69 protein-coding genes, 2 rRNA genes and 2 other annotated features (2 of these 73 only partly in view) are annotated in these 56636 nt (G+C 39.6%); all 71 genes read left to right on the forward strand.

Annotated elements, in window-relative coordinates:
* Nucleotides 1-2424 (forward strand): 23S ribosomal RNA (locus tag ACUN26_RS24390) (it extends 498 nt beyond the left edge of the window).
* Between the two features lie 49 nt (nt 2425-2473).
* Nucleotides 2474-2589, forward strand: a 5S ribosomal RNA gene (gene rrf / locus ACUN26_RS24395).
* Between the two features lie 208 nt (nt 2590-2797).
* Nucleotides 2798-3259 carry a transcriptional regulator CtsR gene (gene ctsR / locus ACUN26_RS24400; protein WP_001244560.1) on the forward strand — a complete coding sequence of 154 codons (462 nt, stop codon included), beginning with the start codon at nt 2798-2800 and terminating at the stop codon, nt 3257-3259.
* 170 nt (nt 3260-3429) lie between these two features.
* The gene (locus ACUN26_RS24405; protein ID WP_000128388.1) at nt 3430-3978 is read left to right on the forward strand and encodes a UvrB/UvrC motif-containing protein; all 549 of its coding nucleotides are present in this window, start codon (nt 3430-3432) and stop codon (nt 3976-3978) included.
* Between the two features lie 4 nt (nt 3979-3982).
* Entirely contained in the window at nt 3983-5047 is a 1065-nt protein-coding gene (locus ACUN26_RS24410; protein ID WP_000050835.1) for a protein arginine kinase, read from the forward strand.
* Nucleotides 5048-5069: 22 nt separating this feature from the next.
* Nucleotides 5070-7505 carry an ATP-dependent protease ATP-binding subunit ClpC gene (gene clpC / locus ACUN26_RS24415; RefSeq protein WP_000971171.1) on the forward strand — a complete coding sequence of 812 codons (2436 nt, stop codon included), beginning with the start codon at nt 5070-5072 and terminating at the stop codon, nt 7503-7505.
* A 95-nt stretch (nt 7506-7600) separates the two neighbouring features.
* Nucleotides 7601-8977, forward strand: a complete 1377-nt coding sequence (gene radA / locus ACUN26_RS24420; RefSeq protein WP_001085199.1) for a DNA repair protein RadA — start codon at nt 7601-7603, stop codon at nt 8975-8977.
* Nucleotides 8978-8980: 3 nt separating this feature from the next.
* Nucleotides 8981-10054, forward strand: a complete 1074-nt coding sequence (gene disA / locus ACUN26_RS24425) for a DNA integrity scanning diadenylate cyclase DisA (RefSeq protein ID WP_000392164.1) — start codon at nt 8981-8983, stop codon at nt 10052-10054.
* A gap of 160 nt (nt 10055-10214) precedes the next feature.
* Entirely contained in the window at nt 10215-11318 is a 1104-nt protein-coding gene (locus tag ACUN26_RS24430) for a PIN/TRAM domain-containing protein (RefSeq protein ID WP_000919680.1), read from the forward strand.
* Between the two features lie 16 nt (nt 11319-11334).
* Nucleotides 11335-12015: a 2-C-methyl-D-erythritol 4-phosphate cytidylyltransferase gene (gene ispD, locus ACUN26_RS24435; protein ID WP_000288306.1), complete on the forward strand. Its 681-nt coding sequence runs from the start codon at nt 11335-11337 to the stop codon at nt 12013-12015.
* A gap of 116 nt (nt 12016-12131) precedes the next feature.
* Nucleotides 12132-12608: a 2-C-methyl-D-erythritol 2,4-cyclodiphosphate synthase gene (ispF, locus tag ACUN26_RS24440; protein WP_000488383.1), complete on the forward strand. Its 477-nt coding sequence runs from the start codon at nt 12132-12134 to the stop codon at nt 12606-12608.
* An 89-nt stretch (nt 12609-12697) separates the two neighbouring features.
* Nucleotides 12698-14155 carry a glutamate--tRNA ligase gene (gene gltX / locus ACUN26_RS24445; RefSeq protein ID WP_000415161.1) on the forward strand — a complete coding sequence of 486 codons (1458 nt, stop codon included), beginning with the start codon at nt 12698-12700 and terminating at the stop codon, nt 14153-14155.
* Nucleotides 14156-14202: 47 nt separating this feature from the next.
* Nucleotides 14203-14451 (forward strand) — a binding site (T-box leader).
* Nucleotides 14452-14596: 145 nt separating this feature from the next.
* On the forward strand, nt 14597-15262 hold the full coding sequence (cysE, locus tag ACUN26_RS24450; protein WP_000476498.1) for a serine O-acetyltransferase: 666 nt from the start codon (nt 14597-14599) through the stop codon (nt 15260-15262).
* Nucleotides 15243-16640, forward strand: coding sequence for a cysteine--tRNA ligase (gene cysS, locus ACUN26_RS24455; protein WP_000152286.1), 1398 nt, complete (start codon nt 15243-15245; stop codon nt 16638-16640). The genes cysE and cysS overlap by 20 nt, the downstream gene beginning before the upstream one ends.
* Nucleotides 16641-16642: 2 nt before the next feature.
* Nucleotides 16643-17050: a Mini-ribonuclease 3 gene (locus ACUN26_RS24460; protein ID WP_000564265.1), complete on the forward strand. Its 408-nt coding sequence runs from the start codon at nt 16643-16645 to the stop codon at nt 17048-17050.
* Nucleotides 17047-17790, forward strand: a complete 744-nt coding sequence (gene rlmB / locus ACUN26_RS24465) for a 23S rRNA (guanosine(2251)-2'-O)-methyltransferase RlmB (protein WP_000093761.1) — start codon at nt 17047-17049, stop codon at nt 17788-17790. The genes ACUN26_RS24460 and rlmB overlap by 4 nt, the downstream gene beginning before the upstream one ends.
* Before the next feature lie 3 nt (nt 17791-17793).
* Complete coding sequence (locus ACUN26_RS24470; protein ID WP_000997879.1) at nt 17794-18306, forward strand: NYN domain-containing protein; 513 nt, start codon at nt 17794-17796, stop codon at nt 18304-18306.
* A gap of 67 nt (nt 18307-18373) precedes the next feature.
* Nucleotides 18374-19033 carry an RNA polymerase sporulation sigma factor SigH gene (locus tag ACUN26_RS24475; protein WP_000387198.1) on the forward strand — a complete coding sequence of 220 codons (660 nt, stop codon included), beginning with the start codon at nt 18374-18376 and terminating at the stop codon, nt 19031-19033.
* A gap of 130 nt (nt 19034-19163) precedes the next feature.
* Nucleotides 19164-19310, forward strand: coding sequence for a 50S ribosomal protein L33 (gene rpmG / locus ACUN26_RS24480; RefSeq protein WP_012260172.1), 147 nt, complete (start codon nt 19164-19166; stop codon nt 19308-19310).
* 23 nt (nt 19311-19333) lie between these two features.
* On the forward strand, nt 19334-19513 hold the full coding sequence (gene secE / locus ACUN26_RS24485; RefSeq protein WP_001241321.1) for a preprotein translocase subunit SecE: 180 nt from the start codon (nt 19334-19336) through the stop codon (nt 19511-19513).
* Nucleotides 19514-19644: 131 nt separating this feature from the next.
* The gene (gene nusG, locus ACUN26_RS24490; RefSeq protein ID WP_000415793.1) at nt 19645-20178 is read left to right on the forward strand and encodes a transcription termination/antitermination protein NusG; all 534 of its coding nucleotides are present in this window, start codon (nt 19645-19647) and stop codon (nt 20176-20178) included.
* A gap of 167 nt (nt 20179-20345) precedes the next feature.
* Nucleotides 20346-20771: a 50S ribosomal protein L11 gene (gene rplK, locus ACUN26_RS24495; protein ID WP_001085872.1), complete on the forward strand. Its 426-nt coding sequence runs from the start codon at nt 20346-20348 to the stop codon at nt 20769-20771.
* A gap of 179 nt (nt 20772-20950) precedes the next feature.
* On the forward strand, nt 20951-21643 hold the full coding sequence (rplA, locus tag ACUN26_RS24500; RefSeq protein ID WP_002093855.1) for a 50S ribosomal protein L1: 693 nt from the start codon (nt 20951-20953) through the stop codon (nt 21641-21643).
* Between the two features lie 49 nt (nt 21644-21692).
* Nucleotides 21693-21837, forward strand: a sequence feature (ribosomal protein L10 leader region).
* Nucleotides 21838-21876: 39 nt separating this feature from the next.
* Nucleotides 21877-22377: a 50S ribosomal protein L10 gene (gene rplJ, locus ACUN26_RS24505; RefSeq protein ID WP_000048718.1), complete on the forward strand. Its 501-nt coding sequence runs from the start codon at nt 21877-21879 to the stop codon at nt 22375-22377.
* 67 nt (nt 22378-22444) lie between these two features.
* Nucleotides 22445-22804: a 50S ribosomal protein L7/L12 gene (rplL, locus tag ACUN26_RS24510; protein WP_000159737.1), complete on the forward strand. Its 360-nt coding sequence runs from the start codon at nt 22445-22447 to the stop codon at nt 22802-22804.
* A gap of 74 nt (nt 22805-22878) precedes the next feature.
* Complete coding sequence (locus ACUN26_RS24515; protein ID WP_000763276.1) at nt 22879-23478, forward strand: class I SAM-dependent methyltransferase; 600 nt, start codon at nt 22879-22881, stop codon at nt 23476-23478.
* A gap of 291 nt (nt 23479-23769) precedes the next feature.
* Nucleotides 23770-27303, forward strand: a complete 3534-nt coding sequence (gene rpoB, locus ACUN26_RS24520; RefSeq protein WP_000147560.1) for a DNA-directed RNA polymerase subunit beta — start codon at nt 23770-23772, stop codon at nt 27301-27303.
* Nucleotides 27304-27340: 37 nt separating this feature from the next.
* A complete protein-coding gene (gene rpoC / locus ACUN26_RS24525; protein ID WP_000567945.1) occupies nt 27341-30952 on the forward strand; it encodes a DNA-directed RNA polymerase subunit beta' in 3612 nt (1203 codons plus the stop codon).
* A gap of 113 nt (nt 30953-31065) precedes the next feature.
* On the forward strand, nt 31066-31314 hold the full coding sequence (locus tag ACUN26_RS24530; protein WP_000121831.1) for a 50S ribosomal protein L7ae-like protein: 249 nt from the start codon (nt 31066-31068) through the stop codon (nt 31312-31314).
* Nucleotides 31315-31428: 114 nt separating this feature from the next.
* Nucleotides 31429-31851, forward strand: coding sequence for a 30S ribosomal protein S12 (gene rpsL, locus ACUN26_RS24535; RefSeq protein WP_001142341.1), 423 nt, complete (start codon nt 31429-31431; stop codon nt 31849-31851).
* Between the two features lie 29 nt (nt 31852-31880).
* Nucleotides 31881-32351 carry a 30S ribosomal protein S7 gene (rpsG, locus tag ACUN26_RS24540; protein WP_001137492.1) on the forward strand — a complete coding sequence of 157 codons (471 nt, stop codon included), beginning with the start codon at nt 31881-31883 and terminating at the stop codon, nt 32349-32351.
* A gap of 206 nt (nt 32352-32557) precedes the next feature.
* Nucleotides 32558-34636 (forward strand): elongation factor G, encoded by a 2079-nt coding sequence (gene fusA, locus ACUN26_RS24545; protein WP_000196385.1) that lies wholly within the window; start codon nt 32558-32560, stop codon nt 34634-34636.
* Nucleotides 34637-34753: 117 nt separating this feature from the next.
* Complete coding sequence (gene tuf / locus ACUN26_RS24550; RefSeq protein ID WP_001029617.1) at nt 34754-35941, forward strand: elongation factor Tu; 1188 nt, start codon at nt 34754-34756, stop codon at nt 35939-35941.
* A gap of 397 nt (nt 35942-36338) precedes the next feature.
* Nucleotides 36339-36647 (forward strand): 30S ribosomal protein S10, encoded by a 309-nt coding sequence (rpsJ, locus tag ACUN26_RS24555; protein ID WP_001040595.1) that lies wholly within the window; start codon nt 36339-36341, stop codon nt 36645-36647.
* A gap of 34 nt (nt 36648-36681) precedes the next feature.
* Entirely contained in the window at nt 36682-37314 is a 633-nt protein-coding gene (gene rplC / locus ACUN26_RS24560; protein WP_000160209.1) for a 50S ribosomal protein L3, read from the forward strand.
* 25 nt (nt 37315-37339) lie between these two features.
* Entirely contained in the window at nt 37340-37963 is a 624-nt protein-coding gene (gene rplD / locus ACUN26_RS24565; protein WP_001127258.1) for a 50S ribosomal protein L4, read from the forward strand.
* The gene (gene rplW, locus ACUN26_RS24570) at nt 37963-38253 is read left to right on the forward strand and encodes a 50S ribosomal protein L23 (RefSeq protein ID WP_001205558.1); all 291 of its coding nucleotides are present in this window, start codon (nt 37963-37965) and stop codon (nt 38251-38253) included. The genes rplD and rplW overlap by 1 nt, the downstream gene beginning before the upstream one ends.
* 28 nt (nt 38254-38281) lie before the next feature.
* Nucleotides 38282-39112, forward strand: a complete 831-nt coding sequence (gene rplB / locus ACUN26_RS24575; RefSeq protein ID WP_000511583.1) for a 50S ribosomal protein L2 — start codon at nt 38282-38284, stop codon at nt 39110-39112.
* A gap of 60 nt (nt 39113-39172) precedes the next feature.
* The gene (rpsS, locus tag ACUN26_RS24580; RefSeq protein WP_000124454.1) at nt 39173-39451 is read left to right on the forward strand and encodes a 30S ribosomal protein S19; all 279 of its coding nucleotides are present in this window, start codon (nt 39173-39175) and stop codon (nt 39449-39451) included.
* Between the two features lie 17 nt (nt 39452-39468).
* Nucleotides 39469-39810 carry a 50S ribosomal protein L22 gene (rplV, locus tag ACUN26_RS24585; RefSeq protein WP_001148024.1) on the forward strand — a complete coding sequence of 114 codons (342 nt, stop codon included), beginning with the start codon at nt 39469-39471 and terminating at the stop codon, nt 39808-39810.
* Nucleotides 39811-39813: 3 nt separating this feature from the next.
* On the forward strand, nt 39814-40473 hold the full coding sequence (rpsC, locus tag ACUN26_RS24590) for a 30S ribosomal protein S3 (protein ID WP_000529958.1): 660 nt from the start codon (nt 39814-39816) through the stop codon (nt 40471-40473).
* A 1-nt stretch (nt 40474) separates the two neighbouring features.
* On the forward strand, nt 40475-40909 hold the full coding sequence (gene rplP, locus ACUN26_RS24595; protein WP_000928969.1) for a 50S ribosomal protein L16: 435 nt from the start codon (nt 40475-40477) through the stop codon (nt 40907-40909).
* A complete protein-coding gene (gene rpmC / locus ACUN26_RS24600) occupies nt 40899-41099 on the forward strand; it encodes a 50S ribosomal protein L29 (RefSeq protein ID WP_000855718.1) in 201 nt (66 codons plus the stop codon). Before rplP ends, rpmC begins: the two co-directional genes overlap by 11 nt.
* A 20-nt stretch (nt 41100-41119) precedes the next feature.
* Nucleotides 41120-41383, forward strand: coding sequence for a 30S ribosomal protein S17 (gene rpsQ, locus ACUN26_RS24605; protein WP_000004106.1), 264 nt, complete (start codon nt 41120-41122; stop codon nt 41381-41383).
* A 43-nt stretch (nt 41384-41426) separates the two neighbouring features.
* Nucleotides 41427-41795, forward strand: a complete 369-nt coding sequence (rplN, locus tag ACUN26_RS24610; protein WP_000615912.1) for a 50S ribosomal protein L14 — start codon at nt 41427-41429, stop codon at nt 41793-41795.
* Nucleotides 41796-41833: 38 nt separating this feature from the next.
* On the forward strand, nt 41834-42145 hold the full coding sequence (gene rplX / locus ACUN26_RS24615) for a 50S ribosomal protein L24 (protein ID WP_000558200.1): 312 nt from the start codon (nt 41834-41836) through the stop codon (nt 42143-42145).
* Between the two features lie 26 nt (nt 42146-42171).
* Nucleotides 42172-42711, forward strand: a complete 540-nt coding sequence (rplE, locus tag ACUN26_RS24620) for a 50S ribosomal protein L5 (protein ID WP_001080829.1) — start codon at nt 42172-42174, stop codon at nt 42709-42711.
* A gap of 33 nt (nt 42712-42744) precedes the next feature.
* Nucleotides 42745-42930, forward strand: a complete 186-nt coding sequence (gene rpsN, locus ACUN26_RS24625) for a 30S ribosomal protein S14 (protein ID WP_001085700.1) — start codon at nt 42745-42747, stop codon at nt 42928-42930.
* Nucleotides 42931-42959: 29 nt separating this feature from the next.
* A complete protein-coding gene (rpsH, locus tag ACUN26_RS24630; RefSeq protein ID WP_000245511.1) occupies nt 42960-43358 on the forward strand; it encodes a 30S ribosomal protein S8 in 399 nt (132 codons plus the stop codon).
* Between the two features lie 32 nt (nt 43359-43390).
* On the forward strand, nt 43391-43930 hold the full coding sequence (gene rplF / locus ACUN26_RS24635) for a 50S ribosomal protein L6 (RefSeq protein WP_000086552.1): 540 nt from the start codon (nt 43391-43393) through the stop codon (nt 43928-43930).
* A gap of 31 nt (nt 43931-43961) precedes the next feature.
* Nucleotides 43962-44324 carry a 50S ribosomal protein L18 gene (gene rplR / locus ACUN26_RS24640; protein ID WP_000628818.1) on the forward strand — a complete coding sequence of 121 codons (363 nt, stop codon included), beginning with the start codon at nt 43962-43964 and terminating at the stop codon, nt 44322-44324.
* A gap of 21 nt (nt 44325-44345) precedes the next feature.
* The gene (gene rpsE, locus ACUN26_RS24645; protein WP_000554646.1) at nt 44346-44846 is read left to right on the forward strand and encodes a 30S ribosomal protein S5; all 501 of its coding nucleotides are present in this window, start codon (nt 44346-44348) and stop codon (nt 44844-44846) included.
* A gap of 13 nt (nt 44847-44859) precedes the next feature.
* Entirely contained in the window at nt 44860-45042 is a 183-nt protein-coding gene (rpmD, locus tag ACUN26_RS24650) for a 50S ribosomal protein L30 (protein ID WP_001085231.1), read from the forward strand.
* 33 nt (nt 45043-45075) lie between these two features.
* Nucleotides 45076-45516: a 50S ribosomal protein L15 gene (rplO, locus tag ACUN26_RS24655; protein WP_000766083.1), complete on the forward strand. Its 441-nt coding sequence runs from the start codon at nt 45076-45078 to the stop codon at nt 45514-45516.
* Nucleotides 45516-46817, forward strand: a complete 1302-nt coding sequence (gene secY / locus ACUN26_RS24660; RefSeq protein ID WP_000490120.1) for a preprotein translocase subunit SecY — start codon at nt 45516-45518, stop codon at nt 46815-46817. The genes rplO and secY overlap by 1 nt, the downstream gene beginning before the upstream one ends.
* Before the next feature lie 54 nt (nt 46818-46871).
* Nucleotides 46872-47522 carry an adenylate kinase gene (locus ACUN26_RS24665; protein WP_001048990.1) on the forward strand — a complete coding sequence of 217 codons (651 nt, stop codon included), beginning with the start codon at nt 46872-46874 and terminating at the stop codon, nt 47520-47522.
* The gene (map, locus tag ACUN26_RS24670) at nt 47522-48268 is read left to right on the forward strand and encodes a type I methionyl aminopeptidase (protein ID WP_000582534.1); all 747 of its coding nucleotides are present in this window, start codon (nt 47522-47524) and stop codon (nt 48266-48268) included. The genes ACUN26_RS24665 and map overlap by 1 nt, the downstream gene beginning before the upstream one ends.
* 68 nt (nt 48269-48336) lie before the next feature.
* The gene (infA, locus tag ACUN26_RS24675) at nt 48337-48555 is read left to right on the forward strand and encodes a translation initiation factor IF-1 (RefSeq protein WP_001029884.1); all 219 of its coding nucleotides are present in this window, start codon (nt 48337-48339) and stop codon (nt 48553-48555) included.
* A gap of 35 nt (nt 48556-48590) precedes the next feature.
* Nucleotides 48591-48704, forward strand: coding sequence for a 50S ribosomal protein L36 (gene rpmJ / locus ACUN26_RS24680; protein WP_000868344.1), 114 nt, complete (start codon nt 48591-48593; stop codon nt 48702-48704).
* A 21-nt stretch (nt 48705-48725) separates the two neighbouring features.
* Nucleotides 48726-49091, forward strand: a complete 366-nt coding sequence (rpsM, locus tag ACUN26_RS24685) for a 30S ribosomal protein S13 (RefSeq protein WP_000090793.1) — start codon at nt 48726-48728, stop codon at nt 49089-49091.
* A 24-nt stretch (nt 49092-49115) separates the two neighbouring features.
* Nucleotides 49116-49505 (forward strand): 30S ribosomal protein S11, encoded by a 390-nt coding sequence (gene rpsK / locus ACUN26_RS24690; RefSeq protein WP_000101797.1) that lies wholly within the window; start codon nt 49116-49118, stop codon nt 49503-49505.
* Nucleotides 49506-49686: 181 nt separating this feature from the next.
* Nucleotides 49687-50631 (forward strand): DNA-directed RNA polymerase subunit alpha, encoded by a 945-nt coding sequence (locus ACUN26_RS24695; protein WP_000569643.1) that lies wholly within the window; start codon nt 49687-49689, stop codon nt 50629-50631.
* Nucleotides 50632-50666: 35 nt separating this feature from the next.
* Nucleotides 50667-51029, forward strand: a complete 363-nt coding sequence (gene rplQ, locus ACUN26_RS24700; protein ID WP_000331490.1) for a 50S ribosomal protein L17 — start codon at nt 50667-50669, stop codon at nt 51027-51029.
* A gap of 103 nt (nt 51030-51132) precedes the next feature.
* Nucleotides 51133-51975 carry an energy-coupling factor ABC transporter ATP-binding protein gene (locus ACUN26_RS24705; RefSeq protein ID WP_000711788.1) on the forward strand — a complete coding sequence of 281 codons (843 nt, stop codon included), beginning with the start codon at nt 51133-51135 and terminating at the stop codon, nt 51973-51975.
* On the forward strand, nt 51951-52832 hold the full coding sequence (locus ACUN26_RS24710) for an energy-coupling factor ABC transporter ATP-binding protein (protein ID WP_000406524.1): 882 nt from the start codon (nt 51951-51953) through the stop codon (nt 52830-52832). Before ACUN26_RS24705 ends, ACUN26_RS24710 begins: the two co-directional genes overlap by 25 nt.
* Nucleotides 52820-53614, forward strand: a complete 795-nt coding sequence (locus ACUN26_RS24715; protein ID WP_001186520.1) for an energy-coupling factor transporter transmembrane component T family protein — start codon at nt 52820-52822, stop codon at nt 53612-53614. Before ACUN26_RS24710 ends, ACUN26_RS24715 begins: the two co-directional genes overlap by 13 nt.
* A 14-nt stretch (nt 53615-53628) precedes the next feature.
* Nucleotides 53629-54372 carry a tRNA pseudouridine(38-40) synthase TruA gene (truA, locus tag ACUN26_RS24720; protein ID WP_000439681.1) on the forward strand — a complete coding sequence of 248 codons (744 nt, stop codon included), beginning with the start codon at nt 53629-53631 and terminating at the stop codon, nt 54370-54372.
* 152 nt (nt 54373-54524) lie between these two features.
* Nucleotides 54525-54962, forward strand: coding sequence for a 50S ribosomal protein L13 (rplM, locus tag ACUN26_RS24725; protein ID WP_001260795.1), 438 nt, complete (start codon nt 54525-54527; stop codon nt 54960-54962).
* A gap of 21 nt (nt 54963-54983) precedes the next feature.
* Entirely contained in the window at nt 54984-55376 is a 393-nt protein-coding gene (rpsI, locus tag ACUN26_RS24730; protein ID WP_000079986.1) for a 30S ribosomal protein S9, read from the forward strand.
* A gap of 162 nt (nt 55377-55538) precedes the next feature.
* The gene (locus tag ACUN26_RS24735) at nt 55539-55967 is read left to right on the forward strand and encodes a DUF2521 family protein (protein ID WP_001101000.1); all 429 of its coding nucleotides are present in this window, start codon (nt 55539-55541) and stop codon (nt 55965-55967) included.
* A 66-nt stretch (nt 55968-56033) separates the two neighbouring features.
* On the forward strand, nt 56034-56636 hold the 5' portion of the coding sequence (cwlD, locus tag ACUN26_RS24740) for an N-acetylmuramoyl-L-alanine amidase CwlD (RefSeq protein ID WP_000822443.1). It continues 111 nt past the right edge of the window; 603 of the gene's 714 nt are visible here — the first part of the coding sequence; its start codon is at nt 56034-56036; its stop codon lies beyond the right edge, outside the window.

The raw sequence follows: 56636 nt of genomic DNA on the forward strand, positions 1-56636 counted from the left end.
GAACCAGTACCGTGAGGGAAAGGTGAAAAGCACCCCGGAAGGGGAGTGAAAGAGATCCTGAAACCGTGTGCCTACAAATAGTCAGAGCCCGTTAATGGGTGATGGCGTGCCTTTTGTAGAATGAACCGGCGAGTTACGATCCCGTGCGAGGTTAAGTTGAAGAGACGGAGCCGCAGCGAAAGCGAGTCTGAATAGGGCGTTTAGTACGTGGTCGTAGACCCGAAACCAGGTGATCTACCCATGTCCAGGGTGAAGTTCAGGTAACACTGAATGGAGGCCCGAACCCACGCACGTTGAAAAGTGCGGGGATGAGGTGTGGGTAGCGGAGAAATTCCAATCGAACCTGGAGATAGCTGGTTCTCCCCGAAATAGCTTTAGGGCTAGCCTTAAGTGTAAGAGTCTTGGAGGTAGAGCACTGATTGAACTAGGGGTCCTCATCGGATTACCGAATTCAGTCAAACTCCGAATGCCAATGACTTATCCTTAGGAGTCAGACTGCGAGTGATAAGATCCGTAGTCAAGAGGGAAACAGCCCAGATCGCCAGCTAAGGTCCCAAAGTGTGTATTAAGTGGAAAAGGATGTGGAGTTGCTTAGACAACTAGGATGTTGGCTTAGAAGCAGCCACCATTTAAAGAGTGCGTAATAGCTCACTAGTCGAGTGACTCTGCGCCGAAAATGTACCGGGGCTAAATACACCACCGAAGCTGCGAATTGATACCAATGGTATCAGTGGTAGGGGAGCGTTCTAAGTGCAGTGAAGTCAGACCGGAAGGACTGGTGGAGCGCTTAGAAGTGAGAATGCCGGTATGAGTAGCGAAAGACGGGTGAGAATCCCGTCCACCGAATGCCTAAGGTTTCCTGAGGAAGGCTCGTCCGCTCAGGGTTAGTCAGGACCTAAGCCGAGGCCGACAGGCGTAGGCGATGGACAACAGGTTGATATTCCTGTACCACCTCTTTATCGTTTGAGCAATGGAGGGACGCAGAAGGATAGAAGAAGCGTGCGATTGGTTGTGCACGTCCAAGCAGTTAGGCTGATAAGTAGGCAAATCCGCTTATTGTGAAGGCTGAGCTGTGATGGGGAAGCTCCTTATGGAGCGAAGTCTTTGATTCCCCGCTGCCAAGAAAAGCTTCTAGCGAGATAAAAGGTGCCTGTACCGCAAACCGACACAGGTAGGCGAGGAGAGAATCCTAAGGTGTGCGAGAGAACTCTGGTTAAGGAACTCGGCAAAATGACCCCGTAACTTCGGGAGAAGGGGTGCTTTCTTAACGGAAAGCCGCAGTGAATAGGCCCAAGCGACTGTTTAGCAAAAACACAGGTCTCTGCGAAGCCGTAAGGCGAAGTATAGGGGCTGACACCTGCCCGGTGCTGGAAGGTTAAGGAGAGGGGTTAGCGTAAGCGAAGCTCTGAACTGAAGCCCCAGTAAACGGCGGCCGTAACTATAACGGTCCTAAGGTAGCGAAATTCCTTGTCGGGTAAGTTCCGACCCGCACGAAAGGTGTAACGATTTGGGCACTGTCTCAACCAGAGACTCGGTGAAATTATAGTACCTGTGAAGATGCAGGTTACCCGCGACAGGACGGAAAGACCCCGTGGAGCTTTACTGTAGCCTGATATTGAATTTTGGTACAGTTTGTACAGGATAGGCGGGAGCCATTGAAACCGGAGCGCTAGCTTCGGTGGAGGCGCTGGTGGGATACCGCCCTGACTGTATTGAAATTCTAACCTACGGGTCTTATCGACCCGGGAGACAGTGTCAGGTGGGCAGTTTGACTGGGGCGGTCGCCTCCTAAAGTGTAACGGAGGCGCCCAAAGGTTCCCTCAGAATGGTTGGAAATCATTCGTAGAGTGCAAAGGCATAAGGGAGCTTGACTGCGAGACCTACAAGTCGAGCAGGGACGAAAGTCGGGCTTAGTGATCCGGTGGTTCCGCATGGAAGGGCCATCGCTCAACGGATAAAAGCTACCCCGGGGATAACAGGCTTATCTCCCCCAAGAGTCCACATCGACGGGGAGGTTTGGCACCTCGATGTCGGCTCATCGCATCCTGGGGCTGTAGTCGGTCCCAAGGGTTGGGCTGTTCGCCCATTAAAGCGGTACGCGAGCTGGGTTCAGAACGTCGTGAGACAGTTCGGTCCCTATCCGTCGTGGGCGTAGGAAATTTGAGAGGAGCTGTCCTTAGTACGAGAGGACCGGGATGGACGCACCGCTGGTGTACCAGTTGTTCTGCCAAGGGCATAGCTGGGTAGCTATGTGCGGAAGGGATAAGTGCTGAAAGCATCTAAGCATGAAGCCCCCCTCAAGATGAGATTTCCCATAGCGTAAGCTAGTAAGATCCCTGAAAGATGATCAGGTTGATAGGTTCGAGGTGGAAGCATGGTGACATGTGGAGCTGACGAATACTAATAGATCGAGGACTTAACCATATAATATGTAGCAAATGTTATCTAGTTTTGAAGGAATATGCCTTCATAGTTTGGTGATGATGGCAGAGAGGTCACACCCGTTCCCATACCGAACACGGAAGTTAAGCTCTCTAGCGCCGATGGTAGTTGGGACCTTGTCCCTGTGAGAGTAGGACGTCGCCAAGCAACTAAAACACGAGTCAAATGACTCGTGTTTTTTCGTGTTTTATTTTATAATCCATAGTAATAAAAAAATGTGTTTAAAGTATTAATATTTTGATTAAATACAGGAGAATGTGGCTAGGATAGTGAATAAGCAAAAGAGTTGCAAATTTTATTAATACGTATATAATTAAAGTCAAAGATAGTCAAAGTCAATAAAGGTGGCGGATAAATGAGAAATATATCTGATATCATTGAGCAATATCTAAAGCAAGTTATTGACTTAAGCAATAATAATGTGATTGAAATTAAGAGAAATGAGATTGCGGATCGGTTCGAGTGCGTACCATCTCAAATCAATTATGTAATCAATACCCGTTTTACGTTAGAAAGAGGATTTGTAGTAGAAAGTAAACGTGGTGGAGGAGGTTACATTCGCATTATAAAAGTCAAACTGCATGACGATATAGACATTATTGATCAAATGCTTCATATGATTGATCATAGTGTTGCGCAAGGGAATGCAGAAAGCATGATTATACGTTTAATAGAAGAGGGAATCATAACAAATCGTGAAGCGAAACTGATGTTAAGCGTAATAGATCGTTCTGTATTATCAATGGATGTTCCTTCTCGAGATGAACTTAGGGCTCGAATATTATGCGCAATGTTAAGAACACTGAAATATAAATAAATATAGCTTTTGTAAAAGAATGATGACTAAGATAAAGCAATTAAATGTTGTAGAAGTTTTGAAAAAGAACATGCACTTTTATTTAAACGGATTCAGGAAAGCGAACAATCTAGTAATGTATGAAAAGTATCATGAGATAGAGCGTTCCTGTTGTAAAGGTGGGGATAGTGATGACTTGTCAAAACTGTAATATAAGACCAGCGACTTTACATTATACAAAAGTAATTAACGAGAAGAAGGCGGAAGTTCATCTTTGTGAGCAATGTGCAGAGCAAAGTGGCTATACGTCTTTCTTTCAATCATCGCAGTCTAACTTTTCATTTCATGATTTATTTGCTGGTTTATTACACGGTGAATCAACAATGTTTGAAGAAGGAAAAAATGGATTTTCAAATGCAAATATAGTAAGATGCCCAGATTGTAAGATGACATATGAACAATTTACAAAAGTGGGACGTTTTGGCTGTTCTTCTTGCTACGATACATTTAAGGAGCATTTAAAGCCACTATTAAAACGTCTTCATGGTGGGCATACAGATCATTGTGGAAAAATTCCGGAACGTATAGAAGGAAATATCCACTTAAAGAAAGAATTAGATGAACTAAAACTCATTCTGAAACAATGCGTACAGAAAGAGGAATTTGAGAAAGCTGCAGAGGTAAGAGATAAGATTCGAGGTCTTGAAATACATCTTAGTGAGCATAGAGAGGGGGAATAGTTCTATGTCACTGGACAAAATTATGAATGAAGCGATTAGTCCATGGATGAAGGGGGATGGCCCTGATTCTGATATTGTTTTAAGTAGTCGAATTCGTTTGGCTCGTAATTTTAAACAATATCAATTTTCTACTATGCAAAACGAAGAAGAAGCTAAACAGATTCATGAATTATTTAAAAAGAAATTTATAAATAAAGCAGTAGGGTCCTTTGGGGAGTTTGGACTATTAAAGATGAATGAATTAACCCCTCTTCAAAGGAGAGTTTTAGTCGAAAAGCATTTAATTAGTCCAAATCTTGCAGGGACAGAATATGGAGCATGTCTACTATCAGAAAGTGAACATATTAGTGTTATGCTTAATGAAGAAGACCATATTCGGATTCAGTGCCTATTTTCAGGATTACAGTTATCAGAGGCGCTTCAAAGCGCCAATCAAATAGATAATTGGATTGAGAAAGAAGTTGAATACGCTTTTGATGAATCACTTGGATATATTACAAGCTGTCCTACTAATGTTGGCACAGGGTTAAGAGCTTCTGTGATGATTCATTTACCGGGACTGGTTTTAACAAAAAGAATTAGCCGTATTATACAAGTAATTCAAAAATTAGGGTTAGTAGTAAGAGGAATATACGGTGAAGGTAGCGAAGCGTTAGGTAATATATTTCAAGTGTCAAATCAAATGACGCTAGGAAAGTCTGAAGAAGATATTATTGCAGATTTAAAAGGTGTCATTCAACAAATTATACAGCAAGAAAAAATGGCTAGAGAATTAATTGTACAAAATTCAAGTATTGAACTTGAAGATAAGGTTTATCGTTCTTACGGCATACTAGCAAACAGTCGTTTAATTCAATCTGCAGAAGCTGCTAATTGCTTATCAGATGTACGACTTGGTATTGATCTAGGATATATAAAAGGTATATCGAGAAATATTTTGACGGAGTTAATGGTTCTTACTCAACCGGGCATTTTACAACAATACGCGGGAGGACCTTTAGGGCCAGAAGAAAGAGATTATCGAAGATCAACCTTAATCCGTGAGCGATTACGTATTGAAAAAAACTAAGCGCAAGTAGGAGGCGATTTCTATGATGTTTGGAAGATTTACAGAAAGAGCACAGAAAGTATTAGCTTTATCTCAAGAGGAAGCAATTCGTATTGGGCATAATAATATTGGAACAGAACATATTTTACTTGGGCTTGTACGCGAAGGTGAAGGAATTGCAGCAAAAGCGTTAATTGCTCTTGGATTAAGTCCAGAGAAAGTTCAAAAAGAAGTAGAAGCGTTAATTGGGCGTGGAACAGAAGCTTCTCAAACTGTACATTATACACCTCGTGCTAAAAAGGTTATTGAATTATCTATGGATGAAGCGCGTAAGCTAGGCCATTCTTACGTTGGAACAGAACACATTTTACTCGGTTTAATCCGTGAAGGTGAAGGTGTAGCGGCACGTGTTTTAAATAATTTAGGTGTAAGTTTAAATAAAGCGAGACAACAAGTGTTACAACTTCTTGGAAGTAATGAAGCTAGTTCAGGTCATCAAGGTGGTTCAGCAACAAATGCAAATACACCGACACTTGACAGTTTAGCAAGGGACTTAACAGTTGTTGCACGTGAAAATCGCTTAGACCCTGTTATTGGACGTGGTAAAGAAATTCAACGTGTAATTGAGGTGTTAAGCCGTAGAACGAAAAACAACCCAGTATTAATCGGTGAGCCTGGTGTAGGTAAAACGGCAATTGCAGAAGGATTAGCACAGCAAATTGTAAATAATGAAGTTCCTGAAACTTTAAGAGATAAGCGTGTTATGACACTAGACATGGGTACAGTAGTAGCTGGAACGAAATATCGCGGTGAATTTGAAGACCGTTTAAAGAAAGTGATGGATGAAATTCGCCAAGCAGGCAATATTATTCTATTTATTGATGAGCTTCATACATTAATTGGTGCAGGTGGAGCAGAAGGTGCAATCGATGCATCGAATATTTTAAAACCATCTTTAGCACGAGGAGAGTTGCAATGTATTGGGGCGACAACTTTAGATGAGTATCGCAAATATATTGAAAAAGACGCGGCTTTAGAAAGACGTTTTCAACCAATTCATGTTGATGAGCCAAGTTTAGAAGAATCGATTCAAATCTTGAAAGGTTTACGTGACCGTTATGAGGCGCATCACCGTGTATCTATTACAGATGACGCTATTGATGCAGCAGTAAAACTTTCAGATCGTTATATTACAGATCGCTTTTTACCGGATAAAGCAATTGATTTAATTGATGAAGCTGCTTCAAAAGTTCGCTTACGTTCTTATACAACACCACCAAACTTAAAAGAGCTTGAAGTGAAGCTTGAGGAGATTCGAAAAGAAAAAGATGCGGCTGTACAAAGTCAAGAATTTGAAAAGGCTGCATCTTTACGTGATATGGAACAACGCTTACGAGAGAAGTTAGAAGATACAAAACGTCAATGGAAAGAGCAACAAGGAAAAGAAAATTCAGAGGTTACGGTAGAAGATATTGCAAATGTCGTTTCTACATGGACGCGTATCCCAGTTTCTAAACTTGCACAAACAGAGACTGATAAATTATTAAACTTAGAATCCATTCTTCATGATCGTTTAATTGGTCAAGATGAAGCGGTAGTAGCTGTAGCAAAAGCTGTTCGTCGTGCGAGAGCAGGATTAAAAGATCCGAAGCGCCCAATTGGTTCATTTATTTTCTTAGGGCCAACAGGTGTAGGTAAAACAGAACTTGCAAGAGCACTAGCAGAATCTATGTTCGGTGATGAAGATGCAATGATTCGCATCGATATGTCAGAGTACATGGAGAAGCATTCTACTTCCCGTTTAGTTGGTTCTCCTCCAGGATATGTTGGATATGAAGAAGGTGGACAATTAACAGAGAAAGTTCGTCGCAAGCCATATTCAGTTGTCTTATTAGATGAGGTAGAGAAAGCTCATCCGGATGTGTTTAATATTTTACTACAAGTATTAGAAGATGGTCGTTTAACCGATTCTAAAGGACGTACAGTAGATTTCCGTAATACAATTGTTATTATGACATCTAACGTTGGGGCAGATGCATTAAAACGTAATAAGTATCTTGGATTTAACGTACAAGATGAGAGCCGCGATTATTCGGATATGAAAGGTAAAGTAATGGACGAACTGAAAAAAGCATTTCGTCCAGAATTCTTAAACCGTATCGATGAAATTATCGTATTCCATATGCTTGAGAAAAAACATATTCAAGAAATTGTAACTCTTATGGTAAATCAGTTAGTGAATCGCTTAAAAGAACAAGAAATCGAATTGCAATTAACAGAAGGGGCAATTTCTGCTATTGCTGATAAAGGATTTGATCGTGAGTACGGTGCTCGTCCGCTTCGTAGGGCAATTCAGAAGCATGTAGAAGATAGACTATCTGAAGAACTTTTAAAAGGTGCTATTGAGAAAGGACAAAAAGTTATCTTTGATGTAGAAGGAGAATCATTTGTCATTCATAGTGCGGAAAAGGTAAAATAAGTATAGACAAACAAAGAGGGCTACGCGATAGCCCTCTTTCTTGTACGAGAAGGATAAACGTTTATAGACGAAAGTGAAGTGAACTATAAAAAGGTATGGCTAAAAAGAAAACGAAATTTATATGTCAAGAATGTGGTTATCAGTCACCGAAATATATGGGTAAATGTCCCGGATGTGGTCAATGGAATACACTTGTTGAAGAGATGGAACCAGTTGTATCATCAAGGCGCCTTAATTACGCGAATGCAATTCAAACGGAAGTAACAAAACCAAGACGTCTTACTGAAGTAGAAACAAAGTCTGAGGCACGTATTGAAACGGAATTTCAAGAGTTTAACCGTGTGCTTGGTGGCGGAATTGTAGATGGGTCCTTAGTACTTATTGGTGGAGACCCTGGGATTGGAAAATCAACATTACTATTACAGATTTCATCGCAATTAGCAGATTCTTCATATGATGTATTATACATATCGGGTGAGGAGTCGGCAAAGCAGATTAAACTTCGTGCAGATCGTTTGCATGTAAAGGGTAGCAATCTATTTGTTGTAGCAGAGACAGACTTGCAGCGTATTGCAGCACATATTGAAGAAATGAATCCAGCTTTTGTTGTTATTGATTCTATTCAAACGATACATTTACCTGAAGTGACGTCAGCGCCAGGAAGTGTGGCACAAGTACGTGAATGTACAGCGGAATTAATGAAACTTGCAAAAACAAAAGGAATCCCTATTTTCATCGTCGGGCATGTGACAAAAGAAGGAGCAATTGCAGGACCTCGTATGTTAGAACATATGGTCGATGCAGTTCTCTACTTTGAGGGAGATCGACACCATACGTATCGTATTTTACGAGCTGTGAAGAACCGTTTTGGTTCCACGAATGAAATGGGTATCTTTGAAATGAAAGAGCTTGGTCTTGCGGAAGTTTTAAATCCTTCTGAAATCTTCCTTGAGGAAAGGCCGGTTGGTGTTGCAGGGTCAACAGTAGTTGCTTCAATGGAAGGAACAAGACCGGTTTTAGTAGAAATACAAGCTTTAATCTCCCCTACTAGTTTTGGAAATCCTCGAAGAATGGCGACGGGAATTGATCATAACCGTGTTTCGCTTATTATGGCAGTATTAGAAAAAAGAACAGGCTTACTATTGCAAAATCAAGATGCATATTTAAAAGTAGCTGGTGGTTTGAAATTAGATGAACCGGCAATTGATTTAGCGGTGGCTTTAAGTATAGCCTCAAGTTTTAGGGATAAATCTACGGCACCAACCGATGCAGTAATAGGAGAAGTAGGATTAACTGGAGAAATAAGAAGAGTATCAAGAATCGAACAACGTGTACAAGAAGCGGCTAAATTAGGATTTCAACGTGTTATTATTCCTAGAAAAAACTTAGGAGGATGGACAATTCCAGATGGGATTGAGGTTGTAGGTGTTTCTAATTTAGGAGAAGCGCTTCGTTTGACATTAGGAGGCTAGGCTATGGAAGAAAATAAGCAACGTGTCAAAAGTATGATTAATATTTTACAGCTCGTGGCCCCAGGGACACCACTGCGCGAAGGGATAGATAATGTACTTCGCGCACAAACAGGGGGACTAATTGTTCTTGGATATAATGAGCAGATTAAAAGTATTGTTGATGGCGGTTTTCACATTAATTGTGCATTCTCTCCTGCTAGTTTATATGAATTAGCAAAAATGGACGGGGCACTTATTTTAAATGAAACGGGAAGTAAAATTTTAATAGCAAATGCACAGTTAGTTCCAGAGGCATCTATTGATTCTATTGAAACAGGCATGCGTCACCGAACAGCAGAACGTGTAGCGAAGCAGACTGGTAGCCTTGTTGTAGCTATTTCACAAAGACGTAACGTAATTACGCTATATCAAGGGAACTTACGTTATACACTAAAAGATATAGGGGTTATTTTAACAAAGGCAAATCAGGCTATTCAAACGTTAGAAAAATATAAGGCTGTATGGAATGATGGTATTACGAATTTGGGCATTCTAGAATTTGAAGAGGTCGTTACAATGTCCGAGGTCGTTCACGTTTTACATAGTGTTGAAATGGTACTGCGTATTAAAAATGAAATATTGAGCTATATTCATGAGCTAGGAACAGAAGGTAGGTTAATCCGTTTACAACTTACAGAACTACTAGCTGATTTAGAGGCAGAGGCAGCATTATTAATCAAAGATTATCACCAAGAAAAAACACAAGACCATCATCAAATTTTGAAAAAGTTGCAGGACCTTGCAAATACACAACTTTTAGAGGATAGTGATTTAGTAAAATTACTTGGCTACCCAGGGCAAACGAGTTTAGAAGAAAGTGTGACGCCAAGGGGATATCGAATCACAAGCAAAATCTCTCGTGTTCCGCCACTTATCATTGAAAATTTAATTAATCGATTCAAAACGTTGCAAGGTGTTTGTCGCGCGACTATTCATGAATTGGATGATGTGGAAGGAATTGGAGAAGTAAGGGCGAAGAAAATACGAGAAGGCTTAAAAAGAATTCAAGAGCATCTCTATATGAGTAGACACAATTAAGAATATTACATTGATTCCATAATATAACGACACTAGAACATTTTTGGTATATGATATGATATATTGGTAAATAAAACTATTTATAAAAAAACACGTCCGCTTTTGCATTCGGCGTTTTGATTAGCGAAACAATGGTTAATAATGAGTAGGAGGTGGTTGGATGTTAAAACGGATCGTACAGCTCTTCTTTCTAGTAATTGGGGGAGCGTTAGGGATTTACTTAATCCCAAAAGTTATTAATGTATTAGACATCGGTGCTGTTCCTTTATTGGAAGGATCGTATGTTCGTGCAATTATTGGTGCAATTATTTTATTTTTAACAACATTTTGGCTTGTAGATTATATTGTTCAACTTATTAAGCATATTGAAGAGGCTCTTGTAAAGGCGCCTGTAGCAGATGTTTTATTTGGTACATTAGGTTTAATCTCTGGTCTCATTGTTGCATATTTAATTTTAATACCAATTCGTGAATTTACAATTCCGGTTATTAGCACAGTATTGCAAGTGTTCTTTACTCTTTTACTTGGATATTTAGGATTCCAAGTAGGATTTAAAAAGAGGAATGAATTGCTAGGATTATTTACATTACCCCAACGCGGAGGTAAGAAGAAAAACAATAGTGAGAACGAAGAGATAGAGGTAGAAAAATCTACGGCTCATTGGAAAATTCTCGATACGAGTGTAATTATTGATGGACGTATTGCTGATATTTGCCAAACGAAGTTTTTAGAAGGAACAATTGTAATTCCACAATTCGTATTAGAAGAGCTTCAGCATATTGCCGACTCCTCCGATGCTTTAAAGCGTAATCGTGGTCGCAGAGGACTAGACATTTTAAATCGTATTCAAAAAGAGATGCCGATTCCGGTAGAAATTTATGAAGGCGATTTCGAGGATATCCAAGAGGTGGATAGCAAACTTGTAAAGTTAGCTAAAATCACCGGTGGAACTGTAGTAACAAATGATTTTAACTTAAATAAAGTTTCTGAATTACAAGGAGTAACGGTGTTAAACATTAATGATTTAGCTAATGCAATTAAACCAGTTGTACTCCCTGGCGAAGAATTAAGTGTTTATGTTGTGAAAGATGGTAAAGAGCAAAACCAAGGTGTTGCGTACTTAGATGATGGTACGATGATTGTAGTAGAAGATGGTAGAGAGTATGTAGGTTCGCAACTTAATGTACTAGTTACTAGCGTATTACAAACATCGGCTGGTCGTATGATTTTCGCAAAACGTAAATTATTAGAAAAAGCATTATAGGTAGAGGATTATTAATATGTATACATTAATTATTCCGGCAGCCGGTCAAGGAAAGCGGATGGGTGCTGGCAAAAATAAGTTGTTCTTACTTATAAATGAAGTACCGATTATCGTGCATACATTACGTGCTTTTGAAAGAGATAAGGCGTGCAAAAGTATTGTTATGGCAATTAACGAAGAGGAACGCCCGTATTTTGAAGAATTAATGCAGAAGTATCCGATTGAAAAACAGGTGCAATTTATTCAAGGTGGGGCTGAAAGACAAGATAGTGTATATAACGCGATTCAGCATGCAAGTGATGTGGAATACGTTCTTGTGCATGACGGAGCGCGCCCATTCGTAACGAATAAAGTGATTCAAGATGTATTAACAGCAGCAGAAAAATATGGGGCTTCCATTTGTGCAGTGCCAGTAAAGGATACAGTGAAGAAAGTAGAGCAAGATGTTGTTGTCGAAACGGTAGAACGATCTCAGCTTAAGGCTGTACAAACACCGCAAGGGTTCTCTGTTTCGCTTTTGTTAGAAGCTCATAGAAGTGCAAAACAGAGCTGTTTTCTTGGTACAGATGATGCAAGTCTCGTAGAACGCATTGGTAAGCAAGTAGGTGTAGTAGAGGGGAGTTACTATAATATTAAAGTGACGACTCCAGAGGATTTACTAATTGCTGAAAGTTTCCTTCATGTTCAGAAAAAATAGCCGTGATGGTGTATAACAAAGGAAAGCTCGGCAATAGCCGGGCTTTTCTTTGTAAGGATATCGATATAATATAGAGTCATAAAGCTCAGTGGTTTAGCTCAAGGAGGATGTAAAGAATGTTTCGAATTGGACAAGGTTTTGATGTACATGAATTTGCGGAAGGTAGACCGTTAATTATTGGCGGAATTACAATTCCTCATGAGAAGGGATTAATCGGTCACTCAGATGCGGATGTATTGTTACATACGATTGCTGACGCATGTCTAGGAGCAATTGCAGCAGGAGATATTGGAAAGCATTTTCCTGATACTGATCCTGCCTTTAAAGATGCAGATTCAGCTATATTACTACAAAAGGTTTGGGGATTTGTACGCGAACAAGGTTACGAGCTAGGAAATCTAGATTGTACAATTATTGCTCAAAAGCCAAAAATGGCACCGCATATTGAAAGTATGCGTAAACGTATTAGTGAACTGTTAGAAACGTCTATAGATAACATTAATGTAAAGGCAACAACAACAGAAAAATTAGGATTTACAGGTAGAGAAGAAGGAATTGCTTCTCAAGCAGTGGTATTATTACAGAAAAAATAATGGTTTTTAATTCGTAAGATGGATAATCACATTTTTTTGTTGTACAATTATAGAATGTGTTGACATTAAGAATGGAAGGTGTACCAATTATGGAAAAGCAAGTGAGAGTGCGCTATGCGCCAAGTCCAACAGGACACTTACATATCGGAAATGCGCGTACGGCATTATTTAATTATTTATTTGCTCGTCATCAAGATGGTAAGTTTATTATTCGTATTGAAGATACTGATGTAAAACGTAATGTTGCAGGTGGAGAAGAAAGCCAATTAAAATACTTGAAATGGCTCGGTATGGACTGGGATGAAGGTGTTGATGTTGGTGGTGAATTCGGACCATATCGTCAAACAGAGCGTTTAGATATTTATAAAAAATTATATCTAGATTTATTAGAGCGTGGTTTAGCTTACAAATGTTATATGACAGAAGAAGAGCTGGAAGCAGAGCGTGAAGGACAAATTTCTCGTGGTGAAACACCTCGTTATGCAGGTAACCATCGTGATTTAACTGAAGAACAAATGAAAGAATTTGAAGCTGAGGGACGTATTCCAAGTATTCGTTTCCGTGTACCAGCTGATCGTGATTACACATTCAAAGACATCGTAAAAGATGAAGTCGCATTCCATTCAAATGATTTCGGTGATTTTGTTATCGTGAAAAAAGATGGAATTCCAACTTATAACTTTGCGGTAGCAGTAGATGATCACTTAATGGAGATTACACATGTGCTTCGTGGCGATGATCATATTTCAAATACGCCAAAACAAATGATGATATATGAAGCTTTCGGTTGGGACATCCCACAATTCGGTCATATGACCCTAATTGTTAACGAAAGCCGTAAAAAGTTAAGTAAACGTGATGAATCTATTATTCAATTTATTGAGCAATATAAAGAGCTAGGATATCTTCCAGAAGCAATCTTTAACTTTATTGCACTACTAGGTTGGTCGCCGGTAGGAGAAGAAGAAATCTTCTCTAAAGATGAGTTCATCAAAATGTTCGATGCAGCTCGTTTATCAAAATCACCTGCATTATTTGATTCTCAAAAATTAAAATGGATGAACAACCAGTATATGAAAAAGCAAGATTTAGATACGGTTGTAGAGTTAAGTTTACCGCATTTAGTGAAAGCTGGACGTGTGGGCGAAACTTTAAGTGAACAAGAACAAGCTTGGATTCGTGATGTAATTGCTTTATATCATGACCAAATGAGTTTCGGAGCTGAAATCGTAGAGCTTTCTGAAATGTTCTTTAAAGATCATGTTGATTATGAAGAAGAAGGGCAAGAAGTGTTAAATGGTGAACAGGTACCTGAAGTACTTCGTGCATTTGCTGGTCAAATAGAAGTTCTAGAAGCGATGGAGCCTGCAGCGATTAAGGCAGCTATTAAAGCAGTTCAAAAGGAAACAGGGCATAAAGGTAAAAACTTATTTATGCCAATCCGTGTTGCTACTACTGGTCAAACACATGGTCCAGAGCTTCCTAATGCGATTGCACTTCTTGGGAAAGAAAAAGTTTTAAATCGTCTTCAAAAAGTAATTGGTTAACATTTTCTAGGTTTAGAAATATAATAAGTATACTTAAAATCTAATAAGGAAAAGCGACGAGAAGGAGAAGTAGAAAATCAGGCTTTTTACAGAGAGAACCACCTTTAGGCTGGAAGTGGTTTATAAGCGGATTTTTGAAATGCCCCTTCGAGTCTTCTGCTGAACAACGAATTGTTTCGTGAAATGTCTTAGGGCGTAAAGTAAGCAGAAGCGGTGTACACCGTTATCATGGATGAGTTTGAGGCTTTTTTATTAGCCTAAACAGAGTGGAACCGCGCTTAAAAGGCGTCTCTGTCAATATGACAGAGGCGTCTTTTTTATACCGTAAAAGTGGGTATAAGTATAAGTTTGATCTCCTTGTATAAAGATTTAGAGGATAAGTGGGGAGTTAAGGGAGTTAGTTCACTCGAAAAAGCAGCCCATAAAGGGGAGGGGACATCGATGTTTAAGAGGCTTCGGGAAGATATTGAAGTCGTTTTTGAACAGGATCCAGCGGCACGAAGTTATTTCGAAGTCATTTTGACTTACTCTGGATTACATGCAGTTTGGGCCCATCGAATTGCACATGCTTTTTATAAAAAGAATTTCTTTTTTATTGCACGTTGGATTTCACAAGTTAGTCGGTTTTTTACTGGCATTGAGATTCATCCAGGAGCAACAATTGGTCGTCATTTTTTCATTGACCATGGAATGGGTGTTGTAATTGGAGAAACGTGTGAGATTGGTGATAATGTAACAATTTATCAAGGTGTTACATTAGGTGGTACGGGAAAAGAAAAGGGAAAGAGGCACCCTACAATTCAGGATAATGTATTAATTGCAACAGGTGCTAAAGTACTAGGCTCAATTACTGTTGGAGAGAATTCTAAAATTGGAGCAGGATCCGTTGTATTAAAAGAAGTCCCTGCGCATTCTACAGTTGTAGGTATACCTGGCCGAGTCGTTATTCAAAATGGAGTGAAGATTGGTCAAGAGTTAAATCATTCCGATCTTCCGGATCCGATTTTTGATAAATTAAAGGTTATGGAAGCAGAACTTGATAAATTGAAAAAGCAACTTGAAGTAAAGGTAGAAAGGAAGGATAAAAATGACTATTCACATTTATAATACGCTAACACGTCAAAAGGAAAAGTTTATTCCATTAGAAGAAAATAAGGTAAAGATGTATGTTTGCGGTCCTACAGTATATAACTACATTCATATTGGGAATGCGAGACCCCCTATGGTGTTCGATACAGTACGCCGTTATTTAGAATACAAAGGGTACGAAGTGCAGTATGTATCTAACTTTACTGACGTAGATGATAAATTAATTAAAGCAGCAAATGAATTAGGTGAAGATGTACCGACAATTGCTGACCGTTTCGTTGAAGCATATTTTGAAGATGTAACCGCACTAGGTTGCAAACATGCAACAGTTCATCCGCGTGTAACAGAAAATATGGATATTATTATTGAATTTATTCAAGAACTTGTGAATAAAGGGTATGCATATGAATCAGAAGGTGATGTGTACTTTAGAACGAAAGAATTCGAAGGTTACGGTAAATTATCGCATCAGCCAATCGCTGATTTACGTCATGGTGCACGTATTGAAGTAGGAGAAAAGAAACAAGACCCTCTTGACTTTGCTTTATGGAAAGCTGCAAAAGAGGGAGAAATCTTCTGGGAAAGCCCTTGGGGGAAAGGACGTCCAGGGTGGCATATTGAATGCTCAGCGATGGCACGTAAGTACTTAGGGGATACAATTGACATTCATGCTGGTGGTCAAGACTTAGCATTTCCTCATCATGAAAATGAAATTGCACAGTCCGAGGCGTTGACTGGAAAAACATTTGCACGTTACTGGATGCATAATGGATATATTAATATTGATAATGAGAAGATGTCTAAGTCACTTGGAAACTTCATTTTAGTTCACGATATCATTAAGCAATATGATCCACAGTTAATTAGATTCTTTATGCTATCAGTACATTACCGTCATCCAATTAACTTTAGTGAAGAGTTATTACAAAGTACGAATAACGGGCTAGAAAGAATTAAAACAGCTTACGGTAACTTAAAGCATCGTATGGAAAGTAGCGCGAATTTAACAGATCATAATGAGAAATGGTTAGCTGAGATGGAAAAATTCCAGGCTGCATTTGAAGAAGCAATGGATGATGACTTCAATACTGCTAATGCGATTACTGAATTATATAATGTAGCAAATCACGCAAATCAATATTTATTAGAAGAACATACTTCTAAAGTTGTAATTGAAGCATACGTGAAACAACTTGAAACATTATTCGATATTTTAGGATTAGAATTAGCAAAAGAAGAATTGCTTGATGAGGAAATTGAGGTGCTTATCCAAAAGCGTATTGAAGCTCGTAAAAATCGTGATTTCGCATTATCTGATCAAATTCGCGATGATTTAAAAGAACGTAATATTATTTTAGAAGATACCGCACAAGGTACAAGATGGAAAAGAGGATAAGAATGATTGATGCAAAGCAATTAAACAGCTTAGCGTTAGCATATATGGGTGATGCGGTATATGAACAATATATCCGCTATCACCTCCTTCAAAAAGGAAAGGTTCGTCCTAATCAATTACATCGCTTAGGGACGAGCTTTGTTTCGGCAAAAGCACAGGCGAAAGTTGTTTATCATTTATTAGAGACGTCATTTTTGACAGAGGAAGAAGAGGCGGTATTAAGAAGAGGGCGTAATGCAAATTCAGGTACCGTTCCGAAAAATACGGATGTACAAACATATCGACATAGTACAGCCTTTGAAGCGCTAATTGGTTATCATCACTTATTAAATAATCGTGAAAGATTAGACGAAATTGTATATAAGGCAATTGCAGTTTTAGAAGAAAAGGAAGGGGGCACATCATCATGAGTAGTGAATATATTATCGGACGTAACCCTGTAATTGAAGCGTTACGATCAGGGAGAGATATTAATAAAATTTGGATCGCGGAAGGTGCTGCCAAAGGGCAAGTGCAGATTGTACTAGCATTAGCGAAAGAAAATAAGATTATTTTACAACATGCACCAAAGAAGAAGTTAGATCAATTAGTTGAGGGTAATCATCAAGGTGTAATTGCTCAAGTAGCTGCATACCAGTATGCTGAATTAGAAGATTTATTCAAAGTAGCAGAAAAACGTAATGAAGATCCATTCTTCTTAATCTTAGATGAAATTGAAGATCCGCATAACCTAGGTTCTATTATGCGTACTGCTGATGCCACAGGAGCTCATGGGGTTATTATTCCGAAAAGAAGGGCTGTAGGACTTACAGCATCAGTTGCAAAAGCATCAACAGGAGCAATTGAATATATTCCAGTTGCGCGCGTAACAAACTTATCTCGCACAATTGATGAATTGAAGGAACGCGGACTTTGGATTGCTGGTACAGATGCCAAAGGAAAAACGGATTACCGTAATTTAGATGGTAAAATGCCGATTGGATTAGTAATTGGTAGTGAAGGAAAAGGTATGAGTCGTATTATTGGTGAAAAGTGTGATTTCTTAATTACTTTACCGATGGTTGGTAAAGTTACATCCTTAAATGCTTCAGTAGCCGCAAGTTTGTTAATGTATGAGGTATATCGTAAACGTCACGAAATTGGTAAATAAAAAATGAACGATATTTTAATCGTTGACGGTTACAACATTATCGGAGCTTGGGGAGACTTGAAAAAACTACGGGATGTAGATTTGCAATCATCAAGAGACGCGCTTATTGATAAGATGGCGGATTATCAAGGATATACAGGAACGAAAGTAATGATAGTCTTTGATGCCTATACAGTCCACGGTATTGAAAAAAAGATGAAACAATCGCGGGTGGAAGTAATATTCACGCGCAAAAATCAAACTGCGGACGAAAAGATAGAGAAACTTGCGATTGAGCTTAGAAATATAAATACACAAATATATGTTGCGACTTCTGATTATACGGAACAATGGGTTATATTTGCGCAAGGTGCCCTTCGGAAATCTGCGCGTGAATTAGAGTTAGAAGTACAAGCGATGGAACAACAAGTAAGAAGACGTACAAAAGACACGAAAGAAAAGCAACCTGCCATGCGAAAGATATTTAGTGAGGATATTACAGAAAAATTAGAAAAATTAAGAAGAGGAGAGCGTTGAAGCATTGACGCTCTTTGTCTTTTTACTGTATAATATTGCTAAATAAATAGCGGTCGGAGGGATCAAGGTGGAAGCAGGCTTCGTAAGTGTAGGCGACGTTACATTTCGTGATTTAGAGGATGAGGCAATCGTTGAGTTAGTTCGAAAAGGTAATACTGACGCTCTAGAATATTTAATTCATAAATATAAGAACTTTGTTCGCGCGAAATCAAGATCTTATTTCTTAGTGGGTGCCGATCGAGAAGATATTGTTCAAGAAGGTATGATTGGATTGTTTAAAGCAATTCGTGATTATAAAGAGGACAAGCTGTCTTCGTTCAAAGCATTTGCTGAACTGTGTATTACTCGACAAATTATTACCGCTATTAAAACAGCAACAAGACAAAAACATATTCCTTTAAATTCGTATGTGTCTTTAGATAAGCCGATTTACGATGAGGAATCTGATCGAACGTTATTGGATGTTATTTCCGAAGCGAAGGTGACTGATCCTGAAGAGATGATCATTAGTCAAGAAGAATATACCGACATAGAGTCTAAAATATCTGAATTATTAAGCGATTTAGAAAGAAAAGTACTTTCTTTATACTTAGATGGTCGCTCTTATCAAGAGATTTCGGAACAGTTAAACAGACATGTGAAATCTATTGATAACGCTTTACAGCGGGTGAAGAGGAAATTGGAACGATATATGGAAATGAGAGAGAGTACAACTTTAAATTCATAGAAAGTAACGCAGGTGTAAATTAATTCACCTGTTTTCTTTTTGTAAAGAGAGTGGGAGTCATGACATTGACATTGTCTTTTGTTGTATGATACATTTTTAGGGACATAATGTTACAAGGCTGGTGTAACTAATGAGGAAAAAAGTTGTACTCTCATGTGAAGAGTGTAAAAATCGAAACTACTCTACGATGAAAGATACGAGCTCAGTAGAGCGACTTGAGATAAAGAAGTTTTGTAAAACATGCAATAAGCATACAGTTCACAAGGAAACAAAATAAATAATACACTGGAGGTCCCGCAGATGCGTTTAACGAACTTTTTCGGCGATGTAGGTCGCGAAATGAAAAAAGTAAGTTGGCCTAAAAAAGATGAATTACTCCGCTCAACAGCGACTGTTATCGCTACAGTTGTGTTCTTTGCGATTTTCTTCGCAGTAGTTGATATGGGCATTTCTTCTTTAATTCGGTTAATTCTTGGTTAATTCTTGAATAAGAAGCACTTATCCATGATATAATGTTATTTATAAGAACTGTGTAAAAGCCCGGTGAACGGGTTTTTTCATTTGCGCAAAAAAATGTACGTCAGGGAGGGAAGGACGCTCGTCCTAAATGAATGGAAAAAAGTTGGTATGTTGTCCATACTTATTCTGGATATGAAAATAAAGTAAAGGCAAACCTAGAGAAACGTGTAGAATCAATGGGTATGCAAGATAAAATTTTCCGTGTTGTTGTCCCGGAAGAAGTAGAAGTAGAAATGAAAAATGGTAAAGAAAAAATAATGAAAAGAAAAGTGTTCCCAGGTTACGTATTAGTGGAACTAATCATGACTGATGACTCTTGGTATGTTGTTCGTAATACACCGGGTGTAACAGGTTTTGTTGGTTCTTCAGGTTCTGGATCTAAACCATCTCCTCTATTAGAAGAGGAAGTTGTTACCATTATGAAGCATATGGGAATGGACAATGAAGTGGTTGATTTCGACTTTGAACTTCATGAGACAGTACGTGTAAATGAGGGACCATTCGCAGATTATACAGGTGCTATTGAAGAAATTGATGTGGAGAAGAAGAAAGTTAGTGTGCTTGTAGATATGTTTGGTCGCGAGACTCCAGTTGAACTTGACTTCCATCAAATTGAAAAATTATAAAATGAAACTTGAAATGAATTGTAAAAAGTGATAATATCTTTTAAGTCAGTACGTCTTCGTTATCGGAGACGTTTTTTGAAAGATTTTATCGTTACAGATAAAATATGACGTGGGAGGGCAAATCACTGTCCAATTGACCACATCACGGACTTAAGGAGGTGTGTCTCGTGGCTAAAAAGGTAATTAAAATGGTAAAGCTTCAAATTCCTGCAGGTAAAGCTAACCCAGCTCCACCAGTTGGTCCAGCATTAGGACAAGCAGGTGTTAACATCATGGGCTTCTGTAAAGAGTTTAACGCTCGTACAGCAGATCAAGCTGGTCTTATCATCCCTGTTGAAATTACGGTATTTGAGGACCGTTCATTCACTTTCATTACTAAAACTCCTCCTGCTGCTGTTCTTCTTAAGAAAGTAGCTGGTATTGAGTCTGGTTCTGGTGAACCAAACCGTAATAAAGTGGCAACTGTTAAGCGTGATAAAGTACGCGAAATCGCTGAAACTAAAATGCCTGACCTAAACGCTGCTAGCGTAGAAGCTGCAATGCGTATGGTTGAAGGTACTGCACGCAGTATGGGCATCGTTATCGAAGACTAATTCGATTTGTTTTTAAAAAAGGTTGCGGGTCTGGAATTCCAATTCGCAACCTTTATTATCGTAAATGATTATCGTTTTTTAAAATAAAAGGATGGCGCGCATCCTCAGGTTATCCCTGGAAAAAAAGCGTAAACGTGGGAGGTTATTCCGCTAAAACCACATTCGAGGAGGAAATAAAAATGGCTAAAAGAGGTAAAAAGTACGTAGAAGCTGCGAAGCTTGTCGATCGTGCAACTGCTTACTCTGCAACAGAAGCAGTAGAATTAGTAAAGAAAACAAACACAGCTAAATTTGATGCAACTGTAGAAGCTGCATTCCGTTTAGGTGTTGACCCTAAGAAAGCTGACCAACAAATTCGTGGCGCAGTTGTTCTTCCACACGGTACTGGTAAAGTACAACGTGTATTAGTATTCGCTAAAGGCGAAAAAGCAAAAGAAGCTGAAGCTGCTGGCGCTGAATTCGTAGGCGATGCTGATTACATCGGTAAAATCCAACAAGGTTGGTTCGATTTCGATGTAGTAGTAGCAACTCCTGACATGATGGGTGAAGTTGGTAAACTTGGTCGCGTATTAGGACCTAAAGGTTTAATGCCAAACCCTAAAACTGGAACAGTTACTTTCGATGTAACTAAAGCTGTTAACGAAATCAAAGCTGGTAAAGTTGAATACCGCGTTGATAAAGCTGGTAACATCCACGTTCCAATCGGTAAAGTATCTTTCGAAGATGCTAAACTAGTAGAAAACTTCAAAACAATTGCTGACACGCTACAAAAAGCTAAGCCAGCTGCTGCGAAAGGTACTTACATGAAGAATGCAACTGTTGCTTCTACAATGGGACCTGGCGTACGCGTAGACGTTTCTACACTTGCGTAAAAATTGGAAGTTGACTTCATAAAGAAGTTTTAATATAATCATTTATGTTGTGAATTTAAATAGTGTACCGTAGACAGTAGGTGTCATTCGACTTAATTTCCTACCTAGGTGTTAATATACGAAGCGGAATCTTTTTTCTGTGACTATATGCCTCCATGTCTACAAGTTGGGCATGGAGGTTTTTAGTGCACTTTCGGTACATCTTCTATATAATCTACAGGAGGTGTAATAACATGAGCAAAGTAATCGAAACTAAACAACAAGTTGTAACTGAAATCGCGGACAAACTTCGCGCTAGTAAATCTACAATCGTTGTTGACTACCGTGGTTTAACAGTTTCTGAAGCAACAGAATTACGTAAGCAATTACGTGAAGCTGGCGTTGAGTTCAAAGTTTACAAAAACTCTTTAACTCGTCGTGCTGCAGAGTCTGCTGAAATGGCTGAGTTAAACGAATTCTTAACAGGACCAAACGCAATCGCGTTCAGTAACGAGGATGTAGTTGCTCCTGCGAAAGTATTAAACGACTTCGCTACAAAACATGAAGCTTTAGAAATTAAAGCGGGCGTAATCGAAGGTAAACTTGTAACACTTGATGAGGTTAAAGCTATCGCTACTCTTCCATCACGTGAAGGCTTACTTTCTATGCTTCTTAGCGTTCTTCAAGCTCCAATCCGTAACCTTGCACTTGCTACTAAAGCAGTTGCAGAACAAAAGGAAGAGCAAGGCGCTTAATTTTTTAAAAGATAATTACTTGTTATCTATAAAACAATACAAACCTATTTAAGGGAGGATATTTACAATGACTAAAGAACAAATCATTGAAGCAGTTAAATCTATGACTGTATTAGAACTTAACGACTTAGTAAAAGCTATCGAGGAAGAATTCGGCGTAACTGCTGCTGCTCCTGTAGCTGTAGCTGGTGGCGCTGGTGAAGCTGCTGCTGAGAAAACTGAATTTGACGTAGTACTTGCAAGTGCTGGCGCTCAAAAAATCAAAGTTATCAAAGCTGTACGTGAAATCACTGGTCTTGGCTTAAAAGAAGCTAAAGAATTAGTTGACAACACTCCAAAAGCAATCAAAGAAGGCGTTTCTAAAGAGGAAGCTGAAGAAATGAAAGCTAAACTTGAAGAAGTTGGCGCTGCTGTAGAAGTTAAGTAATTAACTTTTGATGCTTTAAAAAGCTCGCTCTCATGCGAGCTTTTTTTTTAACTGTAAAGAAAAGAGGTGGCCATATGGCAGACCATTATTTTTCTAACGACCCTTCTAGTAAGAGTGATCGTAAACGATGGGAATTTACGCTTCGTGAATCTCGATTTACTTTTTTATCTGACCATGGGGTGTTCTCGAAAAACGAAGTGGACTTTGGTTCTCGTCTTTTAATTGAAGCGTTTCAAATGCCAGATGTTAAAGGTAATGTGTTAGACGTAGGGTGTGGGTACGGTCCAATCGGTTTGTCGTTAGCGAAAGAGTTTCAAGATCGTGAAATTCACATGGTGGATGTGAATGAAAGGGCCTTGGGGCTTGCAAAAGAAAATGCCGCTAATAACAAAATTGAAAATGTACGTATTTTGCAAAGTAGTGTCTATGAAAATGTAGATGGCAAGTATGCTGTTATTCTATCTAATCCTCCAATTCGTGCTGGTAAAGATATCGTGCATGAGATTTTAGAAAAAGCTGTAGAGTATTTAGTTTCAGGTGGAGAATTGTGGATTGTTATTCAAAAGAAACAAGGTGCACCATCTGCGCTAAAAAAACTAGAAGAAGTATTTTCTGAAGTTGAAGTTGTAGAAAAGAAAAAAGGATATTATATCATAAAATCAAAAAAGCGTTGACGGTTATTTTTGGCTATGTTAACATTATACAATGCCAATATATGATTTTCTGCGTTGAGAAAAGATGTATATTTTTGTTTCTCTTGGAAAAGATAGTAAAATCAGCAGATTATGAAACAGAATGATGGTTTTCTTAAAGAAGCCATTTTTCTTTTTGAGCAGGTAGAAAGACTCAACGTATCTATCTTTAAGAGAAAAAAACTACGCTAATAGCAGTAGTTGTATTTATTTGTGATTTTGCACAATTTTTTTTGTGCATTTATAATACTCATGATTTGAGGGGTGAAGCAGTTGACAGGTCAACTAGTTCAATACGGACGCCACCGCCAACGAAGAAGTTATGCCCGTATTAGTGAAGTATTAGAGTTACCAAATCTTATCGAAATTCAAACCTCTTCTTATCAGTGGTTTCTTGATGAGGGTTTGCGAGAAATGTTCCAAGACATTTCTCCGATCGAAGACTTTACGGGAAATCTATCGCTTGAATTTATCGACTACAGCTTAGGTGAACCTAAATACTCTGTAGAAGAATGCAAAGAGCGTGATGTGACGTATGCAGCACCACTTCGTGTAAAAGTGCGTCTAATCAACAAGGAAACTGGTGAAGTAAAAGAACAAGATGTGTTCATGGGAGATTTCCCACTCATGACAGAGACTGGAACATTCGTAATTAACGGTGCAGAACGTGTTATCGTTTCCCAGTTAGTTCGCTCTCCAAGCGTATACTATAGTGGCAAAGTGGATAAAAACGGAAAACGTGGTTTTACTGCTACTGTAATTCCAAACCGCGGGGCTTGGTTAGAGTATGAGACAGATGCTAAGGATGTTGTATATGTACGTATTGACCGTACTCGTAAACTTCCTGTAACTGTTTTGTTACGCGCATTAGGGTTTGGCTCTGATCAAGAAATCACCGAGCTTTTAGGTGATAACGAATACTTAAGCAACACATTAGAAAAAGACAACACAGATAGCACAGAAAAAGCATTGCTTGAAATTTATGAGCGTCTACGCCCTGGTGAACCACCAACAGTAGAAAATGCAAAGAGCTTACTTGTGTCTCGTTTCTTTGATCCGAAGCGCTACGACTTAGCAAATGTAGGTCGCTATAAGATCAACAAAAAGCTACACATTAAAAATAGATTGTTTAACCAACGTTTAGCTGAAACACTGGTGGATCCAGAAACTGGTGAAATTTTAGCGGCAGAAGGAACAGTCTTAGATCGTCGTACGCTTGATCGCATTCTACCTTACTTAGAGAAAAACATTGGATTCAAAACAGCGAAACCAATGGGTGGAGTGGTAGCAGGCGATGTTGAGCTGCAATCTATTAAGATTTATGCTCCTGAGTCAGAAGGCGAACGCGTAATTAACGTAATTGGTAATGCAAATATTACTCGTGATATAAAACATATTACACCAGGTGATATCCTTGCTTCTATCAGCTACTTCTTCAACCTACTATACAAAGTAGGGGATACAGACGATATCGACCACTTAGGAAACCGTCGTTTACGTTCAGTAGGAGAGCTTTTACAAAACCAATTCCGTATCGGTCTTTCTCGTATGGAACGTGTTGTTCGTGAGAGAATGTCGATTCAAGATACAAATGCAATTACACCACAGGCGTTAATTAACATCCGTCCTGTTATTGCATCTATTAAAGAGTTCTTCGGAAGTTCTCAGTTATCTCAGTTCATGGACCAAACAAACCCATTAGCAGAGTTAACTCACAAACGAAGACTATCTGCATTAGGACCCGGTGGTTTAACGCGTGAGCGCGCAGGCTTTGAAGTGCGTGACGTTCACTACTCTCACTACGGTCGTATGTGTCCGATTGAAACACCAGAGGGACCAAACATCGGTTTGATTAACTCATTATCTTCGTTCGCGAAAGTAAATGAGTTTGGTTTCATTGAAACACCATACCGTCGTGTTGACCCAGAAACTGGTCTTGTAACAGGGCAGGTTGATTATTTAACAGCAGATGAAGAAGATAATTATGTTGTAGCCCAAGCGAATATGAAATTATCTGAAGAAGGAGAATTCCTTGATGAAGATATCGTAGCTCGTTTCCGTGGTGAAAACATTGTCACAAATAAAGAACGCATCGACTATATGGATGTATCTCCAAAGCAAGTAGTGTCGGCAGCGACAGCTTGTATTCCGTTCTTAGAAAACGATGACTCTAACCGCGCACTTATGGGAGCGAACATGCAACGTCAGGCGGTTCCGTTAATGAATCCGGAATCACCGATTGTAGGTACAGGTATGGAGTACGTATCAGCAAAAGACTCAGGTGCTGCAGTAATCTGTAAACACCCTGGTGTTGTTGAACGCGTAGAAGCACGTGAAGTTTGGGTACGTCGCTATGTAGAAGTTGACGGTCAAACAGTAAAAGGCGACTTAGATCGCTACAAAATGCAAAAATTCATTCGTTCTAACCAAGGAACTTGCTACAACCAACGTCCAATCGTAAGTGTTGGAAATGAAGTTGTAAAAGGTGAAATCCTTGCGGATGGTCCTTCTATGGAATTAGGTGAACTAGCACTTGGACGTAACGTGCTTGTTGGCTTCATGACATGGGACGGTTATAACTATGAGGATGCGATCATTATGAGTGAGCGCCTTGTAAAAGATGATGTGTACACTTCTATTCATATTGAAGAATATGAGTCAGAAGCTCGTGATACGAAGCTTGGACCAGAAGAAATTACACGTGATATTCCAAACGTCGGAGAAGATGCACTTCGTAACCTTGATGAGCGTGGTATTATTCGCGTCGGTGCTGAAGTAAAAGATGGAGATCTACTTGTTGGTAAAGTAACACCTAAAGGTGTAACAGAATTAACAGCAGAAGAACGTCTATTACATGCAATCTTCGGTGAAAAAGCACGTGAAGTACGTGATACATCACTACGTGTACCACATGGTGGTGGCGGTATTATCTTAGACGTAAAAGTATTCAACCGTGAAGATGGCGATGAATTGCCACCGGGCGTGAATCAACTTGTACGTGCGTATATCGTTCAAAAACGTAAAATTTCTGAAGGTGACAAGATGGCAGGACGTCACGGTAACAAAGGTGTTATCTCTCGTATTTTACCAGAAGAAGATATGCCTTACTTACCAGATGGTACGCCAATCGATATCATGTTAAACCCATTAGGGGTACCATCTCGTATGAATATCGGTCAGGTATTAGAGCTTCATCTTGGTATGGCAGCAAGATACCTTGGCATTCACATTGCAACACCAGTATTCGATGGTGCTCGTGAGGAAGATGTATGGGGCACAATTGAAGAAGCTGGTATGGCAAATGACGCGAAAACAATCCTGTATGACGGACGTACTGGTGAACCATTCGATAACCGCGTATCTGTTGGTGTCATGTATATGATCAAACTTGCGCACATGGTTGACGATAAACTTCATGCTCGTTCTACTGGACCATACTCACTTGTAACGCAGCAACCTCTTGGAGGTAAAGCTCAGTTCGGTGGACAGCGTTTCGGTGAGATGGAGGTTTGGGCACTTGAAGCTTATGGTGCTGCTTATACTCTTCAAGAAATCTTAACAGTGAAGTCTGATGATGTTATCGGACGTGTTAAGACGTATGAAGCAATTGTTAAAGGTGAAAATGTTCCAGAACCAGGCGTTCCTGAATCATTCAAAGTATTGATTAAAGAACTGCAAAGTTTAGGTATGGACGTTAAAATGATGTCTAGCGACGATAAAGAAATCGAAATGCGTGATACAGAAGATGACGACGATCATCAATCAGCAGATAAATTGAATGTCGAAGTTGAGACAACTAAGGAATAATTGGGATAACCTGTAGACTAAAAGGGAGGTAGGCCCCTTGATAGATGTAAATAACTTTGAATATATGAAGATTGGACTTGCTTCACCTGACAAGATTCGTTCTTGGTCATACGGTGAAGTTAAGAAACCAGAAACAATTAACTATCGTACGTTAAAGCCTGAAAAAGATGGCTTGTTCTGTGAGCGTATTTTCGGACCACAAAAGGACTGGGAATGTCATTGCGGAAAATACAAACGTGTACGTTATAAAGGTGTAGTTTGTGATCGATGTGGCGTTGAAGTAACGCGTGCAAAAGTTCGTCGTGAACGTATGGGTCATATCGAATTAGCTGCTCCTGTATCTCATATTTGGTATTTCAAAGGTATCCCGAGCCGCATGGGACTTGTCTTAGACATGTCCCCTCGCGCGCTTGAAGAAGTAATTTATTTCGCTTCTTATGTTGTAACAGAAAGTGGAGATACACCACTTGATAAGAAGCAATTACTTTCTGAAAAAGAATACCGTGCATATCGTGATCGATATGGTAGCACATTCCAAGCTGCTATGGGTGCAGAAGCGATTAAAAAGCTACTACAAGATATCGATTTAGATAAAGAAGTAGACTTCTTAAAAGAAGAATTAAAAACAGCACAAGGACAACGCCGTACTCGTGCTATTAAACGTCTAGAAGTATTAGAAGCATTCCGTAACTCTGGAAATCACCCATCTTGGATGATCCTAGATGTTCTTCCAGTTATCCCACCAGAACTACGCCCAATGGTACAGTTGGATGGTGGACGTTTTGCTACTTCTGATTTAAACGACTTATACCGTCGTGTAATTAACCGTAACAACCGTTTAAAACGTCTATTGGACTTAGGTGCACCAAGCATCATCGTTCAAAACGAAAAACGTATGTTACAAGAAGCTGTAGACGCATTAATCGATAATGGTCGCCGTGGCCGTCCAGTTACTGGACCAGGTAACCGTCCATTAAAATCTCTATCTCACATGCTTAAAGGTAAACAAGGACGTTTCCGTCAAAACTTATTAGGTAAACGTGTTGACTACTCTGGTCGTTCAGTAATCGTTGTAGGACCGAACTTAAAGATGTACCAATGTGGATTACCGAAAGAAATGGCGCTTGAACTGTTCAAACCTTTCGTTATGAAAGAGTTAGTTGAAAAAGGTTTAGCACACAACATTAAGAGTGCTAAACGTAAAATCGAGCGTGTACAACCTGAAGTTTGGGACGTTTTAGAATCTGTGATTAAAGAACATCCAGTACTTCTAAACCGCGCACCAACACTTCACCGTCTTGGTATCCAGGCGTTTGAACCTACACTAGTAGAAGGTCGTGCAATCCGTCTTCACCCACTTGTATGTACTGCATACAACGCGGACTTTGACGGTGACCAAATGGCGGTTCACGTTCCGTTATCATCAGAAGCACAAGCAGAAGCTCGTATTCTTATGTTAGCGGCACAAAACATCTTGAATCCAAAAGACGGAAAACCAGTTGTTACTCCATCTCAGGATATGGTATTAGGTAACTACTACTTAACACTTGAGCGTGAAGGTGCAATCGGTGAAGGTATGGTCTTCAAAGATGCCAACGAAGCAATACTTGCATACCAAAATGGATATGTACATCTGCACACGCGTGTTGCAGTTGCTGCAAGTTCAGTAAATAATGTAACGTTTACTGAAGAGCAAAAAGGTAAGCTTCTATTAACAACAGTTGGTAAATTAATATTTAACGAAATCTTACCAGAGTCGTTCCCTTATATTAACGAACCAACAAACTCAAACCTTGAAAAAGAAACACCAGCGGAATATTTCGTTGAAAAAGGTGCGAACATTAAAGAAATTATTGCTAGTCGCGAAGAAGTGGCACCATTTAGCAAGAAGATTCTTGGTAACATCATTGCGGAAGTATTCAAGCGTTTCAAAATTACAGAGACGTCTCGCATGCTTGACCGTATGAAGAACTTAGGATTTAAATACTCTACAAAAGCTGGTATTACAGTTGGGGTATCTGACATTCTTGTATTAGGTGAAAAAGATGAAATTCTCCACGAAGCACAAGCAAAAGTAGATAATGTAATTAAACAATTCCGTCGCGGTTTAATCACGGAAGAAGAACGTTACGATCGTGTTATCTCTATTTGGAGTAATGCAAAAGACGTTATCCAAGGAAAACTGATGAAGTCCTTGAATAAACGCAATCCAATCTTCATGATGAGTGATTCCGGTGCCCGTGGTAACGCATCTAACTTCACTCAGCTTGCTGGTATGCGTGGTCTGATGGCCAATCCATCTGGTCGTATCATTGAACTTCCGATCAAATCAAGTTTCCGTGAAGGTTTAACAGTACTTGAGTACTTCATCTCTACGCATGGTGCTCGTAAAGGTCTTGCCGATACAGCACTTAAGACTGCCGATTCTGGTTACTTAACACGTCGTCTTGTAGACGTTGCACAAGATGTAATTGTTCGTGAAGATGATTGTGGAACAGATCGCGGTTTACTAATTGGTGCGATTAAAGAGGGTAATGAAGTAATTGAGTCATTATATGATCGTCTTGTTGGACGTTTTGCAAGAAAAACTGTAAAACATCCTGAAACAGGTGAAGTATTAGTTGCTGAAAATCAATTAATTACTGAAGATATCGCTCATATCGTTGAAAATTCGGGTGTTGAAACTGTAAACATTCGTTCAGCGTTTACGTGTAACACTCGCCATGGTGTATGTAAGAAGTGTTACGGTCGTAACTTAGCAACTGGTACAGACGTAGAAGTAGGAGAAGCGGTAGGTATTATCGCGGCTCAATCTATCGGTGAGCCAGGTACACAGTTAACGATGCGTACGTTCCATACAGGTGGGGTTGCCGGTGATGATATCACACAAGGTTTACCTCGTATCCAAGAGATCTTTGAAGCTCGTAATCCGAAAGGTCAGGCAGTTATCAGTGAAATCGACGGTGTTATCGCAGCGATCAACGATGTTAAAGATCGCCAAGAAGTAGTTGTACAGGGTGAGGTTGAAGCTCGTACGTATGCTATTCCTTACGGTGCTCGTCTGAAAGTAACGCCAGGACAGCCAATTAGCCACGGTAAAGAGTTAACAGAAGGTTCTATTGATCCGAAAGAATTACTAAAAGTAACGGACATTACGGCAGTTCAAGAATACTTATTACGTGAAGTTCAAAAAGTATACCGTATGCAAGGGGTAGAAATTGGTGACAAACACGTAGAGGTAATGGTACGTCAAATGCTACGTAAAGTTCGTGTAAGTGATGCAGGTGAAACAGATGTATTACCAGGAACATTACTAGATATCCATCAGTTTACTGATGCGAATGCGAAGGTGTTACTGCAAGGTAAACAACCAGCAACGGCTAGACCTGTTCTACTTGGTATTACAAAAGCTTCACTTGAAACTGATTCATTCTTATCTGCAGCATCATTCCAAGAAACAACTCGTGTCTTAACTGATGCAGCAATTAAAGGTAAACGTGATGAGCTTCTAGGACTGAAAGAGAACGTTATTATCGGTAAACTTGTTCCTGCTGGAACAGGTATGAATCGTTATCGCAAAGTTGATCTTGTAAAAACAACACAAGATGACATGAATGTAGAAAACGATGAGATTTATGTGGAACAGTAAAATTTTCCGTCGTAAATTTTGTATAAAAACATCTAATCCTAGTTGACATTGTATGAGTCAAAATGTTACTATAATCAAGGTTGCTCCTGAACGATGCTTTGGAGGATATTTATATGTCTTATCAAAAAGTGTCAAATGCTGAAAATGTAGTCGTTGGTCATAAACGAACATTGGAAGCAATCAAAAATGGTATAGTTAAAGAAGTTGTTATTGCAGAAGATGCTGATGTGCGGTTAACCCATATTATCATTCGCACTGCTTTGCAACATAACATACCCATAACCAAAGTTGAATCAGTTCGTAAGCTTGGAAAAGTTTCGGGGATTCAAGTGGGAGCTTCAGCAATAGGAATAATAAGTTAAAACTGTTTTTGTGAGGAGAGAGCATTTGCTCTTCCTTGCAAAAACTTTGTTTTCAACTAATAATGAACCACCTGGATATGTGGTCATACAAACATGCGAAGGGAGGATAATCAAATGCCTACTATTAACCAATTAGTGAGAAATGGTCGTACTGATAAAGTATGGAAATCTAAATCACCTGCGTTAAACAAAGGTTTTAACTCTTTAAAGAAAAAATCAACTGATATCTCTGCACCTCAAAAACGTGGTGTATGTACTCGTGTTGGTACAATGACTCCAAAGAAACCTAACTCAGCGTTACGTAAATACGCTCGTGTACGTTTAACAAACGGTATTGAAGTTACAGCTTACATCCCAGGTATCGGTCATAACCTACAAGAGCATAGCGTAGTATTAATTCGCGGTGGTCGAGTAAAGGATTTACCAGGGGTACGTTACCACATCGTTCGTGGAGCGCTTGATACAGCTGGTGTTGACAAACGTATGCAAGGACGTTCTAAATATGGTACTAAGCGACCAAAACCTGCTAAAAAATAATAAACTTATAATGAAAGGAGGAACTCAATATGCCTCGTAAAGGACCTGTTGCGAAACGTGACGTGTTACCTGATCCAATGTACAATTCTAAACTTGTAACACGCCTAATCAACAAAATGATGGTTGACGGTAAAAAAGGTAAATCTCAAACAATTCTTTATAACGCTTTCGATATCGTTCGTGAACGTTCAGATAAAGAACCAATGGAAGTATTCGAGCAAGCTCTTAAGAACATCATGCCTGTTCTTGAAGTACGCGCTCGTCGTGTTGGTGGTGCTAACTACCAAGTTCCAGTTGAGGTTCGTCCAGAACGCCGTACAACTTTAGGTCTTCGCTGGTTAGTAAACTATGCTCGTCTTCGTGGTGAAAAAACTATGGAAGAGCGTCTAGCTTACGAAATCTTAGATGCAGCTAACAACGCTGGTGCATCTGTTAAGAAACGTGAAGACACTCATAAAATGGCAGAAGCTAACAAAGCATTTGCTCATTACCGTTGGTAGGATTCAACGTAAAATAAATGTAAGCATAAACCGCTTTATTTGTCGCTTATGGAAGTGTGGAGAGGGAGAATGCCTCTCCCTTTCGTTGGGCGCTCGTTTTACATAATGAGGGTACTGGACACTGGCATATGTAACAATATAAAGTGGCTTTTTTGCTACTTAAAATAAAAAAATCCAATCCATATATGGAAGGAGCAAGACACCAAATGACAAGAGAGTTCTCTTTAGAAAACACTCGTAATATTGGTATCATGGCTCACATCGATGCTGGTAAAACTACAGCAACTGAGCGTATTCTGTATTACACAGGACGTATTCATAAAATCGGTGAAACTCATGAAGGTGCATCTCAGATGGACTGGATGGAGCAAGAGCAAGAGCGTGGTATCACAATTACTTCTGCTGCAACTACAGCTCAATGGAAAGGTCACCGTGTAAACATCATTGACACTCCAGGACACGTAGACTTCACAGTAGAAGTAGAACGTTCTTTACGCGTACTTGATGGTGCGGTAGCAGTACTTGATGCACAATCTGGTGTTGAACCACAAACAGAAACTGTTTGGCGTCAGGCTACTACTTACGGTGTACCTCGTATCGTATTCGTTAACAAAATGGATAAGATCGGTGCAGATTTCTTATACTCTGTAGGAACAATCCACGATCGTTTACAAGCAAACGCACATCCAATTCAGTTACCAATCGGTGCTGAAGATGAGTTCAATGGTATCATTGACCTTGTTGAAGAGTGTGCTTACATGTACGGTAACGATTTAGGAACAGACATCGAGCGTGTCGAAATTCCTGAAGAGCACAAAGAACTAGCTGAAGAATACCGTGGAAAGCTTATTGAAGCGGTAGCTGAGCTTGATGAAGAAATGATGATGAAGTACCTAGAAGGTGAAGAAATCACTGTAGAAGAGCTTAAAGCTGGTATCCGTAAGGCTACAACTTCTGTAGAATTCTTCCCAGTAATCTGTGGTTCTGCATTCAAAAACAAAGGTGTTCAAATTCTATTAGACGCAGTTATCGACTACCTACCATCTCCATTAGATGTACCTGCTATTAAAGGTACTCTTCCGGATACAGAGGAAGAAGTAGAACGTAAGTCTAGCGATGAAGAACCATTTGCAGCTTTAGCATTCAAAATCATGACTGACCCTTATGTTGGTAAGTTAACGTTCTTCCGTGTGTACTCTGGTGTGTTAAACTCTGGATCATACGTGAAAAACTCAACTAAAGGTAAGCGTGAGCGTGTAGGTCGTATCCTACAAATGCACGCTAACAGCCGTGAAGAGATTTCAACAGTTTACGCTGGTGACATCGCTGCTGCTGTAGGTTTAAAAGATACTACTACTGGTGATACTCTTTGTGACGAGAAGAGCCTTGTTATCCTTGAGTCTATGGAATTCCCAGAGCCAGTTATCTCTGTAGCTATCGAACCAAAATCTAAAGCTGACCAAGATAAAATGGGTACAGCATTATCTAAGCTTTCTGAAGAAGATCCAACATTCCGTGCTCACACTGACCAAGAAACTGGCCAAACAATCATCGCTGGTATGGGTGAACTTCACCTTGATATCATCGTTGACCGTATGCGCCGTGAATTCAAAGTTGAAGCAAACGTTGGTGCTCCTCAGGTAGCATACCGTGAAACTTTCCGCGCTGCTGCGAAAGTTGAAGGTAAGTTCGCTCGTCAATCTGGTGGACGTGGACAATTCGGTCACGTTTGGATTGAGTTTGCACCTAACGAAGAAGGTAAAGGATTTGAATTCGAAAACAAAATCGTCGGCGGTGTAGTTCCACGTGAATACATCCCAGCTGTTGGAGCGGGTCTTGAAGACTCACTTAAAAATGGTGTACTAGCTGGTTACCCACTAGTTGACATTAAAGCAGCATTAGTTGACGGTTCTTACCATGATGTCGATTCATCTGAGATGGCGTTCAAAATCGCTGCATCTATGGCACTTAAAGCTGCGGTTTCTAAATGTAACCCAGTAATTCTTGAGCCAATGATGAAAGTTGAAGTTGTAATTCCTGAAGAATACATGGGAGACATCATGGGTGACGTAACATCTCGTCGTGGACGTGTAGAAGGTATGGAAGCTCGCGGTAACGCACAAGTTGTTCGCGCTATGGTTCCACTTTCTGAAATGTTCGGTTATGCGACAGCATTACGTTCAAACACTCAAGGACGCGGAACATTCTCAATGACATTTGATCATTATGAAGAAGTACCGAAGTCTGTTTCAGAAGAAATTATTAAAAAAAATAAAGGTGAATAATTGATTTTTATCGATTGTTCAAGTATAACTACTTATGTAAGCTTAGAAAGTGAGACTTCGGTTTCGCTTTCTAGTCTAAATATAAAATAACCTATATAAACTAAGGAGGAATTTAGAATGGCTAAAGCTAAATTCGAACGTTCTAAACCCCATGTTAACATCGGTACAATCGGCCACGTTGACCATGGTAAAACTACATTAACTGCTGCGATCACTACAGTTCTTGCAAAAGCTGGTGGTGCTGAAGCACGCGGATACGATCAAATCGACGCTGCTCCAGAAGAAAGAGAGCGCGGAATCACAATCTCAACTGCACACGTTGAGTACGAAACTGAAACTCGTCACTATGCACACGTTGACTGCCCAGGTCACGCTGACTATGTTAAAAACATGATCACTGGTGCTGCTCAAATGGACGGCGGTATCTTAGTAGTATCTGCTGCTGATGGCCCAATGCCTCAAACACGTGAGCACATCCTTCTTTCTCGTCAAGTAGGTGTACCTTACATCGTTGTATTCTTAAATAAATGCGACATGGTAGACGACGAAGAATTATTAGAATTAGTAGAAATGGAAGTTCGTGACCTATTATCTGAATACGGATTCCCAGGCGACGACATTCCTGTAATCAAAGGTTCTGCTCTTAAAGCTCTTCAAGGAGAAGCTGATTGGGAAGCAAAAATCATTGAATTAATGACTGAAGTTGATGCTTACATCCCAACTCCAGAACGTGAAACTGACAAACCATTCTTAATGCCTATCGAGGATGTATTCTCTATCACAGGTCGTGGTACAGTTGCAACTGGTCGTGTAGAGCGCGGAATCGTTAAAGTTGGTGACGTAGTAGAAATCATCGGTCTTGCTGAAGAGAATGCTTCTACAACTGTAACTGGTGTAGAAATGTTCCGTAAACTTCTTGACCAAGCTCAAGCTGGAGACAACATCGGTGCTCTTCTTCGTGGGGTTGCTCGTGAAGACATCCAACGTGGACAAGTTCTTGCTAAAACTGGCTCTGTAAAAGCACACGCTAAATTCAAAGCTGAAGTTTTCGTATTATCTAAAGAAGAAGGTGGACGTCACACTCCATTCTTCGCTAACTACCGTCCTCAGTTCTACTTCCGTACAACTGACGTAACTGGTATCATCCAATTACCAGAAGGTACTGAAATGGTAATGCCTGGTGACAACATCGAAATGACTATCGAACTTATCGCTCCAATCGCTATCGAAGAGGGAACTAAATTCTCTATTCGTGAAGGTGGACGTACAGTAGGTTACGGCGTAGTTGCAACTATCGTTGAGTAATCTTAACTGATATAAAAACCCAAGGGATTCTCCCTTGGGTTTTTTGTTTGTGTTTATATAATGAGTAAGATTATATTTTTATGTTTTGACGAGTTTCTTCTATATTAATATAAAACCATCAAAACAAAATCCAGAAACTGTAAAATGAATTCTGTTAGATGAAAACTTGAAATTCTTTAAAGTGCCATGTATAATAGCAAAAGTAGAGAAAAGCAGATGCAAACAAAAAGATGCTTGCATCTAGACGAATAACATTGTATAATAGACAATGTTGGTCTTTGACTGCGATGAAGTGGAAGGTTGCTGACACACCCGGCCGCTTTGCCATGGCATGGTGTGGGGAAATTTCCATGGAGAAGGTCTATTTTAGAAATAGGCGAACGAAGGAGGGAAAATAATGGCAAAAGAAAAAATTCGTATCCGTTTAAAAGCTTATGATCACCGTATTCTTGATCAATCAGCTGAGAAAATTGTAGAAACAGCTAAGCGTTCTGGGGCAACAGTTTCTGGTCCGATCCCATTACCAACTGAGAAGACTATTTACACAATTCTTCGTGCTGTTCATAAGTACAAAGATTCTCGTGAGCAATTCGAAATGCGCACACACAAACGTTTAATCGATATCGTGAGTCCTACTCCACAAACAGTAGATTCATTAATGCGTTTAGACTTACCGTCTGGTGTAGATATCGAAATCAAACTATAAATTATATAACTTAAAAATGTAGGAGGTGTAACTCATGACCAAAGGAATCTTAGGAAGAAAGATCGGTATGACTCAAGTATTTGCTGAGAACGGTGAGTTAATCCCAGTAACAGTTATCGCTGCTAATCCAAACGTTGTTCTTCAAAAGAAAACAACTGAAACTGATGGCTACAATGCAATCCAGTTAGGATTTGAAGATAAACGTGAAAAGTTAACTAACAAACCTGAACAAGGCCACACTGCTAAAGCATCTACAACTCCTAAGCGCTTCATTCGCGAAATCCGCGATGCAGACGTGGACGGATTAGAGGTTGGTCAAGAGGTAAAAGTTGAAGTTTTCGCTGCAGGTGAAATCGTTGACGTAACAGGAATTTCTAAAGGTAAAGGTTTCCAAGGTGTTATCAAACGCCACGGACAATCTCGCGGACCTATGTCTCATGGTTCTCGCTATCACCGTCGTCCAGGTTCAATGGGCCCAGTTGCTCCGAACCGTGTATTCAAAGGCAAAAAACTTGCTGGACGTATGGGTGGAGACCAAGTTACTATCCAAAACTTAGAAATCGTTCAAGTTGACACTGAGCGCAACTTATTACTAGTAAAAGGTAACGTTCCAGGTGCTAAGAAATCTCTTGTAGTTGTTCAAGGCGCTGTGAAGGTTAGCAAATAATTCACAATAGGAAGGAGGAATTCCAATGCCAAAAGTTACTGTATATAACCAAACTGGTTCACAGGTTGGTGAAATCGAATTAGCTGAAGCTATTTTCGGTATCGAACCAAATGAAGCTGTACTTTTCGAAGCTGTAATGATGCAACGTGCATCTTTACGTCAAGGTACACACAAAGTAAAAACTCGTTCTGAAGTTCGCGGTGGTGGTCGTAAACCATGGCGTCAAAAAGGAACTGGACGTGCTCGTCAAGGGTCTATCCGCTCTCCTCAATGGCGTGGTGGTGGTACGGTATTCGGACCTACACCAAGAAGCTATGCGTACAAACTTCCTAAGAAAGTTCGTCGTTTAGCAATCAAATCTGCATTAGCTACTAAAGTAGTTGAGAACAACATTGTAGTTCTTGAAGACCTAGTGTTAAATGCACCAAAAACAAAAGATATGCTAGCAGTACTTAAAGGATTAACTGTTGAGAAGAAAGCTCTTATCGTAACTGCTGATGCAAACGAATCTGTAGAGTTATCTGCTCGCAATATCCCTGGAGTAACAGTAATCACTGCTGATGGCGTAAACGTTTTAGACGTGCTTCATCATGATAAGCTAATCATGACAAAAGCGGCAGTGGAAAAAGTAGAGGAGGTGCTTGCATAATGAGAGATCCTCGTGATATCATTAAGCGCCCAGTTATCACTGAACGTTCTATGGAAATGATGGCTGAAAAAAAATACACGTTCGATGTGGACGTTAAATCTAATAAAACAGAAGTTAAAGATGCTCTTGAAGCGATCTTTGGTGTTAAAGTAGAAAAAGTGAACATCATGAACTACAAGCCGAAAGCAAAACGCGTTGGTCGTCACGCTGGTTTTACTAGCCGTCGTCGTAAAGCAATCGTTAAGCTAACTGCTGACAGCAAAGAAATCGAAATCTTCCAAGGCGTTTAATTCTTACTAAAGAAGGAGGGAAATTGAGATGGGAATTAAAAAGTATAATCCAACTACTAACGGTCGTCGTAATATGACTACGAATGATTTCGCTGAAATCACGACTGACAGACCCGAAAAGTCATTACTTGCTCCTTTAAGCAAGAAGGCGGGTCGTAATAACCAAGGTAAAATTACTGTACGTCATCAAGGTGGCGGACATAAGCGTCAATACCGTATCATCGACTTTAAGCGTAACAAAGATGGAATTCCAGGACGCGTTGCTACGATCGAATACGATCCAAACCGCTCTGCGAATATCGCATTAATTAACTACGTTGACGGTGAAAAACGTTACATTCTTGCTCCTAAATCTTTAGAAGTAGGTATGGAAGTTATGTCTGGCCCAGAAGCTGACATTAAAATCGGTAACGCATTACCATTAATCAACATTCCAGTAGGTACTGTTGTTCATAACATCGAGCTTAAGCCTGGTCGTGGCGGACAATTAGTTCGTTCTGCTGGTACATCTGCTCAAGTACTTGGTAAAGAAGGTAAATACGTACTTGTACGTTTAACTTCTGGTGAAGTACGTCTTGTATTATCTGCTTGTCGCGCTTCAATCGGTCAAGTTGGTAACGAACAACACGAACTTATCAAAATCGGTAAAGCAGGTCGCTCTCGCTGGTTAGGTAAACGCCCAACAGTTCGTGGTTCTGTAATGAACCCGGTTGATCACCCACACGGTGGTGGTGAAGGACGTTCTCCAATCGGACGTAAGTCTCCAATGTCTCCATGGGGTAAACCAACTCTTGGATTCAAGACTCGTAAGAAAAATAAAGCGTCTGATAAATTTATCGTTCGTCGTCGTAAAAAATAATGGGATTGTAGTACGGTTCATTTCTAGAACCGTACGCCAATCACGAAGGGAGGCACCAAAATGGCTCGTAGCTTAAAAAAAGGACCATTTGTCGATGATCACTTAATGAGCAAAATGGAAAAATTAGTTGCATCTGAGCAAAAACAAGTTGTTAAAACTTGGTCTCGCCGTTCAACAATCTTCCCTCAGTTCATCGGACACACAATCGCTGTATATGATGGTCGTAAACACGTACCTGTGTACATCACTGAGGATATGGTTGGCCATAAGTTAGGTGAATTCGCACCAACTCGTACGTATAAAGGTCACCTTGCTGACGATAAGAAAACTAGAAGATAATGAGAGGAGGCACTTCAATGCAAGCTAAAGCAGTAGCGAGAACAGTTCGTATTGCTCCTCGTAAAGTTCGTTTAGTAGTAGACTTAATCCGAGGTAAGCAAGTGGGTGAAGCGATTGCTATCCTTAACCACACACCAAAAACTGCTTCTCCAGTTGTAGAAAAAGTTTTAAAATCTGCAATCGCAAATGCAGAGCACAATTATGAGATGGATATTAACAACCTAGTTGTTGAAAAAGTTTTCGTTGACGAAGGTCCAACGTTGAAACGTTTCCGTCCACGTGCAATGGGTCGTGCAAGCCAAATTAACAAACGCACAAGCCACATCACAGTTGTGGTATCAGAAAAGAAGGAGGGATAATCGATGGGTCAAAAGGTTAATCCAATTGGTCTTCGTGTCGGTGTTATCCGTGACTGGGAATCTCGTTGGTTCGCTGAGAAAGATTACGCTACATTATTACATGAAGACATCAAAATCCGTGAGTACATTACTGTACGCTTAAAAGATTCTGCTGTTGCTAAAGTAGAAATCGAACGTGCAGCAAATCGTGTAAATGTTACAATTCACACTGCAAAACCTGGTATGGTAATTGGTAAAGGTGGTACTGAAGTTGAAGCACTTCGTAAAGCTCTTAACCAATTAACAGGCAAGCGTGTACACATCAACATTTTAGAAGTTAAGAGAGCTGATCTTAACGCTAAATTAGTAGGCGAAAACATCGCTCGTCAATTAGAAAACCGTGTATCATTCCGTCGTGCACAAAAGCAAGTTATTCAACGTGCTATGCGTGCAGGTGCTAAAGGTATTAAAACACAGGTTTCGGGTCGTCTTGGCGGAGCTGATATCGCTCGTGCAGAATCTTACAGTGAAGGAACTGTTCCACTTCATACACTTCGCGCTGATATTGACTATGCAGCAGTTGAAGCTGATACAACATACGGTAAATTAGGCGTAAAAGTATGGATCTACCGTGGAGAAGTCCTTCCTACAAAAAAGAAAGCTTCTGAGGAAGGAGGAAAATAATATGTTAATGCCAAAACGCGTAAAATATCGTAGAGAGCATCGTGGTAAAATGCGTGGTCGTGCAAAAGGTGGAACTGAAATTGCTTTCGGTGAATTCGGTTTACAAGCACAAGCTGCTTCATGGATTACAAACCGTCAAATCGAAGCTGCTCGTCGTGCAATGACTCGTTACATGAAACGTGGCGGTAAAGTATGGATTAAAATTTTCCCTTCTAAGCCTTACACTGCAAAACCTCTAGAAGTACGTATGGGTTCCGGTAAAGGGGCACCAGAAGGCTGGGTAGCAGTAGTAAAACCTGGGAAAATTATGTTCGAAATCGCGGGTGTGTCTGAAGAGGTAGCACGCGAAGCATTACGTCTTGCAGCTCACAAGTTACCTGTGAAATGTAAATTCGTAAAACGTGAAGAAAATGGTGGTGAATCTAATGAAAACTAATGATATTCGTGAATTAACCACTGCCGAAATCGAAACAAAAGTTAAAGCTTTAAAGGAAGAGTTGTTTAATCTTCGCTTCCAACTTGCTACAGGACAATTAGAGAATCCAACTCGCATTCGTGAAGTGCGTAAAGCAATTGCTCGTATGAAAACTGTAGTTCGTGAAAGAGAGATCGGAATTAATCGATAAATTGAGGGGAGGTTTGCATAGTGAGCGAACGTAACCAACGCAAAGTTTATACTGGTCGTGTAGTGTCTGACAAAATGGACAAAACGATTACAGTTTTAGTTGAAACTTACAAAACTCATTCCTTGTACGGAAAACGTGTTAAGTATTCTAAGAAGTACAAAGCCCATGATGAGCAAAACCAAGCGAAACTTGGCGATATCGTTAAAATCATGGAAACTCGCCCGCTTTCTGCTACTAAGCGTTTCCGTTTAGTTGAAATCGTTGAAGAAGCGGTTATTATCTAAATAGACGAATCGGAATTTTTAGTCCGAAGGGAGGTTTCATAACATGATCCAACAAGAATCTCGTTTGAAAGTTGCTGACAACTCTGGTGCACGTGAACTTTTAACAATTAAAGTATTAGGCGGCTCTGGTCGTAAATATGCTAACATTGGTGATATTATCGTTGCTACGGTAAAACAAGCAACACCAGGTGGCGTTGTTAAAAAAGGTGACGTTGTTAAAGCAGTAGTAGTACGTACGAAGAGCGGAGCTCGTCGTCCGGACGGTTCTTACATCAAATTTGATGAAAACGCAGCGGTTATCATTAAAGACGATAAGAGCCCACGTGGTACTCGTATCTTCGGACCAGTAGCTCGTGAATTACGTGATAGCAACTTCATGAAGATCGTTTCTTTAGCTCCAGAAGTTCTATAATTTAAGGTATTGCCTTGCTAAGGAGGTGCAGAATTAAGATGCATGTAAAAAAAGGTGATAAAGTACAGGTAATCACTGGTAAAGACAAAGGAAAACAAGGCGTTATCCTTGTGGCTTTCCCAAAGCAAAACCGTGTTATCGTTGAGGGTGTCAATATCGTTAAGAAGCACTCTAAGCCATCTCAATTAAATCCACAAGGTGGAATTATTACTAAAGAAGCACCTATTCACGTTTCTAACGTTATGATTTTAGATCCGAAAACAGGTGAACCTACTCGTGTAGGCTTCAAAGTAGAAGATGGTAAAAAAGTTCGTATTGCAAAAAAATCTGGTGAATTATTAGATAAATAATTTTCTTAAGAAAGGAGGTCACTTCATTGAATCGCCTTAAAGAGAAGTTCCAAAAGGAAATTACTCCTGCTCTAGTGAGCAAGTTTAACTATAAATCTGTGATGGAAGTACCGAAAATCGAAAAGATCGTAATCAACACTGGTGTTGGTGACGCGGTATCTAACTCAAAAGCTTTAGACAATGCAGTAGAAGAATTAACACAAATCGCAGGTCAAAAACCTGTTGTAACTCGTGCTAAAAAATCAATCGCTGGTTTCCGTCTTCGTGAAGGTATGCCAATCGGTGCGAAAGTAACTTTACGCGGCGAGCAAATGTATGAGTTCTTCGACAAATTAGTGTCAGTTTCTTTACCACGTGTACGTGATTTCCGTGGTGTTTCTAAGAAATCATTCGATGGTCGTGGGAACTACACATTAGGTGTTAAAGAGCAACTTATCTTCCCTGAGATCGATTATGATAAAGTAAGCAAAGTCCGCGGTATGGACATCGTAATCGTTACTACAGCGAAAACTGATGAAGAAGCTCGTGAACTTTTAACACAATTCGGTATGCCATTCCAAAAATAATGGAAGCCAACGCTAAGTAGAGGAGGCGAAAACGTGGCTAAAAAATCTATGATAGCGAAACAAAAGCGTACTCCTAAGTTTAAAGTACAAGAGTATACACGTTGCGAACGCTGCGGTCGTCCGCATTCTGTATACCGCAAATTTAAACTTTGCCGTATTTGTTTCCGTGAACTTGCATATAAAGGTCAAATTCCTGGTGTTAAAAAAGCTAGTTGGTAAAACCCACAAATGGGAAGGAGGTAAAACACATGGTGATGACAGATCCAATTGCAGACATGCTTACTCGCATCCGTAATGCGAACATGGTACGTCATGAGAAATTAGAGGTTCCTGCTTCTAAAATCAAAAAAGAGATCGCTGAACTTTTAAAACGTGAAGGTTTCATTCGTGATGTAGAATACATCGAGGATAACAAACAAGGTATCCTTCGTATTTTCCTGAAATATGGTGCAAACAATGAACGTGTAATCACTGGATTAAAACGTATCAGTAAACCTGGCTTACGCGTTTACGCTAAAGCTGATGAAGTACCACGTGTACTTAACGGATTAGGTATCGCTCTTGTTTCTACATCTAAGGGAGTAATGACAGACAAAGATGCTCGTCAATTACAAACTGGTGGAGAAGTAGTAGCATACGTTTGGTAATATATATTTAAAACGAACGGAGGTGTGACCACATGTCTCGTATTGGTAAAAAGATTCTTGAAATCCCTGCAGGTGTTACTATTACAATTGCAGAAGACAATACTGTAACAGTAAAAGGCCCTAAAGGTGAATTAACTCGTAAATTCAATGCTGATATGTCTATCAAAATTGAAGAAAATACACTAACAGTTGAGCGTCCATCTGAACAGAAGGAACACCGTGCATTACACGGTACAACTCGTGCTTTAATCGGAAACATGGTTGAAGGTGTAACTACAGGTTTCGCACGCGGACTTGAATTAGTCGGTGTTGGTTACCGTGCTCAAAAACAAGGAGATAAACTTGTATTAAGCGTAGGTTATTCTCATCCAGTAGAAATGACTCCGGAAGCAGGTATCGAAGTTGAAGTACCTGCACCAACTAAAATCGTAATTAAAGGTATCGACAAGCAACGTGTTGGCGAATTTGCTGCTAACATCCGTGCTGTACGTGCTCCTGAGCCATATAAAGGTAAAGGTATTCGTTACGAAGGCGAAGTTGTTCGTCGTAAAGAAGGTAAAACTGCTAAGTAAACCCGTTAGGTGAGAGAAAGGAGTGACAAGAATGATCACTAAAGCTGATAAAAATGCGACTCGTAAGAAAAGACATGCACGTGTACGTGCTAAACTTACTGGTACTGCAGAACGTCCACGTTTAAACGTGTTCCGTTCTAACCAACATATTTACGCTCAAGTTATTGATGATGTGAATGGTGTAACGTTAGTAAGTGCATCTACTCTTGATAAAGACCTTGCTCTTAACGGTACTAGCAATACTGAAGCTGCTACGAAAGTTGGAGAATCAGTTGCTAAGCGTGCTGTAGAGAAAGGCGTTAAAGAAGTAGTATTCGATCGCGGTGGTTACTTATACCATGGCCGTGTTAAAGCTCTAGCTGAAGCTGCTCGTGAGGCTGGATTACAATTTTAATGGTCAAAGGAGGGAAAATTGATGCATCGCATTGACCCAAGTAAATTAGAACTTGAAGAACGTGTAGTTACGATAAATCGTGTCGCGAAAGTTGTTAAGGGTGGTCGTCGTTTCCGCTTTGCTGCACTAGTTGTAGTTGGCGATAAAAACGGTCATGTTGGATTCGGTACTGGTAAAGCACAAGAGGTACCAGACGCAATTCGCAAAGCTATCGAAGACGCTAAGAAAAACTTAATCGCTGTACCATTAGTTGGTACAACAATTCCACACACAATCAACGGTCATTTTGGAGCTGGTGAAGTATTCTTAAAACCTGCTGCTGAAGGTACTGGTGTTATTGCTGGTGGACCTGTTCGTGCGGTACTTGAATTAGCTGGTGTACAAGATATTCTTTCGAAATCTCTTGGTTCTAACACACCAATCAACATGATTCGCGCTACTGTGAACGGATTAAGCGAACTTAAGCGCGCTGAAGATGTTGCAAAATTACGCGGTAAATCTGTAGAAGAGCTACTAGGTTAAGGAGGGAAAACAAATGGCGAAAAAGTTAGAAATTACCCTCACTCGTAGTGTAATTGGTCGTCCACAAGATCAACGTGCGACGGTAGAAGCTTTAGGTCTTAAAAAGTTGAATTCAACTGTAGTTAAGGAAGAAACTCCTGCTATTCTTGGTATGATCAACAAAGTTTCTCACCTTATAACTGTAAAAGAAGCTTAAGGATAACTCATTAATATAAGGAGGTGCCTGGGAATGAAACTTCATGAATTAAAACCTGCAGAAGGTTCTCGTAAAGTACGTAACCGTGTCGGTCGTGGTATCGGTTCTGGTAACGGTAAAACTGCTGGTAAAGGTCATAAAGGACAAAACGCACGTTCTGGTGGCGGTGTTCGTCTTGGCTTCGAAGGTGGTCAAACTCCATTATTCCGTCGTTTACCAAAACGCGGCTTCACAAACATTAACCGTAAAGAGTTTACTATTGTAAACTTATCAACGTTAAATCGTTTTGAAGATGGTACAGAAGTAACACCTGAATTATTGCTGGAAACTGGCGTTATCAGCAAGTTAAACGACGGTGTTAAAATTCTTGCAAGCGGAGCAGTAGAGAAAAAATTAACTGTTAAAGCGCACAAGTTCTCTTCAAGTGCTAAAGAAGCAATTGAAGCAGCTGGCGGATCAGTTGAGGTGATCTAATGTTTCGTACAATCTCCAACTTTATGCGCGTTGCTGAGATAAGACGTAAAATATTATTCACTTTAGCGATGTTAATCGTATTCAGGATTGGCACGTTTATCCCAGTGCCATTTACAAATGGAGACGTACTGAAAGCACAAGATCAATTAAATGCCTTAGGTATCCTAAATACATTTGGCGGTGGCGCCTTGAAAAACTTCTCCATCTTCGCGATGGGAATCATGCCGTATATTACAGCATCCATCATCGTGCAATTATTGCAGATGGATGTTGTTCCTAAATTTTCGGAATGGTCGAAGCAAGGTGAAATGGGCCGTCGTAAACTAACGCAATTCACGCGTTACTTTACAATTGTTCTTGCGTTTATTCAGGGGTTTGGTATGTCAATCGGTTTTAACGGTATGGTAGGTGGGCAATTAATTTTGAATCCTGGTTGGAGCACTTATTTATACATTGCTACGGTACTGACTGCTGGTACTGCATTTTTAATGTGGTTAGGTGAACAGATTACAGCTAAAGGTGTAGGTAATGGTATTTCCATCCTTATCTTTGGTGGTATTGCCGCAGCGATCCCAAGTGTTATATCTCAAGTGTATCAACAACAGTTTCAAAATATCGGAGATCAATTGTTCATGAGTATCGTTAAAGTTGTATTGATCTTACTAGCTGTGCTAGCGGTTATTGTTGGTGTTATTTTCATTCAACAGGCTGTTAGAAAGATCCCAATTCAATATGCGAAGCGTGTAACAGGAGCGAATGGGAATCATGCTGGAGCACAAAACACTCATTTACCACTTAAGGTAAATAGTGCGGGTGTTATTCCAGTCATTTTTGCTGTTTCATTCTTAATTACACCTCCAACTATTGCACAGTTCTTCCCGAAACATGATGTATCGCAGTGGATTATTGCAAACTTTAACTATTCTCACCCAGTGGGAATGATCATATATGTTGCGCTCATTGTAGCCTTCACATATTTCTATGCATTTGTTCAGGTTAATCCAGAGCAAATGTCAGAGAATCTAAATAAGCAAGGTGGATATGTTCCAGGTATTCGTCCGGGTAAGAATACGGAACAATATTTAACAAAAATCTTGTATCGTTTGACCTTTGTAGGATCAATTTTCCTAGCAGCGATTGCAATCTTACCAGTTATCTTTACGAAATTGGGAAATCTTCCTCCATCTGCACAGATCGGTGGAACGAGTATGTTAATCGTTGTCGGCGTTGCTTTAGAAACAATGAAGCAGCTAGAAAGCCAACTGGTAAAACGCCATTACAAAGGGTTTATCAAGCAATGAGTAAGTGGGAAGGCTTGTCTTCCCTACATGCTCATGTACTGAGGGGGAACAAGGATGAACTTAATTTTAATGGGGCTTCCTGGTGCTGGTAAAGGTACACAAGCCGAACAGATTGTTGCCAAGTATAACATCCCTCACATCTCAACAGGAGATATGTTCCGTGCAGCTATGAAGGCTGAAACTGAAATGGGTTTACAAGCAAAATCTTTTATTGATAAAGGTGCTCTTGTTCCAGATGAAGTTACAATCGGAATCGTTCGTGAACGTTTAAGTCAAGAAGACTGTGTAAAAGGATTCTTATTAGATGGTTTCCCACGAACTGTTGCACAAGCATCAGCTCTTGAAGAGATTATGAAAGATCTTGGCAAAAAAATCGACTATGTTTTAAACATTAATGTGGATTCAGGGTTGTTATTAAAACGCCTTACAGGCCGTCGCATTTGTAAAGAGTGCGGTGCGACTTACCACTTAGAATTCAATCCACCAGCAAACGCTGATGTGTGCGATAAATGTGGTGGCGATTTATATCAACGCTCTGATGACAATGAAGAAACTGTAGCAAATCGTTTAGATGTAAATATTAAGCAAACAAAACCTTTGCTTGATTTCTATGAGGAGCTTGGTTACTTGCAAAGCATTAATGGTGAGCAAGACATCAATAAAGTATTTGCTGATATCGATGTTCTCATCGGAGGCTTAGCGTAATGATCATCTGCAAAACTCCTCGCGAGATAGAAATCATGCGAGAAGCTGGCAGGATCGTTGCTTTAACTCATCAAGAGTTGAAACAGCATATTACTCCAGGAATTACAACGAAAGAGCTCGATCAAATAGCGGAAAAGACGATTCAAAAATATGGTGCTACGCCATCTTTTAAAGGATACAACGGATTTCCGGGGAGCATATGTGCTTCTGTAAATGAAGAGCTTGTACACGGAATTCCAGGGAAGCGAAAGCTCGAAGAGGGCGATATCATCAGTATCGATATTGGTGCGAAATACAATGGGTACCATGGAGATTCTGCATGGACGTATCCAGTTGGAAACATTTCTGAATCTGTTCAAAAGCTACTTGATGTCACAGAAAAATCGTTGTATCTTGGTTTAGAACAAGTAAAACCAGGCGAAAGATTATCAAATATCTCACATGCGGTTCAAACCCATGCTGAAGAGAACGGATTCTCGATCGTTAGGGAGTATGTTGGTCACGGAATCGGGCAAGACTTACATGAGGACCCTCAAATCCCGCACTATGGTCCTCCAAATAGAGGCCCTAGATTAAAGCCGGGAATGGTCATCTGTGTTGAGCCGATGGTGAATCAAGGAAGACGATATGTAAAAACACTATCTGATGACTGGACAGTGGTAACGGTAGATGGTAAATGGTGTGCCCATTTTGAGCACACGATTGCTCTTACAGAAGCAGGATACGAAATCCTTACCACTTTATAAGTAGCTGGCTCTCCGGAATTTCAGAGCAGTGTAAAATGTTACTGATTTGAAGAAGGGAGAACTATTGAATGGCTAAAGATGATGTAATTGAAGTCGAAGGTACCGTTCTTGAAACGTTGCCAAATGCTATGTTCAAAGTAGAATTAGAGAATGGGCATGTCGTATTGGCTCACGTTTCTGGTAAAATCCGTATGAACTTCATTCGTATTTTACCAGGAGACAAAGTTACGGTAGAATTATCTCCGTACGATTTAAATCGTGGTCGTATTACGTACCGTTTTAAATAATATAGCACTCCGTAATCTTTAAGGAGGTTCGAGACATGAAAGTAAGACCGTCAGTTAAACCAATCTGCGAAAAATGTAAAGTTATTCGTAGACGTGGAAAAGTAATGGTTATTTGTGAAAACCCTAAACATAAACAAAAACAAGGTTAATCAGAAGGAGGTGCATTCAGAATGGCACGTATCGCAGGTGTAGATATTCCTCGAGACAAACGCGTTGTTATTTCTTTAACTTACGTATTCGGCATTGGTCGCACAACTGCTGAAAAAATTCTTACTGAAGCTGGTATTTCTTCAGAAACACGAGTTCGTGATTTAACGGAAGACGAACTAGGACGTATCCGTGATGTTATCGATAGCATTAAAGTTGAGGGAGACCTTCGTCGTGAAGTATCTCTTAACATTAAACGTCTAATGGAGATCGGTTCTTACCGTGGTCTTCGTCACCGTCGTGGTTTACCAGTTCGTGGTCAAAACTCTAAAAACAATGCTCGTACACGTAAAGGTCCACGTCGTACAGTAGCAAATAAAAAGAAATAATAAGTAAAGGAGGTTGAACTAACAATGGCACGTAAAACAAACACTCGTAAAAAACGTGTGAAAAAGAATATTGAAGCTGGTATAGCTCATATTCGTTCTACTTTCAACAACACAATCGTAACACTTACAGATACTCATGGTAACGCACTTTCTTGGTCTAGTGCTGGTGCACTTGGTTTCCGTGGATCTCGTAAGTCTACTCCATTCGCTGCGCAAATGGCTGCTGAAGCTGCTGCTAAAGTTGCAATGGAGCACGGTTTAAAAACTTTAGAGGTTACTGTTAAAGGTCCTGGTGCTGGTCGTGAAGCTGCAATTCGTGCTCTTCAAGCTGCAGGTCTAGAAGTAACAGCAATTAGAGATGTTACTCCAGTTCCTCATAATGGATGTCGTCCACCAAAACGTCGTCGTGTGTAATTTTTCTGTATAGAATTTTCCCTTTTGTCTATAATGGATATGATGCATTATCGAGAAATTTCGTACAGAAACATCGCTTGTTGTGCACAATCGGGAACTGCCTAAGGGGGACTTTCGGTTAATCAAAGGGGTATACCTTTGTTTAACCGGGGTTTCGACGTTTTGAAGGAGGGTTTAGTTAATGATTGAAATCGAAAAGCCGAAAATCGAAACGGTTGAACTTAACGAAGATGCTAAATATGGTAAATTCGTAATTGAACCGCTTGAGCGTGGATATGGTACTACTTTGGGTAACTCCTTACGTCGTATTCTTTTATCCTCACTCCCTGGTGCCGCTGTTACTGCTATCCAAATCGATGGCGTATTACATGAATTTTCAACAGTTGAGGGCGTAGTAGAAGACGTTACGACGATCATCTTAAACTTGAAAAAGTTAGCTCTTAAAATCTACTCTGAAGAAGAGAAGACGTTGGAAATTGATGTGCAGGGCGAAGGTATTGTCACAGCTGCTGATATTACTCACGATAGTGATGTAGAAATCTTAAATCCAGATTTACACATTGCAACGTTAGCAAAGGATGCGCATTTCCGCGTGCGTTTAACTGCAAAGCGTGGCCGTGGGTATACGCCAGCTGATGCAAATAAAAGCGAAGATCAACCAATAGGAGTAATTCCTATTGATTCTATTTATACTCCAGTATCACGTGTAACTTACCAAGTGGAAAAGACACGTGTCGGACAAGTGGCTAATTATGATAAGCTTACGCTTGATGTATGGACGGATGGAAGCATCGGGCCAAAAGAAGCTATCTCTTTAGGGGCCAAAATCTTAACTGAGCATTTAAATATCTTTGTTGGTTTAACTGATGAAGCACAAAATGCTGAGATTATGGTCGAGAAGGAAGAAGATCAAAAAGAGAAAGTTCTTGAGATGACTATCGAAGAACTAGATCTTTCTGTTCGTTCTTATAATTGCCTAAAACGTGCAGGAATTAATACTGTACAAGAGCTTGCGAACAAAACAGAAGAAGATATGATGAAAGTTCGTAACTTAGGACGTAAATCCTTAGAAGAAGTTAAACATAAACTTGAGGAATTAGGTTTAGGTTTACGTAAAGACGACTGAGGATTTAAACCCATCAACAAAGGAGGGAACTACGAATGGCATACAGAAAATTAGGCCGTACAAGTGCGCAACGTAAAGCTATGTTACGTGATTTAGCTACTGATTTAATTATCAACGAGCGCATCCAAACGACAGAAACTCGTGCAAAAGAACTTCGTTCTGTAGTGGAAAAAATGATCACTTTAGGTAAACGCGGAGATCTTCACGCTCGTCGTCAAGCAGCAGCTTTCATTCGCAATGAAGTTGCTAACGCTGAGACTGGTCAAGATGCACTTCAAAAATTATTCGCTGATGTAGCTCCACGCTATGCTGAGCGCCAAGGCGGATACACTCGTATTGCAAAAATTGGTCCACGTCGCGGAGACGCAGCACCAATGGTAATTATCGAGTTAGTATAATGATAATTAAAAGGGCAGGACAGTTCTTTTCAAGTAACTGGTCATGGCCCTTTTTTTTTAAATATAAAAAAGGCTAACTTGGCGAAGGAAAGGGTGCCTTGTATTGAAAAAAGAGAAACTTCGGACAGAAAATGTATCATTTCAATATCCTGGGGCAGCCTCGTATGCATTAAAAGATGTTTCGTTTTCCTTATATGAAGGAGAATGGGTATCTGTTATCGGACAAAATGGTTCAGGTAAATCTACACTTGCAAAATTATTGAATGGTTTGTTTTTGCCGGAATCAGGGACAATTACTGTAAATGATACAATGGTTTTATCAGAAGAAACGGTATGGGATGTTCGAAAACAAATTGGAATGGTATTTCAAAATCCAGATAATCAATTTGTTGGAACGACAGTACAAGATGACGTTGTATTTGGCTTAGAAAATATCGGAATGCCAAGGGAACAGATGGTAGAAAGATTAGAACAAGCCCTGCGACTTGTCCGTATGGAAGATTTTCTTAATGATGAGCCCCATTCGTTATCTGGTGGGCAAAAGCAGCGAGTTGCAATAGCAGGTGTTTTAGCACTTCAGCCATCTATTTTAATACTAGATGAAGCAACGTCAATGTTAGACCCTCAAGGGAGACGTGAAGTAGTAGAAACGGTTAGACAGCTTGTTAATCAAAAAGGTATTACCGTATTATCAATTACGCACGATTTAGAAGAAGCGGCACAGTCAGACCGTGTCATTATTTTAAACAAGGGAGAAATATTAGAGGAAGGGACCCCAAAGCAAATTTTCAAGTCCTCTCATATGCTCCAAGAAATTGGGTTAGATGTACCTTTTTCAGTAAAAATAGCAGAATTATTAAAAAGAAGTGAAATTCTTTTGCAAAATACGCATCTTACAATGGAAAGTTTGGTGAACGAACTTTGGAGATTACATTCCAAAAAGTAGAACATCGTTATCAATATAAAACTCCATTTGAAAGACGCGCGCTTTATGATGTAGACGTGTCGTTTCCAAGTGGAGGCTATTATGCCATTATCGGTCATACTGGTTCAGGTAAGTCGACGATGATTCAACATTTAAATGGTTTATTGCAGCCGACAAATGGTACGGTTCAAATTGGTGAACATTTAATTTCAGCAGGGAAGAAAGAGAAGAAGCTTAAGCCACTACGAAAAAAAGTAGGGGTTGTCTTTCAGTTCCCAGAACATCAGTTATTTGAAGAGACAGTGGAGAAAGATATTTGTTTTGGGCCTACTAATTTCGGTTTATCTGAAGAAGTGGCAAAGCAAAAGGCAAAAGATGCCATTCAGCTTGTTGGATTGGATATAGAGTTATTAGCACGTTCTCCGTTTGAATTAAGCGGTGGGCAAATGAGGCGTGTTGCAATAGCGGGCGTACTTGCGATGGAACCCGAAGTACTTGTATTAGATGAACCTACAGCGGGGCTTGATCCGAAAGGACAGCACGAGCTTATGGAGATGTTTTATAGTTTGCATAAGGAGCAGGGGCTTACAGTCATTCTTGTTACCCATAATATGGAGGATGCCGCTAAGTATGCAGATCAAATTGTGGTCATGCATAAAGGAACGGTCTTTTTGCAAGGAAGTGCAGAGGAAGTATTTTCACATGCTGATGAACTAGAACAAATTGGTGTGGACCTTCCGATGTCTTTAAAGTATAAACGTGCAATTGAAGAGAAGTTTGGTATTTCAATTCCAAAGGCTACCTTATCTTTAGAGGATCTTACTCATGAAGTTGTACAGGTGTTACGAAAAGGTGGTCATGAATCATGCAGCAGTTGATTATTGGGAGATACATTCCAGGTAAGTCACTCATTCATCAACTTGATCCTCGTACGAAGCTGTTGATTGTCTTTTTATATGTATTTGTTGTTTTCTTAGCAAATAATGCGATTTCATATGGATTTTTATTTTTATATGCACTCATTGCTTTATTTTTTGCAAAAGTGCCGATTCGTTATGTACTTTCGGGCTTAAAACCAATTTTATGGATTTTTCTTTTTACATTTTTCCTGCATATCTTCACAACTAAAGAAGGGGATGTACTATTCCAGCTTGGTTGGTTTTCAATACATGAAAAGGGATTAGAGCAAGGGATATACATTTCTATACGATTCTTTGTTATTATTTTAATGACGACATTATTAACGTTAACAACGACACCTATTGAGATTACAGATGGTTTGGAGACGTTATTAAAGCCGTTGAAGCGTATAAAGGTTCCTGTTCATGAAATCGCATTAATGATGTCTATTTCTCTTCGTTTTATTCCGACATTAATGGATGAAACGAGTAAAATTATGAAAGCACAAGCGTCACGTGGTATTGATTTTGCTGGAGGTCCGATAAAAGATAGGATGAAGGCAATTATTTCACTACTCGTTCCACTTTTTATTAGTGCTTTTAAGCGTGCTGAGGATTTAGCAATTGCGATGGAAGCACGTGGATATCGAAATGGTGAAGGACGAACTAAATTTAGGCAACTACGCTGGAAAATGAGCGATACAGTAACAATTATAAGTTTACTTTGTTTAGCTTGTATTTTAGTATGGTTGCGATTGTAATGGAGAACGGAAAGATGGAAAGAATAAAATGTACAGTTGCATATGATGGCATGCATTTTTGTGGTTACCAAATTCAACCACAGCATCGTACTGTTCAACAAGAAATAGAGAAGGCATTACAGAAATTGCATAAGGGTGAACTTGTTCGTGTTCAGGCATCAGGCAGAACGGATTCTACCGTTCATGCGAAAGGACAAGTCATACACTTTGATACACCTTTGTCTCTTGAAGAGTGGCAATGGAGTAATGCTTTAAACACAATGTTGCCAGATGATATTGTTATCAGGCAAGTAGAGAAGAAAACAGAAGAATTTCATGCACGTTACGGTGTTGAGAGAAAAGAATATCGTTATCGTGTATTATTATCAAAGACTGCGGATGTATTCCGTAGAAATTACGTATATCAATATCCATATCCGCTTGAAATAAACTCTATAAGAAAAGCGATTCCTTATTTTATTGGAACGCATGATTTCACTTCTTTTTGTTCGGCAAAAACTGACAAAAAAGATAAAGTGCGAACAATTTTTGAAATCGAGTTAATTGAGCAAGATGATGAATTAATTTTTCGTTTTGTAGGTAATGGATTTTTATATAATATGGTCAGAATTATTGTTGGTACGTTACTTAACGTAGGGCAAGGAAAGCTTGATCCTGATAGCATTCCAGAGATTTTAGCAAAACAAAATCGCCAGTTTGCTGGAAAGATGGCTCCAGGTCATGGACTTTACTTATGGCAAGTAAACTATAACAACTAATCCTGGTGTAACATTTGCTTGACATTAGAAACTCAAAAGTATATCATAACATATGGTATTGTTTCTAAAACCACGATTAGCCCCGGAAGGAAATCGTGTTTAAGATAAACAATAGATTTTTTCTATGGAAAAGATAACGAGGAGGGAAACACATGCGTACGACTTTTATGGCAAAAGCTAACGAAGTTGAGCGTAAATGGTATGTGGTTGATGCTGAAGGTCAAACTTTAGGTCGCCTATCTACTGAAGTAGCATCCATTTTACGTGGTAAAAACAAACCTACATTTACACCACACGTTGACACGGGTGATCATGTAATTATTATTAACGCTGAGAAAATTCATTTAACAGGTAATAAATTAAACGATAAAATTTACTACCGTCACACTAACCACCCAGGTGGACTTAAGCAAAGAACAGCTCTAGAAATGCGTACAAACTACCCTGTACAAATGTTAGAGCTTGCAATTAAAGGGATGCTTCCAAAAGGACGTTTAGGACGTCAAGTATCTAAGAAATTAAACGTGTATGCTGGAGCAGAGCATCCACACCAAGCACAAAAACCAGAAGTTTACGAACTTCGCGGATAATTAATTAAAGGAGGGCTTACTTTGGCACAGGTTCAATACTATGGCACTGGACGTCGTAAGAGTTCAGTAGCGCGCGTACGCCTAGTTCCAGGCGAAGGACGCGTTATCATTAACGGTCGTGATTTTGAAAACTATATCCCATTTGCTGCATTACGTGAAGTAGTTAAACAACCTCTAGTTGCAACAGAAACTTTAGGTAACTACGATGTACTTGTAAACGTAAATGGTGGTGGATACACTGGTCAAGCTGGTGCTATTCGTCACGGTATTTCTCGCGCTTTATTAAAAGCTGATCCAGAATACCGTCTAACACTAAAACGTGCAGGTCTATTAACTCGTGACGCACGTATGAAAGAGCGTAAAAAATACGGTCTTAAAGGCGCACGTCGTGCACCTCAGTTCTCAAAACGTTAATTTTTGCGAACTACAAACCTCAACCATTTTGGTTGGGGTTTTTTTATATTTAATTCCTCTTATTTATTTTTGAGGTTTGGAATATTTTAGTGCTACCGTCCCGCGTATGCTTCTTCTTTAGAAGTTTAGACTAATACGTATTAGGGAGGTTTTATAAGTACTATGAATGTCATTGTCAGCTTAAAAGAAAAACAAAAAGAAAAGCAATTAAAATACGAGCGGAAGATGCTACGAGAATTATCATTAAAAACGTTGCGTTCAAATATTCGTGATGCCTTTCACATGCAAGAGCTTCATCGTCAGTATGAAGATTACTGTATTGAACTAGGAATAGAATCTTATTTATTAGGAGCGAGATACAGTAAGTTTGGTTATTATGGCGAATCGTTCTTTGATGTGAAATATAGGGCTTTAGAAGAAGAGCAACAATTAACGGAAACACTATTTCAATTTTTAACGAGTATGACTATACGAGAAATTAAGTTAAAAGATGAGGAATTACTTTTTGAATCTTGTCAGCAGTTTATCGGATTGTGGTGGCAGGAAGGATATGAAAAAGGTGAAAGAAGATATCGTTTAAAGCTACATTAAGACAAGCATAAACTTTCCTCTTGTCCCATATAAGTAATTAGAGGGACTAGCTGGAGGAGGAAAGGTATGAAGAGAATTCGAATTATCTCTTTTGCGCTCGCTGCGGTTGTTTTGTTTTTTTTAGTCAAACAAGAATTTCAAATTACAAAATCGTGGCGAGCGTGGAATTTACCCTTATCAGGGAAAGTAATTGTATTAGACGCAGGGCATGGTGGACCAGACGGAGGAGCTGTTGGTGGAAAGGATATTATAGAAAAAGACATAACTCTTGAAATTACAAAAAAAGTGCAAGATTATTTGCAAGAGCAAGGTGCATTAGTTATTTTGACACGTGAAGGAGATTATGATTTAGCTAACAAAGATACAAAGTCGTACAGTAGACGTAAAGCAGAGGATTTAAGAAGACGTGTGGAGATTATTAATAAGCCAGATGTCGATTTCTTTGCAAGTATTCATTTAAATGCATTAACTAGTAGTGGTTCTAAAGGAGCACAAACGTTCTACTACCGTTCTTTAACTGAAAATGAACGTGCTGCGAAGTTTATACAAGCTGAATTGAGAACGAGTTTAGAAAATACGAACCGTTCTGCTAAAACGATTTCTCATGTGTATTTATTAAAGTATGCGAAAACACCAGGCGCTTTAATTGAAGCTGGATTTTTATCGAAT

The organism is Bacillus sp. WC2503, assembly GCF_052682895.1.

Excerpts from the sequence above, each read along its gene's own strand:
- ctsR (WP_001244560.1), top strand. The coding sequence starts at position 2,798 with ATGAGAAATATATCTGATATCATTGAGCAATATCTAAAGCAAGTTATT.
- ACUN26_RS24405 (WP_000128388.1), top strand. The coding sequence starts at position 3,430 with ATGACTTGTCAAAACTGTAATATAAGACCAGCGACTTTACATTATACA.
- ACUN26_RS24410 (WP_000050835.1), top strand. The coding sequence starts at position 3,983 with ATGTCACTGGACAAAATTATGAATGAAGCGATTAGTCCATGGATGAAG.
- clpC (WP_000971171.1), top strand. The coding sequence starts at position 5,070 with ATGATGTTTGGAAGATTTACAGAAAGAGCACAGAAAGTATTAGCTTTA.
- radA (WP_001085199.1), top strand. The coding sequence starts at position 7,601 with ATGGCTAAAAAGAAAACGAAATTTATATGTCAAGAATGTGGTTATCAG.
- disA (WP_000392164.1), top strand. The coding sequence starts at position 8,981 with ATGGAAGAAAATAAGCAACGTGTCAAAAGTATGATTAATATTTTACAG.
- ACUN26_RS24430 (WP_000919680.1), top strand. The coding sequence starts at position 10,215 with ATGTTAAAACGGATCGTACAGCTCTTCTTTCTAGTAATTGGGGGAGCG.
- ispD (WP_000288306.1), top strand. The coding sequence starts at position 11,335 with ATGTATACATTAATTATTCCGGCAGCCGGTCAAGGAAAGCGGATGGGT.
- ispF (WP_000488383.1), top strand. The coding sequence starts at position 12,132 with ATGTTTCGAATTGGACAAGGTTTTGATGTACATGAATTTGCGGAAGGT.
- gltX (WP_000415161.1), top strand. The coding sequence starts at position 12,698 with ATGGAAAAGCAAGTGAGAGTGCGCTATGCGCCAAGTCCAACAGGACAC.
- cysE (WP_000476498.1), top strand. The coding sequence starts at position 14,597 with ATGTTTAAGAGGCTTCGGGAAGATATTGAAGTCGTTTTTGAACAGGAT.
- cysS (WP_000152286.1), top strand. The coding sequence starts at position 15,243 with ATGACTATTCACATTTATAATACGCTAACACGTCAAAAGGAAAAGTTT.
- ACUN26_RS24460 (WP_000564265.1), top strand. The coding sequence starts at position 16,643 with ATGATTGATGCAAAGCAATTAAACAGCTTAGCGTTAGCATATATGGGT.
- rlmB (WP_000093761.1), top strand. The coding sequence starts at position 17,047 with ATGAGTAGTGAATATATTATCGGACGTAACCCTGTAATTGAAGCGTTA.
- ACUN26_RS24470 (WP_000997879.1), top strand. The coding sequence starts at position 17,794 with ATGAACGATATTTTAATCGTTGACGGTTACAACATTATCGGAGCTTGG.
- rpmG (WP_012260172.1), top strand. The coding sequence starts at position 19,164 with ATGAGGAAAAAAGTTGTACTCTCATGTGAAGAGTGTAAAAATCGAAAC.
- secE (WP_001241321.1), top strand. The coding sequence starts at position 19,334 with ATGCGTTTAACGAACTTTTTCGGCGATGTAGGTCGCGAAATGAAAAAA.
- nusG (WP_000415793.1), top strand. The coding sequence starts at position 19,645 with ATGGAAAAAAGTTGGTATGTTGTCCATACTTATTCTGGATATGAAAAT.
- rplA (WP_002093855.1), top strand. The coding sequence starts at position 20,951 with ATGGCTAAAAGAGGTAAAAAGTACGTAGAAGCTGCGAAGCTTGTCGAT.
- rplJ (WP_000048718.1), top strand. The coding sequence starts at position 21,877 with ATGAGCAAAGTAATCGAAACTAAACAACAAGTTGTAACTGAAATCGCG.
- rplL (WP_000159737.1), top strand. The coding sequence starts at position 22,445 with ATGACTAAAGAACAAATCATTGAAGCAGTTAAATCTATGACTGTATTA.
- ACUN26_RS24515 (WP_000763276.1), top strand. The coding sequence starts at position 22,879 with ATGGCAGACCATTATTTTTCTAACGACCCTTCTAGTAAGAGTGATCGT.
- ACUN26_RS24530 (WP_000121831.1), top strand. The coding sequence starts at position 31,066 with ATGTCTTATCAAAAAGTGTCAAATGCTGAAAATGTAGTCGTTGGTCAT.
- rpsL (WP_001142341.1), top strand. The coding sequence starts at position 31,429 with ATGCCTACTATTAACCAATTAGTGAGAAATGGTCGTACTGATAAAGTA.
- rpsG (WP_001137492.1), top strand. The coding sequence starts at position 31,881 with ATGCCTCGTAAAGGACCTGTTGCGAAACGTGACGTGTTACCTGATCCA.
- fusA (WP_000196385.1), top strand. The coding sequence starts at position 32,558 with ATGACAAGAGAGTTCTCTTTAGAAAACACTCGTAATATTGGTATCATG.
- tuf (WP_001029617.1), top strand. The coding sequence starts at position 34,754 with ATGGCTAAAGCTAAATTCGAACGTTCTAAACCCCATGTTAACATCGGT.
- rpsJ (WP_001040595.1), top strand. The coding sequence starts at position 36,339 with ATGGCAAAAGAAAAAATTCGTATCCGTTTAAAAGCTTATGATCACCGT.
- rplC (WP_000160209.1), top strand. The coding sequence starts at position 36,682 with ATGACCAAAGGAATCTTAGGAAGAAAGATCGGTATGACTCAAGTATTT.
- rplD (WP_001127258.1), top strand. The coding sequence starts at position 37,340 with ATGCCAAAAGTTACTGTATATAACCAAACTGGTTCACAGGTTGGTGAA.
- rplW (WP_001205558.1), top strand. The coding sequence starts at position 37,963 with ATGAGAGATCCTCGTGATATCATTAAGCGCCCAGTTATCACTGAACGT.
- rplB (WP_000511583.1), top strand. The coding sequence starts at position 38,282 with ATGGGAATTAAAAAGTATAATCCAACTACTAACGGTCGTCGTAATATG.
- rpsS (WP_000124454.1), top strand. The coding sequence starts at position 39,173 with ATGGCTCGTAGCTTAAAAAAAGGACCATTTGTCGATGATCACTTAATG.
- rplV (WP_001148024.1), top strand. The coding sequence starts at position 39,469 with ATGCAAGCTAAAGCAGTAGCGAGAACAGTTCGTATTGCTCCTCGTAAA.
- rpsC (WP_000529958.1), top strand. The coding sequence starts at position 39,814 with ATGGGTCAAAAGGTTAATCCAATTGGTCTTCGTGTCGGTGTTATCCGT.
- rplP (WP_000928969.1), top strand. The coding sequence starts at position 40,475 with ATGTTAATGCCAAAACGCGTAAAATATCGTAGAGAGCATCGTGGTAAA.
- rpmC (WP_000855718.1), top strand. The coding sequence starts at position 40,899 with ATGAAAACTAATGATATTCGTGAATTAACCACTGCCGAAATCGAAACA.
- rplN (WP_000615912.1), top strand. The coding sequence starts at position 41,427 with ATGATCCAACAAGAATCTCGTTTGAAAGTTGCTGACAACTCTGGTGCA.
- rplX (WP_000558200.1), top strand. The coding sequence starts at position 41,834 with ATGCATGTAAAAAAAGGTGATAAAGTACAGGTAATCACTGGTAAAGAC.
- rpsH (WP_000245511.1), top strand. The coding sequence starts at position 42,960 with ATGGTGATGACAGATCCAATTGCAGACATGCTTACTCGCATCCGTAAT.
- rplF (WP_000086552.1), top strand. The coding sequence starts at position 43,391 with ATGTCTCGTATTGGTAAAAAGATTCTTGAAATCCCTGCAGGTGTTACT.
- rplR (WP_000628818.1), top strand. The coding sequence starts at position 43,962 with ATGATCACTAAAGCTGATAAAAATGCGACTCGTAAGAAAAGACATGCA.
- rpsE (WP_000554646.1), top strand. The coding sequence starts at position 44,346 with ATGCATCGCATTGACCCAAGTAAATTAGAACTTGAAGAACGTGTAGTT.
- rpmD (WP_001085231.1), top strand. The coding sequence starts at position 44,860 with ATGGCGAAAAAGTTAGAAATTACCCTCACTCGTAGTGTAATTGGTCGT.
- rplO (WP_000766083.1), top strand. The coding sequence starts at position 45,076 with ATGAAACTTCATGAATTAAAACCTGCAGAAGGTTCTCGTAAAGTACGT.
- secY (WP_000490120.1), top strand. The coding sequence starts at position 45,516 with ATGTTTCGTACAATCTCCAACTTTATGCGCGTTGCTGAGATAAGACGT.
- ACUN26_RS24665 (WP_001048990.1), top strand. The coding sequence starts at position 46,872 with ATGAACTTAATTTTAATGGGGCTTCCTGGTGCTGGTAAAGGTACACAA.
- map (WP_000582534.1), top strand. The coding sequence starts at position 47,522 with ATGATCATCTGCAAAACTCCTCGCGAGATAGAAATCATGCGAGAAGCT.
- infA (WP_001029884.1), top strand. The coding sequence starts at position 48,337 with ATGGCTAAAGATGATGTAATTGAAGTCGAAGGTACCGTTCTTGAAACG.
- rpmJ (WP_000868344.1), top strand. The coding sequence starts at position 48,591 with ATGAAAGTAAGACCGTCAGTTAAACCAATCTGCGAAAAATGTAAAGTT.
- rpsM (WP_000090793.1), top strand. The coding sequence starts at position 48,726 with ATGGCACGTATCGCAGGTGTAGATATTCCTCGAGACAAACGCGTTGTT.
- rpsK (WP_000101797.1), top strand. The coding sequence starts at position 49,116 with ATGGCACGTAAAACAAACACTCGTAAAAAACGTGTGAAAAAGAATATT.
- ACUN26_RS24695 (WP_000569643.1), top strand. The coding sequence starts at position 49,687 with ATGATTGAAATCGAAAAGCCGAAAATCGAAACGGTTGAACTTAACGAA.
- rplQ (WP_000331490.1), top strand. The coding sequence starts at position 50,667 with ATGGCATACAGAAAATTAGGCCGTACAAGTGCGCAACGTAAAGCTATG.
- ACUN26_RS24715 (WP_001186520.1), top strand. The coding sequence starts at position 52,820 with ATGCAGCAGTTGATTATTGGGAGATACATTCCAGGTAAGTCACTCATT.
- truA (WP_000439681.1), top strand. The coding sequence starts at position 53,629 with ATGGAAAGAATAAAATGTACAGTTGCATATGATGGCATGCATTTTTGT.
- rplM (WP_001260795.1), top strand. The coding sequence starts at position 54,525 with ATGCGTACGACTTTTATGGCAAAAGCTAACGAAGTTGAGCGTAAATGG.
- ACUN26_RS24735 (WP_001101000.1), top strand. The coding sequence starts at position 55,539 with ATGAATGTCATTGTCAGCTTAAAAGAAAAACAAAAAGAAAAGCAATTA.